We start from the raw sequence: 57,671 nt of genomic DNA, 5'->3' as shown, positions 1-57,671 counted from the left end.
ACCCATGAAGATCTTAACGAATTGTTTGATTTGGTCACCTTCAAGACCAAGTTTGAACGCGAGCTCACGACCTTGGTAAGCCTGAGGACCTACTAGTGGATCGATTGCTGCTTTGTGGATTAGCTCCGGTGTTTCTTCCGCAACTTTTTCGATTTCCACACCACCTTCAGTTGAAGCCATGAATACGATCTTACGGCTTGCACGGTCTACAACCGCACCAAGGTAAAGTTCGTTAGCAATGTTAGATGCTTCTTCTACAAGGATTTTAGTAACAGGCTGACCATTTGCGTCTGTTTGGTAAGTAACCAAGTTCTTACCTAGCCATTTTTGTGCGAATTCTTTTACACCATCTTTTGTATCGTGTAGCTCTACGCCGCCCGCTTTACCGCGACCGCCAGCGTGAACCTGACACTTTACAACTTTCTTTTCAGTAGTGATGCGACCCGCTGCTTCAAAAGCTTCTTGTGGCGTATCACATGCGTAGCCTTCCGGTACAGGCAAACCGAATTCTGCAAACAGCTGTTTGGCTTGGTATTCGTGCAAATTCATTTTGATATTCCGTTTGTTTATCCCTTAAGGGATTTATTATTTCCATAACACCACTTCATGCGGTGCGTCTGTAGGGTCTTCTCAAATCAACTGCTTATAGATTATATCGGGGGCAGTTCAAGTGAAGGCCAGACGCTGAGCCAGTCTAGCCTTGGATGCTGTAGGCGTCGAGCTATCAGGGACAACTCGACGTTTTAGCGATATTAAACGTCTAATAACAGACGCGCTGGATCTTCTAGTAGCTCTTTAATTGTTACTAGGAAACCCACTGACTCACGACCATCAATCAAACGGTGATCGTAAGATAGTGCTAGGTACATCATTGGCAAGATTTCTACTTTGCCATCAACCGCCATTGGACGCTCTTGGATCTTGTGCATACCCAAGATTGCTGATTGTGGTGGGTTAATGATTGGCGTAGACATCAATGAACCAAATACACCGCCGTTAGTGATAGTGAAGTTACCGCCCATCAACTCATCAACCGTTAGCTTGCCGTCACGACCTTTGATTGCTAGCTCTTTGATGCCTTTTTCGATGTCAGCAAAACCTAGCGTGTCACAGTCTTTTAGAACTGGCGTCACTAGACCGCGTGGCGTAGAAACCGCCATACTGATATCAAAGTAGTTGTGGTAAACGATGTCATCACCATCAATAGATGCATTCACTTCTGGGTAACGTTTTAGTGCTTCAGTTACTGCTTTCACGTAGAAAGACATGAAGCCAAGACGAGTGCCGTGACGCTCTTCAAACTGGTCTTTGTACTGCTTACGAAGGTCCATGATTGGCTTCATGTTCACTTCGTTAAACGTAGTTAGCATTGCCGTGTTGTTTTTCGCTTCTAGAAGACGATTTGCCACTGTCTTACGTAGACGCGTCATTGGAACACGTTTTTGGCTGCGAGCTGCCGCAGGCGCTTCAACGGCTGCTGGAGCTTCTGCTTTCGGAGCTGCTTTTGCGTTTGCAAGGTGCGCTTCGATATCTTCGCGAGTAATGCGACCGCCAACACCAGAGCCTTTCACTTGGCTTGCTTCTAGACCGTGTTCAGCAAGAAGACGACGAACCGCAGGGCTTAACGCATCGTTGCTCTCTTCTGTCAGCGTTGCTTTATGACGCTTGTCAGGAGATGCTTCTTTGTCTTCTGTTGAATCTGTCGTTGGTTCGCCTGCTACGGCACCTGGCTTAAGTTTTGCAATCAACTGCTTAGAAAGTACTGTCGCACCTTCTTCTTCGATAATGGCTTCTAAAACGCCCGCTTCCGGAGCAGGTACTTCAAGCACGACTTTATCAGTTTCGATATCAACCAGAACTTCATCACGCTCGACTACGTCGCCTGGTTGTTTGTGCCATGTCGCTACGGTTGCGTCAGCAACTGATTCAGGTAAATCTGGAACCAGAATTTCAATTGTCATATCTGTTTCTTCCTTTAACTTCTAGTTCTTAATTCGAAGTTTTTGAGTTCACGTTCAGAGCGTCTTCAACCAACGCTTTTTGTTGTTTCAAGTGCACCGACATGTAGCCTACTGCTGGCGAAGCAGAAGCTGGGCGACCTGCGTATTTAAGATCTGCGCCTGCTGGAATAGCTGCACGGAAGTTGTGTTGGCTACAGTACCAAGCACCCTGGTTTTGAGGCTCTTCCTGACACCATACAAAGTCTTCAACATTCGTGTATTGCTCAATAGCGGCTTGAACTTCTTCCATCGGGAATGGGTATAGCTGCTCAATACGCACAATAGCAACATCATCTTGTTCGTTATTGCGACGCTGTTCTAGAAGGTCGAAATAAACCTTACCCGAACAGAACACAACACGTTTCACTTTGCTTGGTTCCAGATTATCGATTTCTGGAATCGCTGGCTGGAATGTACCTTCAGAAAGATCTTCCAAAGACGATGTACAAAGTGGATGACGCAGTAGCGACTTAGGTGACATAACAATCAGTGGACGACGCATTGGACGCACCACCTGACGACGGATCATGTGGTAAACCTGTGCTGGTGTAGATGGCACTACAACCTGCATGTTTTGTTCAGCACACAATTGTAGGTAACGTTCTAAACGCGCTGACGAGTGCTCAGGACCTTGACCTTCATAACCGTGTGGCAACAGCATCGTCAGACCACATAGACGAGCCCATTTTTGCTCACCCGACGAAATGAACTGGTCGATCACCACTTGCGCACCGTTTGCGAAATCACCAAATTGTGCTTCCCAAATGGTCAAACCGCTTGGCTCTGCCGTTGCGTAACCGTACTCAAACGCCAGAACCGCTTCTTCCGACAATACAGAGTCAAAGACTTGGAATGGACCTTGTTTGTCATGAATATTCGCTAGCGGGATGTAAGTGCTCGCATCGTTTTGGTTATGCAAAACAGAGTGGCGATGGAAGAAAGTACCACGACCTGAGTCCTGACCAGAGATACGAATACGCTTGCCATCGTCAACTAAGGTAGCGTACGCAAGTGTCTCTGCCATACCCCAATCTAATGGCTTCTCACCACTGATCATTGCAGCACGATCGTTGTAAAGCTTGTTTACACGGCTTTGTAGCTTATGGCTATCCGGGTATTGAATTAGGCGTTGACCAAGCTCTTTCAAGCGAGTTGAATCAAATTTGTTATCCCACTCAACATCCCAGTCGTGACCTAGATACGGAGACCAGTCAACAGAGTGAAGAGCCATTGGACGCCACTCTTTCACCACAACTTCACCTTTATCAAGCGCGTCGCGGTACTCATTCACAAGCTGAGTTGCAACTTCAATGTCTGATTCATTTTTATCGATCAATACATCAGCGTATAGCTTACGTGGTGTTGGGTGCTTTTTGATTTTCTGGTACATCAACGGTTGAGTCGCATTCGGCTCATCCGCTTCGTTGTGACCATGACGACGGTAACAAACCAAATCAATCACAACATCACGCTTAAACTCGTTGCGGTAATCCAGAGCAATACGAGTGACAAAAGCAACTGCTTCTGGGTCGTCAGCGTTAACGTGGAAAATCGGAGCCTGTACCATCTTCGCAATATCAGTACAGTACATCGTCGAGCGAGTATCACGAGGGTTCGATGTTGTAAAACCAACTTGGTTGTTTACGACGATACGTACCGTACCGCCGACACAGAAGCCACGCGCTAGAGACATGTTAAACGTCTCTGCTACCACGCCCTGACCTGCAATTGCTGAGTCACCGTGAATAGTGATTGGCAGTACGCGGCTACCATCAAAGTCACCAAGGCGATCTTGACGCGCACGAACCGAACCGATAACTACTGGGTTTACAATCTCAAGGTGAGATGGGTTAAATGCTAGCGCTAAGTGGACATCGCCACCTGGCGTTGCAAAGTCTGCAGAGAAACCTTGGTGGTACTTAACGTCACCCGTACCCCATGTTTCGTCATGTTTGCCTGCAAACTCATCAAACAAATCTTGTGGCTTCTTACCTAGAACGTTGACTAGCATGTTCAAACGTCCACGGTGAGCCATACCGATAACCACTTCACGCATGCCGCTCTTACCAGCATGACGAATCAGCTCTTTTGTCATCGGAATTAGTGCATCACCACCTTCTAGAGAGAAACGTTTAGCGCCTGGGAACTTAGCACCCAAGTAACGCTCAAGACCTTCAGCAGCAGTTAGCTCCTCAAGGAATGTACGTTTTTCAGTTTTATCGAAAGATGGCTGACCAACCACAGACTCTAAACGTTGCTGAATCCAACGCTTCTGTTCTGTGTCTGTCATGTGCATGTATTCAGCACCAATAGAACCACAGTACGTTTTCTTCAGAGCTGAGTAGATGTCTTTCAACTGCATGGTTTCTTGCCCAATAGCAAAAGAACCTACGTTGAAAGTTTCTTCGAAGTCATCTTCGGTGAGATTGTGGAATGCAGGGTCTAGCTCCGCCACAGGTGGACGTTGCCATAGACCTAGAGGATCAAGCTCAGCAGCTTCATGACCGCGGAAGCGGTATGCGTTGATAAGCTGTAGAACTTTTACTTGCTTAGCGTCGACATCTGGATCACTAACTTGGACACTGTAATGCTTTGTTTCTTGAGCGAGTCGTCGGAAGTAGTCACGGACACGCGAATGCGGCTGTTCTGCCACTTCTTCTGAGTTTTTAGGCAACTCATCAAATACGCGTTTCCACTCCTCACTTACCAGATCGGGATCACTTAGATACAGTTCGTAGAGGTCCTCTACATACGTTGCATTGGCGCCAGCCAAGTGTGAAGACTCGAGCCATGCCTTCATCACGCCGTTGTGCATATTTTCCCTTAACCAGTAGTTTTCACGTTTGCTTCGGTCTGCGCCGAGCTATTAAGAGCCGACCCATTTGGGTCGGCAATTTTTGTTGTTAATTAAATCGAACGATTCACCAGCATCGACTTGATGTGACCGATGGCTTTCGTAGGATTTAGCCCCTTAGGACAAACACTTACACAATTCATGATGCCATGGCAACGAAAAACGCTAAATGCATCATCAAGATCGGACAAACGTTCATCAGTTGCTGTATCTCGGCTATCAATTAGCCAACGGTAAGCCGCTAAGAGACCAGCAGGGCCGATAAATTTATCTGGGTTCCACCAGAATGATGGACAAGAAGTTGTACAACATGCACACATGATACATTCATACAATCCATCTAAATGCGCACGTTCATCTGGCGATTGTAAGTTCTCTCGCGATGGTGGTAGAGCACCGTCATCAATCAAGAAAGGCTTAACTTTCGCATAGTTATCGTAGAACTGTGTCATGTCAACGATAAGATCACGTACTACTGGTAGGCCAGGTAACGGTCGGATGACAATCTTGTCACCTTGAAGCGCAGATAGCGGAGTAATGCACGCTAGACCGTTTTTACCATTCATATTCAGACCATCAGATCCACATACCCCTTCACGACATGAACGACGGAATGCAATGCTCGGATCTTGCTCTTTTAGTAAAATCAGCGCGTCCAGAACCATCATGTCTGAGCCTTCTTCCACTTCAAGAACGTAGTCTTTCATGTAAGGTTTTGTGTCTACATCCGGGTTGTAACGGTATAAAGAGAAGTTCAGTTTCATAGTCATATCCTCCCTTTAGTAAGTACGTACTTTCGGAGGGAAAGCTTCACGATGAGTTGGCGTCATATTCACATCACGCTTAGTCATTGCTTCAGTTTCCGGGTTGTAGATTGAGTGGCATAGCCAATTTTCATCATCACGCTCAGGGAAGTCGAAGCGAGCATGTGCGCCACGGCTTTCAGTACGGTAGTTTGCCGCTACTGCTGTAGAGAATGCAGTTTCCATCAAGTTGTCTAGCTCTAAACACTCAATACGTTGCGTGTTGAATTCAGAAGACTTGTCAGCTAGGTGTGCATCTTTTAGGCGCTCACGAATCACTTTCAACTCTTCCAGACCTGTTGCCATTGCATCACCTTCACGGAATACCGAGAAGCTGTTTTGCATGCAAGATTGTAGATCTTTACGGATTTGAACTGGATCTTCACCACCAGTGCTGTTCTCCCAACGCATAGTACGCGCTAGTGAAGCTTCGATGTCAGACTCTGTTGCTGGACGAGCTTCAGCTTGTGCAGCCAGTGTTTCGCCGAGGTGTAGACCTGTTGCGCGACCGAATACCACCAAATCAAGCAGTGAGTTGCCGCCCAGACGGTTTGCACCGTGTACCGATACAGAAGCAATTTCACCACAAGCGTATAGACCTTGGACTTCGACATCATTACCGTCAGCAGTCTGTTTGATTGCTTGACCTGAAACTTGCGTTGGAACACCACCCATCATGTAGTGACAAGTTGGGATTACTGGAATTGGCTCTTTAACTGGATCAACGTGCGCGAATGTACGCGAAAGCTCACAGATACCAGGCAGACGAGACTCAAGAACATCTTTACCTAGGTGATCCAATTTCAGCTTGATGTGTGGGCCCCAAGGACCGTCACAACCACGACCTTCACGGATTTCAATCATCATAGAACGAGCTACTACGTCACGACCAGCAAGGTCTTTCGCGTTTGGCGCATAACGCTCCATGAAGCGCTCGCCATCTTTATTTAGAAGGTAACCACCTTCACCACGACAACCTTCTGTAACAAGAACACCTGCACCAGCAATACCCGTTGGGTGGAACTGCCACATTTCCATGTCTTGCATTGGAACGCCTGCGCGAAGTGCCATACCAACACCATCACCAGTATTGATGTGCGCGTTGGTAGTCGACGCGTAGATACGACCAGCACCACCTGTTGCTAGGATGGTTGCTTTCGATTTGAAGTAACAAATCTCACCCGTTTCCATACAGATAGCCGTACAACCCATGATCGCGCCGTCTTGGTTTTTCACCAAATCTAGAGCGTACCATTCAGAGAAAATGGTTGTTTTGTGTTTTACGTTTTGTTGGTAGAGCGTGTGAAGAAGTGCGTGACCAGTACGGTCTGCCGCTGCTGCTGTACGAGCCGCTTGCTCACCACCAAACTCTTTTGACTGACCACCAAATGGACGTTGGTAGATTGTTCCGTTATCAAAGCGAGAGAATGGAAGACCCATTTTTTCTAGTTCGATAACTGACTCAGGACCATTTTTACACATGTACTCAATCGCATTTTGGTCACCGATGTAATCAGAACCTTTTACCGTATCGTACATATGCCATTGCCAATCGTCCTTGTGCGAGTTACCAAGCGCAACTGTAATACCACCCTGCGCGGATACAGTATGAGAACGAGTTGGGAAAACTTTAGATAGCAAAGCACATGATAAGCCTTGCTCCGAAATTTGTAGTGCAGCGCGCATGCCCGCACCACCAGCGCCGATTACTACGGCATCAAACTCACGAACTGGAATAGACACTTACGCACCCCACAGAATAAATAGACCAGAGAAGACATAGCCGAACAAAACGGCAATAACACCAAGTTGAAGTGCACCGCGAAGTTTCGAGCACTTAATGTAATCGGTTAAGACTTGCCATAAACCAATCCACGCGTGAATCAGAATAGAAACAAGTGCCAACATGGTGAAAACTTTGGTGAAAGTACCACCAAAGAATTGGGTCCAAGATGCGTAAGAGATATCTGAGAAAGCACAGAAGCTCACTAGATAAATCGTGTATAGCGTCATAATGATGGCTGAAGCACGAATCAATAAGAAATCGTGAACACCATTACGACCAAATGAAGAAACGTGTTTTACCATACCAAGATCCCCGCCAGTAGTGATAACACTGCAGTTGCACCAAATGCGACTTTAGCGCTCATCGCGCCTGAATCGAGTTCTTCGAAATGACCTAGGTCCATCAATAAGTGACGAACACCACCAGCAATGTGGTAGGCAAGTGCAGTTAGAATGCCCCATAGAATGAATTTCACGAAGAAGCTATCGACAATGTCAGCGGCTTCCATAAAACCCATCGGGGACGACAGAGAAATGGACAGTAACCAAAGTAATATACCCACCGCAACAAACGTAATCACACCAGATACACGGTGTAGGATTGACGCGATTGCTGTGATGGGAAAGCGGATGGTCTGTAAATCTAAATTAACAGGTCTTGACTTTCTTTCTTTCACGGGCTTGCTCACTCAGCTCCATTGAGCATTTATTGTTATAACCAATTTCAGCTTCCAAACGTACAAAAGTTAACATTTGATTAACAAATACTCGCAATAAGCTCGGAGATAATTGTAAACACTTTGTTAACAACCGGAGTCCACAAACAAACCTCACTTTTGTTTCTAGCCCCGAATTTATAAGGATTTAACTAAAATTTTCTGTGCCAATATACGGCTAGCAACATTCTAATACAATTGATGTAACAAATTATGCTACATAGAACAGATTTTTAACGATTTTCATGAGAAAAATCATAACAAGTGCACACAAAAATGGAGAAAAATTGACTTTAAGCTTTAACAACAGTACAAAAATGGCACATAAACATCCTGGACGGATTAAATAATAAACAAAGGAGATTGTTATGGCGGATAAGAAAGCTACCCTTCATGTTGAAGGTCATGCGCCGATCGAACTGCCAATTATGGACGGTACGCTAGGTACACCTGTGATTGATGTTCGTAAACTGGGAGCCAATGGTTACTTTACTTTTGACCCAGGTTTTCTTGCCACTGCATCTTGTGAATCGTCAATCACGTACATCGACGGCGGCAAAGGTATTCTTTTGCACCGCGGTTACCCAATTGACCAATTAGCCAATAACGCAGATTACTTGGAAGTATGTTACATCCTGCTTTATGGCGAAGCCCCTACCCGTGAGCAATACGAGCAATTCAAAACAACGGTTACTCGCCATACAATGGTGCACGAGCAAATCGCAAGCTTCTTCCATGGCTTCCGTCGCGACGCTCACCCAATGGCAGTAATGTGTGGTGTAGTTGGTGCACTAGCGGCCTTCTACCACGATTCACTAGATATCAACAACGACGAACACCGTGAAATTGCGGCGTACCGTCTGCTATCGAAAATGCCAACATTGGCGGCGATGTGTTACAAGTACTCAATCGGTCAGCCATTTATCTACCCTCGTAACGACCTAAGCTACGCAGAAAACTTCTTACACATGATGTACGCAAACCCATGTGAAGAATACGAAGTAAACCCTGTTGTTGCTCGTGCGATGGATAAAATCTTTACGCTTCACGCAGATCACGAACAAAACGCATCAACATCAACCGTTCGTCTATCTGGTTCTTCTGGTGCGAACCCATTCGCATGTATTGCCGCAGGTATTGCTTCTCTATGGGGTCCTGCACACGGTGGTGCAAACGAAGCATGTCTGAAGATGCTTGAAGAGATCGGCAGTGTAGAGAACATTCCTGAGTACGTTGAGCGTGCAAAAGACAAAGATGACCCGTTCCGTCTAATGGGCTTTGGTCACCGCGTTTACAAAAACTACGATCCACGTGCTACAGTTATGCGCGAAACATGTCACGAAGTTCTAAAAGAGCTAAACATTAAAGATCCACTACTAGACGTAGCAATGGAGCTTGAGCGTATTGCACTTTCTGACGAATACTTCGTGTCTAAGAAGCTTTACCCGAACGTAGACTTCTACTCAGGTATCATTCTAAAAGCGATCGGCATTCCTGTATCGATGTTTACGGTAATCTTCGCGATTTCTCGTACTATCGGTTGGATCGCTCACTGGAACGAAATGCACAGCGACCCACTAAACCGAATCGGTCGTCCTCGTCAGCTATACACAGGTGAAACTCAGCGTGAGTTCTCTCCACTGCACGAGCGTGAATAACCGTTAGAATCGATAATCGGACAAGAGTTGGGGTTGACGTGAAAGCGTCAACCCTTTCTTTATTTGAAGAGATGAGAACACGCAGCGTTCTATGAAATGCGTCGCATCGAGAGATTATTTCTCTACGCTCTTACAGCTATTACACAAGAAATTCCTGACGTTGCTCCTACCTCACAATCGGAGATGACGTCGTGAAGACTTCAGAGTTTTCGTCTTCTTTATGAGCGAGGCACAAGTGAGTTGGGGATCTGCTCTTTCTCTCTGTTTAGAAAGCAGAGCGTCCCCGTATCACGAAGGATGAAGTCCGTCCCGTCTATACTGGATTATCAATATCGATAAACGTGACATCTAACCCGTGCTCTTGCGCCAACCATTCACCCAACGCCTTAATACCGTAACGTTCTGTAGCATGGTGACCCGCAGAGAAATAATGAATGTCTAACTCACGAGCGGTGTAAGTTGTTCGTTCTGAGATCTCACCCGAAATAAACGCATCTAATCCGTGCTGAGCGGCAAGCTCAATAAAATCTTGACCACCGCCAGTACACCAACCGACGGTCTCAATCATTTTGTCTGCATTTTCAGGTGCGATATGCAAAGGTTCACGGTTTAGGACTTGATTAATCTTGTTCGCAAACTCAGCACCTGTCATCGCTTGTTTTAAACGACCAAACATCGCCACGGACTGAGGGTGACCTTCTAACCCACCTTCAACCGAGATATTCAACAAACGAGCAAGCTCAGCGTTATTGCCGAGTTCTGGGTGAATATCTAACGGTAAGTGGTAGCCGTAAAGGTTGATGTCGTTTTTAATCAAACTACGAATGCGCTTACCTTTCATACCACGAATAGGCTCTGGTTCACCTTTCCAAAAGTACCCATGATGCACAAGCAGAGCATCAGCTTCCAACTCGATGGCTTTATTGATCAAGGCTTGTGAAGCAGTGACACCAGTTACGATACGTTTGATTTCTGATTTACCTTCTACTTGCATTCCATTTGGCGCGTAGTCTTTGATAAGTTGCGGCGACAATTTCTCGTTGAGGATCTTTTCCAACTGTAAATTATTCATTATTACTTCCAATACTTGTGGCTTGAGCAAAGTGTATATCGAACCGCAATCCAGATGCCAGTTGTGACATCCCCAACTCAAACAAATTTAGATACAATAGAAAGGCTTTACCCGTGACAACAAGGATAATGGATGAATTCACTACAACGTTTCCAACAATGGATTGCTAACACCCCTCCGCTTTTCAAACTTAAGCCCCCTTTTGTCACTGTCAAAGATATTCAGACGCAGGCTCTGCCAGACAATGAAGAATATGATGGAAACCCTCGCCTTGGTTTTCTGTATCAGTACCTTTGCACCAAGTTGCTAACCTGTTCGCCTCGTTATGAACTGGTTGCTGAAGAGATTCAATTAAATGACGCCACTGGGCGAACCATTGGTGCTGTCGATCTGATCTTAAAAAATGTAGAAAGTAATCAACATGAGCATTGGGAAGTCGCAATTAAATTCTACTTACTTCATCAAGGCGTTTGGTATGGACCGAATGCTCACGACCAACTGCACAAAAAGCTCGAACGTATGCTCAACCACCAGCTAAAAATGAGCCAAAGGGAAGAGTTTCGTCAGCAACTACCGCTAAACAGTGAACCGAGTGAACATTTACTAATGCAGGGACGTCTGTACGTAAACCCTTTTTCAAAAGAGCCTATCCCTACAACCTGTTTAGGTTATGAATTAGACCTTACACAAATATCTGGTTTCTGGTGTTATCAAAGCCAATGGGAACAAATTAAACAGCCACTTTACGCACTTCCTAAACCGCTCTGGGCAACTGGTAATGAGGAATTCTTGGATCCAATCGACAAACCATCTGATAGGTTTGTTCACGCGCAGACAAAGGACGGCCAGTTTTGGTTTGTTGTACCGGATACGTGGCCCAATTAAAAACGAAAGACATTTTATTTTGTCTTTTTAGGGACAAGTTCTTTCAACGAGCTAATCTCCACATTTCCGGTTATAAGAAAGATTCTCGACCACAACCTTTCACCGCTTTCGGAAATGACGCTGCCGAGGTCCAGTATATCCAGTTCATCACCTTCACAAGGGAGAAACGAACGAGTTGGGCTCCCTTTCTTTTTGCTCGCCTCTCCAAGCGAGGCTCCTTCGAATCTTGAAGCGAAGCATTACCTCTTCACAAACAAAAAAGGGTCGACACAAAGTCGACCCTTTCAAACAATAATCGCTTAAGTTACAAACCAGCGGCTGCAAATACTTGATTAACGATTTCTTGTGCTTCAGCTTCGATTTGTTTTAGGTGCTCTTCACCTTTGAAGCTTTCACAGTAAATTTTGTAGATGTCTTCAGTGCCTGATGGACGAGCTGCGAACCAACCATTAGCGGTCGTGACTTTAAGACCACCAATTGCAGCACCGTTACCAGGAGCGTGCGTTAGACGAGCAGTGATTGCATCGCCTGCTAGTGTTTCAGCCGCTACCATTTCAGGTGAAAGCTTCTTCAGTACGTCTTTTTGCGGACCATTCGCTACAGCTTGAATACGGTTGTACTTAGACTCACCATGCTTCGCAGCTAGCTCCTCATAGTAATCTTGCGGGTTCTTACCCGTTACCGCAGTGATCTCTGCCGCTAGAAGACATAACAAGATGCCATCTTTGTCTGTTGACCAAGGCGTACCATCTTTACGAAGGAAAGACGCACCAGCACTTTCTTCACCGCCGAAGCCGAACTTACCAGTGTATAGACCATCAACAAACCATTTGAAACCGACTGGTACTTCGCACAGTTCACGACCTAAATCAGCCACAACACGGTCAATAAGAGCACTTGATACTAGCGTTTTACCAACAGCAACATCTTTGCCCCACACATCGCGATGACGGTATAGGTAGTCAATACAAACCGCTAAGAAGTGGTTCGGGTTCATCAAACCTTTTGGCGTAACGATACCGTGACGGTCGTAGTCAGGGTCATTACCAAAAGCTAAATCATATTCATCTTTCAATGCCAATAGACCAGCCATTGCGTAAGGAGAAGAACAATCCATACGTACAACGCCATCTTTATCGAGAGACATGAATTGGAAAGAAGGATCAATCGCTTCACTTACTAGCGTTAGATCTAGGTTGTACACCTGACCAATTTGACGCCAGTAATCAATACCGCTACCACCCAATGGATCAACACCAATTTTCAAGTTTGCTTTTTGGATTGCTTCCATATCGATAACATTAACTAGGTCATCGATGTACGGTTTCACCAAGTCCATCTCTACAAACAGATCCGATGCTTTTGCTTCTGCTAGAGGTAAGCGTTTAACACCTTGTAGACCTTCGGCAATTAGCGCATTTGCACGATCTTCGATCGCTTGAGTCAGTTCAGCTTCTGCAGGACCACCGTGAGTCGGATTGTATTTGATACCGCCGTCTTGTGGTGGGTTGTGAGATGGTGTGATCACGATGCCATCTGCCTTATCATCGTGCTTGATGTTGTAAGTCAGGATCGCATGAGAAATACCCGGCGTTGGTGTGTAGCCGTTGTCTTGCTGCACAATCACTTGTACACCGTTTGCAATCAATACTTCAACCACACTTGAAAAAGCAGGCTCAGAAAGCGCGTGAGTGTCTTTACCCACAAACAATGGACCCGTTGTGCCTTGTTCTGCACGAACTTCCGCTACCGCTTGAGCAATCGCTAAGATGTGGTTTTCGTTAAAAGTGTGTTTGTCTGCAGTACCGCGATGACCAGAAGTACCAAATTGAACTTTATGTTCTGCATTAGTTGCATCTGGCTGAAGTAAGAAGTAATTAGCAACGAGTGCTGGGATATTGTGAAGATCTTCCTGCTGCGCTTTTTGCCCAGCACGAGGGTGCATAGCCATGTTTGACATCCTTTCTTTAAATACAAATAAAATCAAAAAAGCCTCATAATATCCGCTACACGCTACACATTATGAGGCTTCTATCAGGTTTCTTAGATTGAACCTGTTACTTTCTCTATTAAGTCAGGCTGGAATTCCATGTGCGTCATCACCTGCTCCACCATTTGTCGTTTACGACTGGTGTTGTTGTTAGTGATTACCCAAAATGGCGTACCAGGAATTGCTTTAGGCTTGGTAGTGTTACCATTTGCTAGTAGAGTCTCTTCGTTATCAGCAAAGTAAACACGTTTGCGTCCCTTCACTTTTGTCGCTTGGGAGAAACTCTCTGGATTTAGTTTGTGTAAGGTTGATAGTACCAACATGAAGCGATCAATCGCTTTCTTAAGACCAGCAAACTCATCAGAGATAAGTAGAGAACGCATCTCTTTTACGGTATCTACTGATTCTACTTTACCTGCATCTTTACTTACTACAATCCCTTGTGGCTTTTCTACTACAGGTGCAACGACTGCTTCCTGCAACTGACCATCAAGGTTCAAAAGGCGTCGTAAAATATCCGAGGCACTTTCACCGATATGCTTGGTTTGACCTGCAATGTAACGGTATAGATCCTCATCAACCTCAATTGTTTTCATTCGCTTTTCACATTCTCAATGTTTAAACTCTGGGGGATTATAACGAGATCCTCGCGGATACTCCACGTTAAACCCATCACGAATAAGATAAAATGTCAGCATTACTCAACTATAAGCAGGAAGGGCAAGGCCAAACGGTTGTTTTGATTCATGGATTATTTGGCAGTTTCAGTAATCTAGGTTTACTGGCTCGCGATCTCGTTCAAGATCACTCAGTGATCAGCATTGATCTCCGAAATCATGGTCTTTCTTTCCATTCAGATACACACAATTACGAAGTGATGGCACAAGATGTTGCTGATTTACTTCACCATTTAAACATCGAGCCAGCGTTAGTTATTGGTCACTCAATGGGTGGCAAAGTAGCGATGAAACTCGCAGATGTCTCACCTGAATTCGTCAAACAGCTGATTGTATTAGACATGGCTCCTGTGGCTTATCAAACCAACCGTCATGACAATGTATTTAATGGCTTGCGAGCAGTAATCGAGGAACAACCAGCCAATCGACAACAAACTATGGATATTCTCGCTCAACACATCGAGATGGATGGAGTCAGACAATTCTTGTCAAAGTCCCTATATAAAAACGGGAACAAAATGGATTGGCGTTTTAACGTCACGGGCTTACTGAACAACTACGACAACATCATCGGTTGGAACGACATCGCACCCACCGATATTCCAACTCTATTTGTTAAAGGCGGCGATTCCGACTACTTGATGCCAGAGCACCAGCCTGCAGTTAAGCGTCAGTTTAACAATGCAAAAGCGCACATTATTGCTAACACAGGACACTGGTTACATGCAGAAAAACCAGCAGAAGTTATGCGGGTGATTAGGAAATATATTTCCAGTTAACAAATTCGGAAAACAACGCCAGATTATTGAAATAACCCTTCTTGTTGTGCATTAACTTTACGGTTTAACAGTGGTATAGTGCGCCCAAGAATTTTTGGCATGAAGGACGACAATGCTATACGACTATATGGACATGCTCGAGTCGATCGGGCTCGATCTTCTTTTTGCTGCTATCTTCTTTTTCATCGGGATGGCAATAAAAGATGTACTAAAACAAGGTAACGTACCTGTTTTCGGTCGTCGTATTGTGTGGTTGGTTCTTTTCCTTGGCTGCGCTGGCTTCATTGCGAAAGGTCTGATTCAGCTCAGTTGGGAAGGCACAGGGCTCGGTTAAGCTCTCTATCCCATAGCCAGTAACAAACAATGTAAAGGTATAGACTCTATGGCAAGTGTAGGTATCTTCTTCGGTAGCGACACAGGTAATACTGAAGCCGTTGCAAAGATGATTCAAAAGCAACTAGGTAAACAACTAGTTCACGTTCAAGACATCGCAAAAAGCAGCAAAGAAGACATTGATAACTTTGATCTTCTGCTTCTAGGTATCCCGACTTGGTACTATGGCGAAGCACAATGTGACTGGGATGACTTCTTCCCTGAACTTGAGCAAATCGACTTCTCGACAAAGCTAGTTGCTATCTTCGGTTGTGGTGACCAAGAAGATTACGCAGAGTACTTCTGTGATGCAATGGGTACAGTACGTGATATCGTTGAAGCGAAAGGTGGTACTATTCTGGGTCACACTTCAACTGAAGGTTACGAGTTCGAAGCATCTAAAGCACTTGTAGAAGGTGATGATAGCCAGTTTGTAGGTCTATGTATCGATGAAGACCGTCAACCAGAACTTACTGATGAACGTGTTGAAAACTGGGTTAAGCAAATCTACGAAGAGATGTGCCTAGCTGAGCTTGAAGGCTAATTAAAAGCATTCATTAAAAAGACCTCCACTCTGGAGGTCTTTTTGTATGTGGTAATCAAGATACCTCAGTAGCAATTTCTTCTTCGCGGAATTGTGGTTTCTTGCGTACATACAATTTGCGCTGAACTTCAGAGACCACATTGCCTTCCTTATCTTTGACGTGGGTAATAAACTCAGGGAAACATTTTTCTCCATTGCGCGTCATCTGATAGATGTCGTCCAGCATTCCTTCCGTCACCTCAAATTCAGCAAACAAATCACTTTGTCCTGGCTTGATAAAGTTGATGCTCGCCTCTTTGTCCCATACATAATATTCTTCACGTAGAATACCCATGAGCATCAGCGAGTAGATAGGATCCGTCAGGGAAAAAATGCTCCCTCCATATTGAGTGCGATTGGCGTTTTTATTCCACCATCTCAACTTCAAACGTACTTTAACCGCTCGAAAGTCTTCAGAAATATGTAAGATTTTAATACCCGCCCCCCAAAATGGCGGCCAAATATTGAGCGCAAATTTCACAATTCCCGGTTTATATATCTTAGCAAGTCGCTTATTCATAACTTTCCATGTCTTTGCGATTCTGATGTTATCAATTTGTAACTGGTCTGATCTGTAATATAATCGACCTGTTTCTAATTTACAAAAAGAATCTATTAACCCTTTGAAGTTCGTGGTTTAATGTTTCGAACGCTTCGCCTATAATGGTAGGAATATTGAATTCTGTTAAATCGCTGCAGATGATCCAACGGGAAAGTATATGTCAGACAATAATCAGGCGCTGAAGGATGCGGGCTTAAAAGTAACCCTTCCGAGGCTAAAAATTCTAGAAGTACTTCAGCAGCCAGACTGCCAGCACATCAGTGCTGAAGATTTGTACAAAAAGCTGATTGATCTCGGTGAAGAGATTGGTCTTGCAACCGTTTATCGTGTACTCAACCAATTCGATGATGCTGGTATTGTAACTCGTCACCACTTTGAGGGCGGCAAATCAGTTTTTGAATTATCAACGCAACACCACCACGACCACCTTGTTTGTCTGGATTGTGGTGAAGTTATTGAATTTTCTGACGATGTTATTGAGCAACGTCAAAAAGAAATCGCCGCTAAGTACAACGTGACGTTGACTAACCACAGCTTATACCTATACGGCAAATGCAGCGACGGTTCTTGCAAAGATAATCCAGACGCACACAAACCAGTAAAATAAGAAGTATTTCTTTTTATTGATAAACATAGTAAAACGTCAGCTAAGGCTGACGTTTTTTTATGGAGAAGAGCAATGAAGAGAAGGAATCCTCAAGGCTTTACCCTACTAGAACTTATCATTGCGATCGTCATTCTCGGCATCCTAGCTGTTGTTGCAGCTCCCCGTTTTTTAAACCTCCAAGACGATGCGTATCAAGCAAAAATGGAATCCATCGCTGACCAATTCGAAACAGGCGTGCGATTTACCCAAAGCCAATGGTTAGTCAATGGTGGAACACAGGAAGCTCAAACAGATATCGATGGATATGGTGGTGGCGAACTGGATGTAAATGAGTTTGGCTTTCCGCTTGGCACTAACAAGGGCAACAGAAATGGCGTGATTGGCAACCCGTATAACATAGGACAAGGGAATGCTGGTTGTATTGCCGTGTGGCAAGCTTTACTCGGCAACGAATACTCTCTATCAAATAATCGTAACGCGAACGATAGGTTTGATTTTATTACCCGACGAGTCCAAGACAAAGAATCCCACCAATCTGTTTGTTATTATACCTTTACTAAACAAGGTTACGATCGCAATCCTGATAACTCTAGCTTCGTCATATGGTATGACTCAAAAACAGGCAGCGTCACGACATCAAAACCAACTAGATTGAAATAACAAACAAAAATGCCAGCAATGATGCTGGCATTTTTATTAGCGAAGGATTGAGATTATTGGTTCTCGATTTTCGCCCAAGTATCACGTAGACCAACCGTACGGTTGAATACTAGGTTCTCTGCTGAAGAGTCTTTTGAATCTGCACAGAAGTAACCCATACGCTCAAACTGATAACCTGTTTCCGCTTCTGCGTTTACTAGGCTTGGCTCAACAAAACCGTTTAGAACCACTAGTGATTCTGGGTTGATTGTCGCAGCAAAGTCATCCGCAGCCGCTGGGTTTGGTACTGTGAACAAACGATCGTACATGCGGATTTCTGCAGGCAATGCTTTGTCTGCTGATACCCAGTGAATTACGCCTTTCACTTTACGGCCATCTGCAGGGTTCTTACCTAGCGTTTCAGCATCGTAAGTACAGAAGATTGTTGTGATGTTGCCTTCCGCGTCTTTCTCGATGCGTTCAGCCTTGATCACGTATGCGCCACGTAGACGAACTTCTTTACCTAGAACAAGACGCTTGTATTTCTTGTTTGCTTCTTCACGGAAGTCTTCGCGCTCGATCCAAACTTCACGAGTGAATGGCACTTCACGCTCACCCATCTCAGGTTTGTTTGGATGGTTAGCAACAGTCAGCGTCTCTACCGCGCCTGCTTCGAAGTTCTCGATAACGATCTTAACTGGATCTAGAACAGCCATCGCACGTGGTGCGTTTTCGTTTAGATCGTCACGAATACAAGATTCTAGTGAACCGAACTCAATCATGTTCTCTTGCTTCGTTACGCCAATGCGCTTACAGAATTCACGAATAGATGCTGATGTGAAGCCACGACGACGCAGACCAGACACTGTAGGCATACGTGGGTCGTCCCAACCATCAACCAATTTCTCAGTCACTAGTTGGTTTAGCTTACGCTTAGACATCACTGTGTATTCAAGATTTAGGCGGCTGAATTCGTACTGGTGTGGACGACAATCAATCGTGATGTTGTCTAGAACCCAGTCGTACAGACGACGGTTGTCCATGAACTCTAGAGTACAGATAGAGTGCGTAATGCCCTCTAGCGCATCAGAGATACAGTGCGTGAAGTCGTACATTGGGTAAATGCACCACTTATCACCAGTCTGGTGGTGAGTCGCGAAACGTACACGGTAAATAACTGGGTCACGCATTACCATGAATGAAGAACCCATGTCGATCTTCGCACGTAAACACGCTTTACCTTCTTCGAACTCACCTGCGCGCATTTTTTCAAATAGCGCTAGGTTTTCTTCGATTGGACGATCACGGTATGGGCTTGGTTTACCCGGAGCCGTTAGCGTACCGCGGTATTCACGAATCTGCTCAGGACTTAGCTCATCAACGTACGCTAAGCCTTTATTAATCAATTCAATTGCATATTCGTAAAGCTTGTCGAAGTAGTTTGATGAGTAACATACTTCACCATCCCACTCGAAGCCCAACCAGTTTACATCTTTCTTGATAGACTCAACGTATTCGATGTCTTCTTTTTCAGGGTTTGTATCGTCGAAACGTAAGTTACATTGACCCTGGTAGTCCTGAGCAATACCGAAGTTCAAACAGATAGACTTAGCATGACCGATATGCAGGTAGCCATTTGGCTCCGGCGGGAATCGAGTATGCACGCTAGTGTGTTTACCATCCGCTAGATCTTTATCAATGATCTGGCGAATAAAGTTTGATGGACGAGCATCAGCTTCACTCATCTATAGCACCTCAAAAATATTAGTATTGTCAGAGAAAACAGTACTCCGTAGCCTTACTCGGTTTACAGAGTGCATTGTTCCTAATGATCCACAATTCTTAGCGATTAGACAACAAGAACCGTCGTTAAAACGGGAATATTTCTGTTCTTCGCTTGAAAGCGCAGCATATTAAATCCGTATAAACAAAAAAAAGACCTCCCGAAGGAGGTCTTTATAGAGAGTCATTAAGATGTAATTAAGGAAGTTTTACATCTGATAGGTCTTCACCTGCACCGATTGCTTTCATTTCACCAGCAACGATTTCTGCAAGAGGACCAAGGATAACTTGAAGGTTGTTTTCGCCTAGCTTAACAACACCTTTCGCGCCTAATTTCTTAAGTACTGCTTCGTCTGCAACAGAGCGATCCTTAAGTGTTAGACGTAGACGAGTGATACACGCGTCGATTGAAGTTAGGTTGTCGTGACCACCTAGCGCTTTTAGGTATTGACGAGCTAGGTCACCTTTTGCTGCATCACCAGCAGGAGCTGCAGATGTTTCATCTTCGTCATCTTCACGACCTGGCGATTTCAGGTTGAAAGCGCGGATTGCGAAGCTGAATGTGAAGAAGTATAGAGCACCGAAAGCCAAACCTAGAGCAAGTAGTACTAGAGGCTTAGTTGCTAGACCGTAGTTTAGTACGAAGTCGATTAGACCTGCAGAGAAACCAAAGCCGTGTAGCGTGCCAAGCATGTTTGCAAGTACTAGAGATAGACCTGTAAATACAGCGTGGATAGCGTATAGAGCAGGAGCTAGGAACACGAACATGAACTCTAGAGGTTCAGTGATACCTGTTAGGAATGAACAGAATGCTACTGAGAATAGTGCACCACCAACTTGGCTACGCTTCTCAACCGGAGCTGCTAGGTACATAGCAAGTGCTGCACCAGGTAGACCGAACATCATTACAGGGAAGAAACCGTTCATGAATACACCAGCGCTCTTATCGCCGCCGAAGAAGCGGTGTAGGTCACCAGATTTCAGAGTTTCAGTTACTTCTTTAACTGTTGCTGTGATTTCTGGAGTTACAGAGTTAGCGAATTCGAATGTGTGAGTTTGACCAGCAACAAGAGTCTTAGCTAGAGCTGGGTCAACACAAAGCTGTTGTAGAGCAGGAAGCGCTTGACCCGCCGCTGTTGCGCCAGATACTAGAACTTCTTGACACGTACCCATACCGAACCAGAAGTACGAGTTTAGTACGTGGTGTAGACCTACAGGGATTAGTGCACGGTTAAGCGTACCGTATACGAATTGACCGATAGCACCAGAAGTAGAAACTGCGTGCGCTAACGCGTCAAGACCGCCTTGGATTGTTGGCCATACAACACCAGCAATTGCACCAGCAACTAGCGAGAATAGACCCGCCATGATTGGTACTAGACGTTTGCCAGAGAAGAATGCCAACCACTCAGGTAGACGAGTAGCGTGGAAAGCGTTGTAAGAGTGACCAGCGATGATACCTGCAATGATACCGCCGAAGAATGACATGTTAACGCTTGCATCGATCGTTGCTGCTGTCGCAGTAAGAACGAAGTAAGCAACTGCACCAGCTAGACCTGCAGCACCTTGACCGTCTTTAGAAAGACCAATCGCGATACCTAGACCGAATAGTAGTGGAAGTTGACTAAAGATTGCATTACCAGCAGATGCCATAAACGCAATATCTAAAAGGTCAGGCTGACCCAAACGTAGTAAAAGCGCTGCAACTGGAAGCGTTGCGATAGGAAGCATAAGAGCTTTACCTAACTTCTGCGCGTATCCAAGAATATTCACCTTAAGTTCCCCCTATAGGATTTTATGTTTTGTTGAATGACTTATTTCAGTCGTTCAATTTAGTCGCTATCAGTTTATGATATTAATTTTGCTCCGCAAATTAAAACCTCATTGTTTGTGATCATAATCACCAGAAATTGGTCATTCAGAAGGTTTTTGCTAGCGAGATCATAAAACTTATTTTATTATACGAAAAAATGGCGTTTTAGAGATAAGATTCTCGTACTTTATGCAAGACAGAATCAGTGTTATTTTGGTATCTCTACAGATGATTCGCAGTAACTTCGCTCTGGAAAACAATCATAAAAACTAATTCATTTATTATTTTTCAGTTAGTTACTCTGATAATGACATCGATAAAACGCGACTTGCTGTATGTGACTCGTTATCTAATTCAGTGATACAAACTAAGTACCAGCCTGACTCATAGAGTCACCAGTTAGATAACGGGACAGAAAATGAATTCTCATCTATAAGGACTAGCTGACTATGTACGCGCTAAGTAACTGTAAAATCTATACCGGTAGTGATGTTCTTACCGATCATGCTGTCATCATCGACAATGACCAGATTCAATCAGTTGTACCAGTGACTCAACTACCAGAAGGTATTGAAGTAAAAGACCTGGACGGTGCTAATCTAAGCCCTGGTTTTATCGACCTACAGCTAAATGGCTGTGGTGGTGTGATGCTTAACGACGAAATCACACCAGAAACAATGCAGATCATGCATGAAGCTAACCTAAAGTCGGGTTGTACAAGCTTCCTACCTACCCTAATCACATCTTCAGACGAAGATATGCGTGCTGCTATCACTGCTGCTCGCGAGTACCACAACAAATACCAAAACCAATCGCTAGGTCTGCATCTTGAAGGTCCGTACCTTAACGTAGCGAAAAAAGGTATTCATAGCGTTGACTTCATCCGCCCTTCTGATGACGGTATGATCGATCTAATCTGTGCTAACGCAGACATCATCGCGAAAGTAACGCTTGCACCAGAACAAAATGATCCTGAGCACATTGCACGCTTGAAAGCAGCTGGCATTGTTGTTTCTATCGGCCACACGAATGCAACTTATGCAGAAGCTCGCCAAGGTTTCGATGCAGGCATCACATTCGCCACTCACCTATTCAACGCGATGACACCGATGGTTGGCCGTGAACCAGGTGTAGTTGGTGCGATTTATGACACCCCTGAAGTCTACGCTGGTATCATCGCTGATGGTTTCCACGTTGATTACGCAAACATCCGAATCGCTCATAAAATCAAAGGCGAAAAGCTTGTTTTGGTGACGGATGCCACAGCTCCAGCAGGTGCTAACATTGATCACTTTATTTTTGTCGGTAAGAAAGTATATTACCGAGATGGTAAGTGTGTTGATGAAAATGGCACACTAGGCGGCTCAGCTCTGACTATGATTGAAGCAGTTCAGAATTCAGTTGAGCACGCAGGCATCGCTTTAGAAGAAGCTCTACGAATGGCTACGCTTTACCCAGCAACCGCAATCGGTGTTGAGGAGCGTCTTGGCCGAGTTCGAAAAGGAATGGTAGCTAACCTGACCATTTTCGATCGTGACTTCAATGTAAAAGCGACGGTTGTTAACGGACAATACGAGCAAAATTAAGCATGAATGGCGGACAGATTGGTAATGTAGATTTAGTAAAACAGCTTAACAGTGCTGCGGTATACAGGCTGATTGACCAACAAGGTCCAATCTCCCGTATTCAAGTCGCGGATGTTAGTCAGCTCGCCCCAGCGAGTGTTACCAAAATAACCCGCCAACTATTAGAGCGCGGCTTGATCAAAGAAGTCGCGCAACAAGCTTCTACCGGTGGTCGTCGAGCCATCTCGTTGACCACTGAAGTAAAACCTTTTCACTCTATCGCTGTACGATTAGGTCGTGACTATGTGCAATTCTGTTTGTACGACCTAGGCGGAACGGCACTTGCAGAAGACCAGCACGAACTTCACTATACCAATCAAGCAGACCTTATCGCAGGTTTGATTGACTTGCTAAAGGACTTCGTGAGTCGCTGCCAAGATAAAATTGACCAACTGATTGCTATCGGTATTACACTGCCTGGTTTGGTGAACCCAACCACAGGCGTAGTGGAATACATGCCGAATACAGACATCGATAACCTTGCACTGGGTGAAATCATCCGTGAAAAGTTCAATACCGCTTGTTTTGTCGGTAACGATGTTCGTGGTATGGCATTGGCTGAACATTACTTTGGTGCAAGCCAAGATTGCCAAGACTCAATTCTTGTCAGTGTTCACCGTGGTACTGGTGCCGGCATCATTGTCAATGGTCAAGTATTCCTTGGCTTCAACCGTAACGTCGGTGAAATTGGTCACATCCAAATCGACCCACTTGGCGAGCAATGCCAATGTGGCAACTTTGGCTGTCTAGAAACGGTTGCAGCAAACCCAGCAATCGTACAACGCGTTAAAAAGCTTATTGCACAGGGCTATGAATCAAGCCTTACTCAACTAGAGCACATCACAATCGATGACGTTTGTACTCATGCGATGAACGGCGATGAACTTGCTAAGCAAAGCTTAGTGCGCGTAGGCAACCAACTTGGTAAAGCTATCGCAATTACGATTAACTTGTTTAACCCACAAAAAATCGTCATTGCCGGTGACATTACGGCGGCTGAAGAAATTGTTTTCCCAGCAATCCAGCGCAATGTTGAAAACCAATCTTTGAAGACTTTCCATAACGAACTTCCGATTGTTGCTTCTCATATTGATAAGCAACCAACAATGGGCGCATTCGCAATGATAAAGCGCGCCATGTTGAACGGAGTTTTGTTACAAAAGTTACTAGAAGACTAAGTTTATACAACCAATTGAGTTACAATCTCGGGCTGTGGTTTCACAGCCCGTTTTTGTATATCAGGAATATAGCTCAATAGTATGGAAATTATTCTAATTACAACGGCGTTTCTCGCCGGCTTCATCGCTCTAAAATGTAACCTTCCGCCCTTGGTTGGTTTCCTACTCGCAGGCTTCGGTCTTCACGCGTTTGGCTACCAAAGTAATGACGTCATTGTCACGCTTGCTGATCTTGGTGTGACCTTGCTGCTTTTCACTATTGGTCTAAAGTTGGACGTAAAAACGCTACTTTCCAAAGAGATTTGGGGTGGCGCAACCGCGCACAATATTCTTTCTACCCTTTTCTTTGCGCTGGTTCTCGTTGGTCTAAAACTGCTCGGTTTGTCATCACTGGCCACTATGGAACACAGCCAGATTCTGTTGTTGGCTTTCGCTCTGTCTTTTTCTAGTACTGTCTTCGCGGTAAAAACCCTGCAAGAAAAAGGTGAGATGAATGCGACTTACGGCACCCTAGCAATTGGTATTCTGGTCATGCAGGATATTTTTGCTGTGGTCTTCCTTACCGCTTCAACAGGTAAAATTCCGGAGTGGTATGCGATAGGTTTGTTTGCTCTCCCTCTTATCCGCCCATTGTTCTACAAACTCCTAGATAAAGTAGGTCACGGCGAGATGCTGGTTCTATTTGGTATCTTCTTTGCGCTCGTCGTCGGGGCTGGTTTGTTTGAACTCGTCGGTATGAAGCCAGATTTAGGCGCGCTGATTTTAGGCATGTTACTAGCCGGGCATCGTAAAGCATCAGAGTTATCAAAATCGCTCTTTAATATGAAAGAGCTCTTCCTCGTGTGCTTCTTCCTCAATATTGGTTTGTCAGCATCATTGAGCTTCACTGGTGTGGGTCTTGCGCTGCTATTCATTTTGTTGCTGCCAATCAAAGGTCTGCTGTATTTCCTTACTATCAACCACTTTAAGTTCCGTGTTCGGACTTCATTACTGACGTCTCTTTCTCTTTTCAACTACAGTGAATTTGGTTTGATTGTCGGTGGACTGGCTTACAAGATGGGCTGGATGCCTAGTGACATGCTAGCGGCTATCGCTGTGGCTGTTTCGATTTCATTTATCATCTCAGCACCGTTAAATCGTCTTGGTCACCAAATCTACCAACACTCGGGCAAATGGTTACAAGAAACGGCGGCAGAGAAATTGAACCAACGAGATCAATTAATCAATCCAGGGCATGCCCAAGTATTGATCCTAGGTATGGGTCGAATTGGCACCGGTGCTTACGACGAATTACGATCTCGCTATGGCAAAGTTTCTCTTGGTGTTGAAGTAAGAGAAGAAGCTGCGCATAAACACCGCTCTGAAGGTCGCAACGTTATTTCAGGCGATGCAACAGACCCTGACTTTTGGGAACGCATTTTAGATACAGCAAACGTAAAGTTGGTCCTATTGGCGATGCCACACCACCAAGGTAACCAAACCGCGCTTGAACAGCTTCAAAGCCGAAACTATAAAGGGCAAATAGCAGCAATTGCCGAATACCCAGATCAACTTGAAGGCTTACTAGAGACTGGGGTCGATGCCGCATTCAACATCTATAGCGAAGCTGGTAGTGGTTTCGCACGACATGTTTGCGAGCAACTTCAACCTCAATTTACACCGATGAAATAAGCATCAAACGTAACTATCCTTATTGAGCCCTCTTCTAATAAGAGGGCTTTTTTGTGCATTTTTTAAACCAAACCTTGATCTCATTCATCAGATTAAGGTTATTTTTAAACAATATCTAATCATCAAGCCTTTTTATCATTTTTTTCATCATCAAACGTTGCTTTTTTTACTCAGAATGGCAAATTGAACCTATACCGATTAAAAATTGTTTAGTTTAAAAAGGATGTTGTATGTGTTCAGTATTTGGCATTTTAGACATTAAGAGCGATGCAGCAGCATTGCGCCCTACCGCACTTGAGATGTCGAAAAAGCTTCGTCACCGCGGTCCAGACTGGTCTGGTATTTACTCATCAGAGCGCGCGATTCTTGCGCATGAACGTTTGGCGATCGTTGGTCTAAATAGTGGTGCTCAACCACTATACAGCCCTGATAAAAAACTCATCCTTGCTGTAAACGGTGAAATCTACAACCACAAAGAAATTCGTGCTCGCTACGAAGGTAAATACGAATTCCAAACTGACTCAGACTGTGAAGTTATCCTAGCGCTATACCAAGACATGGGTGCAGACCTTCTTGAAGAACTAAACGGTATTTTTGCATTCGTACTTTACGATGAAGAAAAAGACGAGTACTTAGTAGGTCGTGACCACATTGGTATCATTCCTCTTTACCAAGGTTATGATGAACATGGTAACTACTACGTAGCATCAGAAATGAAAGCACTGGTACCAGTATGCAAGACCGTGAGCGAGTTCCCTCCGGGTTGTCACTACGGCAGTGCAGATGCAGAACCTCAACGTTACTATATTCGTGACTGGAATGAGTACGCAGCAGTTCAAGGCAACAGCACAAGCAAAGAAGAACTTACAGAAGCTTTAGAAGCTGCGGTAAAACGCCAACTAATGACTGACGTGCCATATGGCGTACTTCTTTCTGGTGGTCTGGATTCATCGATTACATCTGCTGTAGCAAAACGATTTGCAGCAATGCGTATTGAAGACGACGAAAAGTCTGAAGCTTGGTGGCCACAGCTGCACTCTTTCGCTGTAGGTCTAGAAGGAGCACCAGATCTGAAAGCCGCTCGCGAAGTTGCAGAACAAATTGGTACGGTTCACCATGAAATGACGTACACCATCCAAGAAGGCTTGGACGCGATTCGTGATGTGATTTACCACATTGAAACATATGACGTAACGACTATCCGCGCTTCAACACCTATGTTCCTAATGGGTCGTAAGATCAAAGCAATGGGAATCAAAATGGTACTTTCTGGTGAAGGCGCTGATGAAATCTTCGGTGGCTACTTATACTTCCATAAAGCGCCAAACGCGCAAGAGTTCCACGAAGAGACCGTACGTAAGCTTCTAGCTCTGAACATGTTTGACTGTGCACGTGCAAACAAATCGCTAGCGGCATGGGGTGTTGAAGGTCGTGTACCATTCCTAGATAAGGAGTTCATTGACGTAGCAATGCGTTTGAACCCTGCCGATAAGATGTGTGGCAACGGTAAGATGGAGAAGCACATTTTACGTGAGTGCTTCGAACACTACCTACCGGAGTCGATTGCATGGCGTCAGAAGGAACAGTTCTCTGATGGTGTTGGTTACAGCTGGATTGATACGCTAAAAGAAGTCGCAGAGCAAAAAGTAACAGATCAGCAAATGGAGACGGCTCAATTCCGCTTCCCTTACAACACACCTACAACTAAAGAAGGTTATGTATACCGCGAGATCTTTGAAGAGTTGTTCCCTCTACCATCAGCTGCGGAATGTGTTCCTGGTGGCCCATCAGTCGCGTGTTCTTCAGCGAAAGCGATTGAATGGGATGAGTCATTCCAAAACTGTGTTGACCCATCAGGTCGTGCCGTTCAAACCGTACACAACGATGCATACTAATCGTATCACGTGTTAAATAGGGCTGAGTCACCAGCCCTTGAACACTGGTAAGTTAACACGATCAAAAAGAGGTGCATTACGCACCTCTTTTTGATCTTTCAATGAGTTGGTTTACATAAATTCCAAATCATTATTGTCAATGCTGACAGGCACTCGCTTAGAGAGCATTTGAACCAACATAATCGAACGCTTTTCACCATCTTGTTCGTGATAAATCGCATCAATACCAGCAAACTGTCCGTTCATAACACGAACATGATCGCCTGGTTTCGGCATACATTCTGGGCTTGTCGGCTCCTCAGCACACTTTTCAATCTGCTTTAGTTCATAAACAAGATCACCTTGAATCTCTTTTGGTTGTGCTCCGAAGCGTACGAAGTCAACGACACCTCGAGTGGAACGTACCGATGTAAAATTCGGTCCTTGTTCATAATCAAATCGAGAAAAAACATAGCAAGGGAATAATGGTTCTTCGACCTTTTGTCGCTTGCCGCGTAAGATCTTTTCGACCTCCACAGTTGGGTAAAAACACTCTACTCCTTGGTTTTCAAGGTGTTGCTTCGCCCTAACTTGCTCTCCTCGTTTACAATACAATAAATACCAACGTTTCATTTTATTACTAGCCAATTATATTTTTATTTCATCCTAGCATTAAGCCTAGAACGAGTCATGGGTATTCAAGAAACCTATCAGTAAGCCTCTTAAACATAACATGCATAACTTACACTTTTTCGAAGCATTAAGAAAATAAGTCTATAGGCAAAAATGGAAAGTAAGTTTGTAACACGAACGATTCGCCGATTAAAACCCCACAAAATCAACGCGGAGCCATCATTTAATAAGGCAAATGAATCGTCACATAAAATTTTATTGTTTGTAAGTCATCAAAATGACATGTATACGTAGATTTCTTTAAAAAATGTAATAACTACTATTAGAAGAGCTTATGTCAAACCAACATCAATACTTTGGTCACCCACGTGGCTTGTTCTTATTGTTCGGTACTGAACTTTGGGAACGCTTTTCTTACTACGCAATGCGCGCCATTCTAGTACTGTATTTAACTGACACAACAATGAACGGTGGCCTTGGCTGGTCGACTAAAGATGCCCTAGACCTATACGGCATCTATACTGGACTTGTCTACATTACTCCTCTCATCGGTGGTTACCTTGCGGATAACTACTTAGGTCAACGCCGTTCTATCTTGATTGGTGGCGCGTTGATGGCAATCGGTCAATTTACACTAGCAATGCCTGCTGACGCTCTAGGTCTTGGTGCTCTACACACATTCTATTTAGGCCTTGCTCTACTTATCTGTGGTAACGGTCTATTTAAGCCAAACATCTCTACAATGGTTGGTGACTTATATCAAGAAGGTGACAACCGTCGTGATGGTGCTTTCACTATCTTCTACATGGGTATTAACCTTGGTGCATTAATCGCTGGTGTTGTTTCTGGCTCTGTAACAACTGAATTCGGTTGGAAAGCGGGTTTCGTGGCTGCTGGTATCGGTATGCTTATCAGTCTAGTCATGCAGATGACGTTTGCTCAAGCATGGCTTGGTGATATTGGTCGTGTTCCAGCTGCAAAACGTGATCTAGCGATTAAAAAATCTTCTCAAAAAGAACCGTTAACAAAAGAAGAAACGGATCGCATCAAAGTAATCCTAGTGATGAGCCTATTCACTATCGTATTCTGGGCAGGCTTTGAACAAGCTGGCGGTCTAATGAACATCTACACTCAGCAATACACAGATCGAATGATCGGTGGCTTTGAAGTGCCTGCTGCGTGGTTCCAATCACTAAACCCATTCTTCATCATCACGCTAGCACCTGTACTAGCCGTACTATGGGTGAAACTAGGTAAACGTGAGCCAAACTCACCAGTGAAATTTGCTTTAGCGATGTTCTTCCTAGCGCTTGGTTTCCTATGTATGGTTGGTGCGGTTATTGAGCAAGGCGGTGACACTACAGTTAAGACATCCATGTTGTGGCTTGTTGGTGCATTCTTCTTCCATACTCTGGGCGAATTGTGTCTATCTCCGATTGGTCTGTCTCTTGTTACTAAACTGGCTCCGCTGCGTCTTGCTTCACTCATGATGGGTGCATGGTTTGGCTGTAATGCAATTGCAAACTACGTTGCTGGTTATGTGGGCTCTCACGTTGGTGAGCTAGGTGCACTGGCTATCTTCAGCGGTATTGCAGTAACAGCGATGGTTTCTGGTGTCATTCTTCTGTTGTTCTCTAACACGCTTGTTCGTTGGATGCACGGTGCTGAAAACACACATAGCACAGCAGAACAAATTGAAGAGCAGCAAACTCAAGTAGCTTAATATATAAAGTGCAAATAAAAACAAAGGGTCGCAATTGCGACCCTTTTTGTATTCAAAGCTCTAAGTGAAAGAATGTAGGACACAGACGCTTTACAACTTTGAGCGAACCAAATCCACCATCATCTCGATGTGTAACTCGTTGTCATTTAAACACGGAATGTAGCTAAAGCTCTCACCACCAGCTTCTAAGTAAATTTCACGGCACTCTTCTGAGATCTCTTCCAGTGTCTCTAAGCAGTCAGCAGAAAAAGCTGGCGTTACGATATTCAGCTTTTTTTTACCTTGGCTGGGTAGGACTTCTAATGTCTTGTCCGTGTATGGTTGTAACCATTCTTCGCGACCAAATCGAGACTGGTAGGTCATACCAATTTGATCCTCATTCAAACCAAGGGCCTCACCAAGCAAGCGAGTTGTCTCGGCACAATGTTGAGGATAAATATCACCATTGTCCGCGTATCGCTTCGGAATACCATGGTAAGAACATAGCAAGTAATCACCCTTACCATTTGCTTCCCAATGCTCGCGTACCGACTGAGCTAAAGCTTCAATGTATTTAGGGTGATTGTGGTAATCGCGAATAAAACTAAACTCTGGCATCACAGGCATATTCTTAAATGCCTTTGTCATCCCGTCAGAAACTGCAGCTGTCGTTGTTCCTGAGTATTGAGGGTAAAGCGGCAAAACGATCACTTGTTCAACGCCTTGGGCTAATAGCGCCTCAAAACCGGTTTGCAAGCTAGGATTGCCATATGTCATTCCTAGCTCTACTGGCATGTCTAAAGCTGTGCTCAGCTTCTTTGCCTGGCGTTTTGAATACACCATGAGAGGTGATCCCTCTTCCATCCACACCGACTCATACAGCTTGGCAACTTTTGGAGAACGAACTGGAAGAATGATGCCATGCAAAATCGGGCACCAGAGCCACCGTGTCATATCAACAACACGGTGATCATGAAGGAACTGACTTAGAAAGCGTTTAACGGCTGGCGGAGTTGGCTCATCAGGCGTCCCAAGGTTGACCAATAACACGCCCTGCTTCTTATTGTTGTTTTTCATAACATCCTATTCATGGTAAACGGCTTGATTTGTACGGCATATCTAAGAGAAAAGTTCATCGTACTAACAGGCAGAATAAAAAAAGCGACCCAAAGGTCGCTTTTAAATATATCAAAATATTAAATTTTGCCGTTAGCAAATTATGCTAGCGCTTTCTCAATATCTGCGCTTACTTCTGCAACTTGCTTAGTGCCATCGAATTTAAGGTACTTAGTGTTGCCAGCTTCTGCTTCTTTGCCGTAGTAGTTGATCAGTGGTGCAGTTTGCTCGTGGTAAACGCCTAGACGTGCGCGTACTGTTTCTTCTTTGTCGTCATCACGAACAACAAGATCTTCACCAGTTACGTCATCTTTACCTTCCACTTTTGGCGGGTTGTAAACAACGTGGTAAGTACGACCAGAAGGAAGGTGAGCACGACGACCAGCCATACGCTCAACAATCACATCATCAGCTACGTCAAATTCAATCACGTAATCTACGTCAACGCCCATTTCTTTTAGGCCATCAGCTTGAGGGATAGTGCGAGGGAAACCATCTAGTAGGAAACCTTTTTCGCAATCGTCTTGAGCAATACGCTCTTTGATTAGACCAAGGATGATTTCATCAGAAACTAGCTGACCAGCGTCGATAACAGCTTTAGCTTGTTTACCAAGCTCTGTACCTGCTTTGATAGCAGCACGAAGCATATCACCAGTAGAGATTTGTGGAATACCGTATTTATCCATGATGAAGTTTGCTTGTGTGCCTTTACCTGCACCTGGAGCACCTAGAAGAATGATGCGCATGATTTATCCTCTTTAATATTTAAGATTTATACCGAAGCTCACAATAGCTGGACTTCTAGGAATCACCCTCGAAGCACTGGCAACGATAAGTTTCGGTATAACGTTTAGGCGAGCCAAAATACACGCCTTATTACTCACATTCAAGTGTTGAGATTCTAACATAGGTTCACTGTGTAATGAGCAGATTAAGACTAAAGAATGTTAGCGATGCCAGCTTTCCTGTCTTATTGACTACTAACTCAACACTTAAAGTGTGAATCTATGCGTTTACAAACAAAAAGCTCGCATTTCGCGAGCTTTTTAGTGGTATTTAGTTATTAAACCTTAGTCAAAAGCTTATTGATGGCACCTAAGAATTGAGAAGGATCTTCCATCGAGCCACGCTCGGCTAACATTGCCTGACCCAGTAACACTTCTACCCAGCGCCCAAACGCTTCTTCGTCTGCTTCATCCGCCATTCGCTTCACGAGCTCATGTTCAGGGTTGATTTCGAAGATGTACTTCACTTCTGGTACCGCTTGACCTGCAGCTTCAAGAAGCTTCGCCATTTGCGTCCCCATTTCGAAATCGTCCGTCACCACAACAGCAGGTGTTGTTGCAAGCTTGAAGGTTGTACGAACTTCTTTTACGCGGTCACCTAGGTAAGACTGAGTGCGCTCAACAACAGACTTAAACTCTTCTTCTGTTTCTTTCTGCTTTTCTTTTTCTGCTTCGTCTTCGAACTTGCTCAGATCCAGACCCGCTTTGGTGATCGATTGGAACTGCTTGCCGTCAAACTCTGTCAGGTAGTTCATCAACCACTCATCAATTCGATCGAACATCAAAATAACTTCAATGCCTTTCGCCTTAAATTGCTCTAGGTGCGGACTGTTCTTCGCCGCTGCGTAGCTGTCTGCTGTTAAGAAGTAAATCTTATCTTGACCTTCCTTCATGCGTTCAACATAAGCAGCCAAACCAATAGATTGCTCAGCTGAGTCCACTTCAGTAGATGCGAAGCGCAATAGACCGGCAACTTTCTCTTTGTTTGCCATGTCTTCAGCAGGACCTTCCTTCATCACCTGACCAAACTCTTTCCAGAATGATTGGTATTTCTCTTCGTCATTCTTCGCCATGCGCTCCAGCATTGTCAGTACACGCTTAGTACAAGCGTTACGCAATGACTGAGTCACTTTGTTGTCTTGAAGAATTTCACGAGAAACGTTCAGTGGCAGATCGTTCGAATCAATTAAGCCGCGGACGAAACGCAAGTAAGACGGCATAAACTGCTCTGCGTCATCCATGATGAATACACGTTGTACGTATAATTTCAGACCCGACTTGTGATCGCGGTTCATCATGTCCCAAGGTGCCTTCGCTGGAATGTAAAGCAAGCTTGTGTAATCGTTCTTGCCTTCTACGCGGTTATGACTCCAAGTTAGAGGATCTGCAAAGTCGTGAGAAACGTGTTTGTAGAACTCTTGGTATTCTGCTTCAGAGACGTCTGATTTGTTGCGAGTCCAAAGTGCTTGAGCTTTGTTGATTTGCTCCCACTTCTTCTCACTTGTTTCGTTGCCTTCCTCATCGCGAACAGCAGTTTGGATAGAAACTGGAATACCGATATGGTCGGAGTATTTGCTGATCACGTCACGTAGACGCCATTCATTTAAGAACTCTTTCCCTTCTTCACGCATGTGAAGCACGATATCAGTACCACGAGATTCTTTCGTGATCGTCTCAATAGTGTATTCGCCTTCGCCCGCAGAATGCCATTGAACCGCTTCATCTGCAGAAATACCTGCGGCACGAGTGCGTACCGTCACAGCATCAGCAACAATGAATGCAGAATAGAAACCCACACCAAACTGACCAATAAGCTGAGAGTCTTTGCTCTGCTCATCGGATAATTTAGAGAAAAACTCTGCTGTACCTGATTTTGCAATGGTACCTAAATGTTCAATCACATCATCACGGCTCATACCGATGCCGTTATCAGAGATTGTTAGTGTATTAGCACTTTCGTCAAACGCCAGCTTAACACCCAGATCAGCGTTACCCTCATATAAATCTGGGTTAGATAGCGCTTGGAAACGAAGCTTATCTGATGCGTCAGACGCGTTTGAAATCAGCTCGCGTAGGAAAATCTCTTTGTTTGAGTAAAGAGAGTGAATCATCAGATGAAGTAGTTGTTTTACTTCTGATTGAAAGCCACGAGTTTCTTTGTTTTGTGATACGGTTTCGCTCATGTTTGCTCCATAACATCTAAACTAAAAAGACTTTTAATGACAAAGTCCTAACCGCCACCTTAAAAAAGCAGCATTACTAAGATGTCATTTAACATGTGGCTGACAAATGTAAATTCAAGGTCAATATTGCTAAAAACGGTGTTTTTTTAGAAAATTTTAATTATCCTACGTCCCTAAAAGCATCTAAAACGTAGCACATGTCTTTTTGCGTACGCCTTATTATGTGACGCAAATCACTTATAATTACAGAATCATCCATCTAAGAAGAACTAAATGACTAACATCGGCACCAAATTTCTGCTTGCTCAAAGATTTGTCTTTGACCCAAATAGTAATTCGCTCGCTGACCAACAAAATGGCAACGAAGTTGTACGATTAGGAAGCAACGAAAGCCGTATTCTACTCATGTTGGCAGAGAGACCCAATGAAGTGTTAACGCGTAACGAGCTTCACGAGTTCGTATGGCGGGAGCAGGGTTTTGAGGTGGATGACTCAAGCCTTACTCAAGCGATTTCCACTCTACGTAAAATGTTGAAAGACTCTACGAAGTCGCCTGAATTTGTAAAAACGGTGCCAAAGCGCGGTTACCAACTGATTTGTTCAGTTGAACGTTTAAGCCCACTATCTTCTGAAGCAGCACTCACCGATGTTGATGCTCAAGAGGAAGAAAATGAAGCTCCAGTCGTTGACCTAGAGCAATTCGCAGAGCCCACTGCTGAGACAAAAGCAGAAACAGCCGTCGAACAAGCACCGACAGCTCAACCATTAAAATCTGCACCTGCACAAAAGAACACAAACTGGTTATTCAGAATCATCGTGTTAGTTGCCCTGCTACTTCCTGTTGGCGTGTTAATGCTAACCAACCCTGCAGAATCACAATTTCGTCAAATTGGTGAATATCACAACGTACCAGTGATGACACCGATCAACCACCCTCAATTAAACAATTGGCTGCCGTCCATTGAGCAATGCATTCAACGCTATGTTGAACACCATGCTGCTGAGTCTTCACCAGTCGAAGTCATTGCAACAGGTGGTCAAAACAATCAATTGATTCTGAACTACATTCACGACAGTGATCACTCATATGAGAATGTAACACTGCGTATTTTTGCTGGTCGTAACGACCCAACTGACATCTGCAATTAAGGGAGGCTGAAATGAAGATAAGAATAGCATCTGCGGTTTTAGCCGTATCCATCCTTTTTAGTGGTTGGTTGTACTGGGGTAGTGACCTTAAAGTTGAGCAAGTCCTTACGTCAAATGAGTGGCAATCAACCATGGTGACACTTATTACTGATAACTTGCCAGATGATACCGTAGGTCCGCTACGCAAAGTCAACGTTGAGTCGAATGTGAAGTACCTACCTAATGGTGACTATATTCGCGTGGCAAACATCAAGCTATTTGCACAGGGCTCAAACGTCGAGTCTACGATCAATATCTCTGAAAAAGGTCGTTGGGAAGTCAGTGATAACTATTTGCTGGTCTCTCCTTCTGAGTTCAAAGACATCTCCGCATCACAATCTAAAGATTTTTCGGAGTCTCAACTTCGTCTTATCACTCAAATCTTTAAGCTAGATGCTGAACAGAGTCGTCGTATTGACGTCGTTAACGAAAAAACTCTACTACTGACTAGCCTGAATCACGGTTCTACGGTACTGTTTAGAAACTGATTTTGATTCGATAAGAAGGGGGCAAGATGCCCCCTTTATTTTGCATATGGATTGGCTAGACACCCTCACCCTCTTCTTCGGTTCCCTTGTCGCAAATACGCTTGCTTCACTCTCTGGCGGTGGTGCGGGATTACTGCAGTTTCCACTTCTTATCTTTCTTGGTCTTCCCTTTTCTGTCGCACTAGGTACGCATAAAGTCGCTTCAGTCGCACTCGGTTTAGGCGCAGCAAGCACACACCTTAAAGCCGGTACGATTAAACCAAAAGTCGCCCTCTATCTCATACTCACCGGCAGTATTGGCGTGGTGATTGGCGCTAATCTCATTGTACAAATCCCAGATGGCATTGCTGAAAAAATGCTTGGCGCGATGATCTTAGCTCTTGGTATTTACTCTCGATTTAAGAAAGAGCTCGGTCAAACGGAAACTAAAACGCATCGTGACAGTGCCGGTTGGCTTATTGGTGGACTGGGTTTACTGCTGATTGGGATTGTAAACGGCTCACTCACAGCAGGTTCTGGGTTGCTTGTGACACTCTTTCTTGTCCGCTGGTTTGGTTACGATTACAAGCAAGCAGTAGCTTACACCATGATTTGTGTCGGTCTGTTTTGGAATGGCATTGGAGGTATTGCCGTTGTGCAAGCTGGTGCTCCTATTCATTGGGCTTGGTTACCTGTTTTATTATTCAGCTCATTTCTAGGTGGCAGCTTAGGCGCATGGGCAGCAACTCGATACAGCAATCGCGTCATCAAAGTTGCCTTTGAAGTGCTCACCTTCGCCGTTGGAATCAAATTGCTCCTCTGACGTTTTAAAAAATTTGAAATTAAGGAATTCGGAAATGGATAAAGCCATCATTGACATTTATTACTGTCGCCAGTGCAATTGGATGCTACGTTCAACCTGGCTCTCACAAGAGCTATTACATACCTTTAGTGAAGAAATAAAAACGATGAGCTTGCACCCAGATACGGGCGGTCGGTTCGAAATCTTTTGTAATGGCACCCAGATTTGGGAACGTAAGAAAGATGGTGGCTTTCCTGAGGCGAAAGTCCTCAAACAACGTGTTAGAGACATCATCGACCCAGAACGCGATCTAGGACATTCAGACACAAAATAGGGAGCCATTCGCTCCCTTTATCTTTTCTTTACTCGCAAGGCTATTAAATCGTAGTTTGTGCTAGTACTTCGCCTTCTGGAGTTTGAACTGTTAGCGTATTACCTTCGAGTACACCATAACTGCGTGGTAAGCCATTTCTCGGGAACGTCATTGAGCCCGGATTGAAAATGATGACACCATCTTGCATCTCCGCCACAGGAACATGAGTATGACCATGGGCAATGATGTCGCCCTCACGCAACGGCGGTCGCTTTGTGGTGTTGTATAGGTGACCATGAGTCAAGAACATACGCTTGCCAGACTCTAACAGAAGCCACGCATACTCCGTCATCATTGGGAAATTTAACAGCATCTGATCCACTTCACTGTCGCAGTTACCGCGCACAGAGATAATGCGCTCACTGTATTGATTCAGCAATTCTGCCACTTGTGGTGGGTTATAGCCTTCTGGTATTGGATTTCTTGGTCCGTGATTAAGCGTATCGCCCAATAAGATTAGGTGCTCTGCACCAGAGGCTAAATAAAGCTTGATGGTTTCTTCTGTGGCTGGCAAAGAACCGTGCAAGTCTGAGGCAAAAAATAGTTTCACGACATCGTCTCCTCAAAATGTATGAGGGTATTCTACGGCATTCCTATAGAAGCTCAACCACAGTGAAGCCTCTAATGACCACGCAACATTTCCACCAGCATCGGAACCAGGTAGAACCACGCGACATAACCAACGCCCACTAAGACAATCATCCAGAAAATGAGGGACAAGAACTTTGACTTAGCAAGATGGTTAAGTGGATCTGGCTCTCCGCAGCCAGGACAAGTATGAGCTCGTTTTGAAATTTGTTTCTCGCACACAGGACAAGCAACTAGCGGCATGACATGACATCCTCAATTATTTCTTTAATTCTCAAAGGATAAGCCTCAGATCGAGGATATGCAATGGCACTAATACGCTAATCTTCTTAGCTAGGCAAAATGTCGCTGACCTGAGAAATTATCTTTACCAGCAGCGCGCGAACCACACTCAAAACCGTCGCTATACTTCTTCCCGAGCCATACCATTGATAACAATATTGTTATAACTCACCATGCCAATGACCTCTCCATTTTCAATGACTGGCGCGCGGCTGATACCAAAACGCTCAAACAAACGCGCACAATATTTCACATTCATATTGGGGTCGACGGTTAACGCAGGTTTGGTCATGATTTCATAGATGTTGGTGCGTTGTGGTGAACGGTTTTTTGCCAACACTTTTTTCGCTATGTCGTTCATTAAGACGATGCCATATTCATCATCGTCATCACGCTTTTTCACCACCAGCGCTTTCACTTCACTCTTCCTCGCTAGCGTGATCCCTTCGTGAACCGTAATCAACCCATCGACAATGATGTATGTTGCCGCCATTACGTCTCTGACTCTAATCAGCTCATGACTACTCATAACTCATCCTCTACCACTTTAGTTAGCTTCTCGACTTGGTGTGCGACACCGACAGCATCCTCGACATCAATCTGCACGGCAATCCCTTGACCGGATTCCTGATCGAACTCTCCAACGTCACTGATGGTTTCTAAAATGTGTCTCGACAAATGCTCCTCTACAACAAATAACAGCACATCTTTTTGCACCTCCAAGGTTAATCCAAAGAAAGTTCGTTTCTGGTTTAAACCTTGTCCTCGGGCATTGTTGATCACCGTAGCCCCCGTAGCTCCTGCATCTCTTGCTGCATCGAGCACCTTGTCGGTTTTGCTGTCTTCAACAAAGGCCAAAATCAATTTAAAGCGCATTTTCTTTTTCCTCCGCGGTTCCTTTATTCAACCACTGGGTAATCTGGGCATAGCCCATCACAGAAATCATTGGAAACAGGCTGGCAAACGCTATCAAGCCAAAGCCATCTATCATTGGGTTTCGTCCTGGTACGGTTGAAGCTAACCCCAACCCAAGCGCGGTCACTAAAGGTACGGTCACCGTCGAGGTAGTAACACCGCCTGAATCGTAAGCCAAAGGTACAATCAACTTTGGCGCATAGAAGGTTTGAATCACCACTACGATGTAACCGGTGATAATGTAGTAGTGAATAGGATCACCAACGACAATCCGATAGCTGCCTAGAGCAATACCAACTGCCACCCCCAAAGCAACGGCAACGCGCAATCCATTCACACTAATACTGCCACCAGAAACCTGATTTGCCTTTATCGCCACTGCAATAAGAGAAGGCTCTGCGATTGTCGTGCTGAAACCGATAAAGAAAGCAAAGATATACACCCAGTAGTAGTCTACCCAACTTAAGGCTTGACCGATGGATACTTTAAACTCGCGTAGAAATGCAGGGGCAGTAAGCTGCGTTGCCATGGTTTCACCCAACGGAAACAGCGCCATTTCTAACCCAAGCAAAAACAGCGACAAACCGAGGATAACGTAGGCAAATCCAAGCAGGACTTTAGGCAAGTTAGAGATGGGACGTCGTAATACTGCAAGCTGGAAGCCAAAAATAATGGTCGCTATCGGGATCACGTCACTGATAGTAGAAACAAAGGTATCGAAGAAGTGCTCAAACGAAATCATGCCACCACCATCCCGTATACCATCACAAACATCATTGGTAGCAATGAGGCAAAGGCGATCAAACCAAACCCATCAATCATAGGGTTTCGCCCTTTGATCGCGGAAGCGAGCCCAACGCCAAGCGCTGTGACCAAAGGAACCGTGATGGTGGATGTCGTCACTCCTCCAGAATCATAAGCCACCCCAATGATTGATTCAGGCGCAAATCCCGTTAGTATCACAACGCCAATATAACCACCTATGATCATGTACTGAATCGGCCAGCCCTTGAGAATTCGCAACACGCCGAGCACAATCGCTACACCTACCGACAAAGCAACCGTTAGGCGTAATCCATCTGCGTACTCTTCCATAGATTGTTCTGTATTGGCAATCATGCCCCCTTCAGCCGCAACTTCTGATGCTTCCTCTGCAACAGCGGTCAAGGCTGGTTCTGCAATGGTGGTACCAAAACCCAAGCAGAACGCAAAGATCAGTAACCAGAAAACGCTGCCTTTATTAGCGAACGCTTGTGCCATATTTTCCCCAATGGGAAACAAACCAAGCTCTAATCCAAAGATAAAGAAGGTTAAACCGAGAATAACCAGAAGAAGACCAAATAGAATAGAGACGAGATTAGGCAGCGGTTCCTGAAGCACGACCAACTGAAAAAAGGTGATGACAATAACAATAGGTAGCAAGTCACGAGCACTACTGAGCAACGCTCTAAATAGAGCAACAAATGCCTCCATACTCCCTCCTATCTACTGACTGTTATTCTCCTTTAAGTTCAGCATGACACAGTTTCCCTAAGCTAAGTGTGAGCTTTGCTAAAGGCTTGATAACATTTTGTTACATTCTTTCAAATTGTGAACTTCGCATCGCTTCCCAACAAAATGCTTCTAACTCCTTAGGAACTAATAATAAAATCGACACTGCAAGTCATTGATATGATCACGCTAGGCGTATAACGACTATAATGTTTGAATAGTTTTACCATCAAAGGGATGACATGAAGATACTACTGACCGGCGGCACAGGCTTTATTGGCTCAGAGCTACTTAAGTTACTGACCACTCACCAAGTCATTTTGCTTACGCGTAACCCAGAGCAAGCAAAACAAAGACTTAATCATGCCGATGTCGGTAATATTGAATATCTCGACTCCCTTGATTCACTTGAAGATCTTAATGATGTTGATGCCGTGATTAACCTCGCAGGTGAACCGATCGCAGACAAGCGCTGGAGCAAGGAGCAGAAAGAGATCATTTGTAACAGCCGTTGGAAGGTTACCGAGCGTATTGTCGCACTGATCCACGCAAGTACAGAGCCACCATCGGTGTTCATCAGTGGATCTGCCGTTGGTTATTACGGCGACCAGCAAGACCATCCTTTTGATGAGTGCTTGCACGTCAATAGCGAGGCGTTCGCTCACTCCGTTTGTGCTCGTTGGGAGCAGATAGCAAAACGTGCAGAATCCGAACAAACCCGGGTATGCTTGTTGCGTACTGGCGTTGTCCTTGGTCCAAATGGTGGCGCACTTGCCAAAATGATTTTGCCTTACAAACTAGGTTTAGGGGGACCATTGGGTAGCGGTAAACAATACATGCCATGGATCCATATTTTGGATATGGTTCGTGCCATTATGTACTTGCTTGAAACGCCACACGCTCATGGTGAATTCAACTTATGTGCTCCCCACCCTGTTAGCAATCGAATCTTTAGTGGCACACTGGCGAAAACGCTAAAACGTCCACATATTCTCTTCACCCCTAAATGGGTGATGAATATGGCGATGGGAGAATCCTCTTGCTTACTGTTTGATAGCATTCGCGCCAAACCGAAAAAGCTGACCGAATTGGGTTTTCAATTCAGCTACTCTCGCGTCGAACCTGCACTCAAGAACTTGCTTCAAGATCGAAGTTATTGAATCATAAGGCTCACTATACTTTCGTGAGCCCTCTAATATGAAAAAATCCATTCTTATCACCGGATGCTCCACTGGCATCGGCTACGTTTGTGCCCATGCTTTGAAAAAAGAGGGCTTCCACGTGATTGCCTCCTGCCGGCACGAACAAGATGTCGAACGCTTAACAAGCGAAGGACTAACCTGTATTCAATTGGATCTTAACGATTCTGAAAGCATATCTTCGGGAGTCAAGCAAGCATTAACACTAGCCGACGGAAAGTTATATGCCGTATTCAATAACGGGGCATATGGTCAGCCTGGCGCGCTAGAAGACTTGCCGACAGAGGCGCTCCAAGCTCAGTTTCAAACCAACTTTTTTGGCTGGCATCAGTTAGTCAGAGAAGTACTGCCACATATGCGCAAACAGGGTGAAGGAAGAATCATCCAAAATAGCTCTGTGCTTGGGTTTGCAGCCATGAAATATCGTGGTGCCTACAATGCCTCTAAGTTCGCACTCGAAGGCTGGACCGACACACTACGTTTGGAATTGATGGACACCAACATCAAAACCGCACTGATAGAGCCGGGACCTATTGAAACCCAATTTAGACATAATGCATTAAAAGCCTTCGAGCAATGGATTGATGTCGAGAACAGCCCACACAAAGCCGCTTACGAAGGTCAGAAGCAGCGTCTAGATAACGACAAGTCGAACAATAGATTTGTGCTTCCTGCAGAATCTTGCATCGAGCCAGTGCTTCATGCCCTCACAAGCGATAAACCAAAAATCCGCTACCGCATTACAACGCCAACTAAAGTATTTGCCGTGTTAAAGCGCCTATTACCAACGCGTATTCTTGATAAGATTCTGCGACAAGCAGCATAAAAACTTTTTATCACAATGTAATTTTACCGTAACAATGTGATGTCATTATGAGCATGTAGGTTAAGAAAGCCTCAATGTTCGAATCAATTTCTAAGTTAGTATCTTCATCTATCGAGCCTGAACACGATGTTGATACTCACTTTAGATTTGGTATCGCCACCCTTTCTGTTTTGTATTTACGCGAGACAATAATGACATTAAATCAGCTCAACTGGCTTAGTGTGGGTGTAGTGTTGACTGTGTTCATCCTATTTTGATACCTCACCCAGCACACAAAGATAACGTCTAACAAGACTCCCTAATTCGTGCTGGAATAGCCAAAGTTTTATAGCACTTTCGCTTGCTATCAGGATTACGCCGCTTCGGCAGCGTTTTTCCTTTCTATCGCTTGAATTTCCTAAATATCAACTCCATATCTACAATCAACGACAAGAAACAAAAAGCAAGGACACTCTGATGCAATCCCCATTTATCGTTGAGTTAACAGAACAAAATTTCCGCGAGACTCTTGAAGGGTCAATGAACACGCCAGTGTTGATCCACTTCTGGGCGAATGCTCAACCAGAAAGTGCGCAAGTGATCCCTGAGCTACAAATGCTAACTCAGCAATACAATGGTGCATTCACCCTTGCTCTATTGAACTGTGAGCAGCAACCAGCTTTAGCATCACAGTTTGGCGTACAAGTCTTACCAACTATCGCGTTGTTTATGAACGGTCAAGCGGTAGATGGTATAGGTGGTCCTCAGCCGATTGATGCCATTTCAGCCATGCTGCAAAAACATCTCCCAAGCCAAGACGAAATGCAGTTAAAGCAAGCAAGCGAGTTGCTCCAACAAGGCGAACATGCTCAAGCTCTAGCTATTTTGCAAACCCTTTCAGAAGATCTGCAAAACCGCGGTGATGTAAAACTAGCGATGGCAGATTGTTTACTAGAAACCAAACAATTTGAATTGGCACAAACGCTATTAAGTGCAATCCCACTGGAATATCAAGATAACTACTATAAGGGACTGATTGCCAAGTTAGATCTGCACCTCCAAGCAGCAGATAGCCCAGAGCTTCAACGCCTTGAACAAGAGCTAGCCGCAAACCCAGATAACTTCGAATTGGCATGTGAGCTTGCAGTTCAATACAACCAAGTTGGTCGCGATGAAGAAGCGTTGGAGCTACTTTGGAATATTTTAAAAACCAACCTCGGCGCACAAGACGGTGAAGTGAAGAAAACTTTTATGGATATCTTAAGTGCATTGGGTCAAGGCAATGCATTAGCAAGTAAATTCCGTCGTCAGTTGTACTCTATTCTCTACTAATTAAAGTACTAACCTGCTGAATTAAAAATATAAAAAGGTCGGATTAATCCGACCTTTATTCTGTCTATAATTTATCGAGGCTCTCATTTCTACGATTGTGTCATAAGCCTAAATGAGTAAAAATGAAACAAACATTATGCACTTAAGGGAATAGAACATGCCAATCGACTCATTGATCACCATCGGGATCTTAGTTGTACTAGCCATTATTGTCCTCGCTTCTGGGATCAAAACCGTACCACAAGGGAACAACTGGACCGTCGAACGCTTCGGACGTTATACCCACACCTTAAAGCCAGGTCTAAACCTAATCATTCCTTTCGTTGATCGCGTAGGTCAAAAAGTCAACATGATGGAACGTGTACTGGACATCCCGGCACAAGAAGTCATCTCAAAAGACAATGCGAATGTTGTTATCGATGCAGTCGGCTTTGTCCAAGTCATCGACGCAGCCAAAGCGGCGTATGAAGTCAACGATCTAGAACACGCTATCCGTAACCTAACACTAACGAACATTCGTACCGTGCTCGGCTCAATGGAATTGGATGAGATGCTTAGCCAGCGTGACATGATCAACACCAAATTGCTCTCTATCGTTGACCAAGCAACCAACCCTTGGGGCGTAAAAGTAACTCGTATCGAGATCAAAGACGTTCAACCACCAGCAGATCTAACAGCAGCAATGAACGCTCAGATGAAAGCAGAACGTAATAAGCGTGCTGAAATCCTAGAAGCTGAAGGGATACGTCAAGCAGAAATCTTACGAGCAGAAGGTCAAAAACAATCGGAAATTCTGAAAGCGGAAGGTGAAAAGCAATCGGCGATCTTACATGCGGAAGCGCGTGAGCGTGCAGCTCAAGCAGAAGCAAAAGCGACTTACATGGTATCTGAAGCAATCGCTAAAGGTGATGTTCAGGCGGTTAACTACTTTATTGCCCAAGGTTATACCGATGCACTGAAGAGTATCGGTCAAGCGGAAAATGGTAAGATCATCATGATGCCGATCGAAGCGACAGGTCTAATGGGCTCAGTCGCGGGTATTGCTGAAATGTTCAAACAAAGTAAGGACTAAGGATTGCCTATGGATTTATTTAGCCTATTAGAAAGCGTGTCATTCTGGCATTGGATTGCGCTTGGTTTAGCCTTGCTCGCTGTAGAGCTATTGGGCACAGCAGGCTATTTTCTTTGGCTAGGCATTTCCGCCCTGATCGTTGGCGCTATCCTATCTTTCTTACCAATGAGTTGGCAGATGCAGTGGCTTGCCTTTGTGGCTTTCAGTTTGGTTACCACTTGGCTATGGTGGAGAAAGCAATGGTCCAAGGATCGCAAAAGTGATCAAGCCAGAGATCTCAATCAAAAACACAAACAGCTGATAGGTAATATTGTCACGCTCGAAGAAGATTTTCACATTGGAATGAATCGTCTTAGAGTGGCAGATACAACGTGGTCAGCTGAATGCGAACACGAATTGCCGACGGGAACTCGGGTCGAAATTATCGCCGTAGACGGCATAATTTTGAAGATTAAACCGGTTTCTCGCTGATTTGTGTCAAAATAAAAGGGTGCTCAGCATCCTTTTATTTCCTTTCCGTGACTAATGCTTTTATTTCATCTACTTATTTAAATTAACCACAAAAATTAAGTAATAGAAATATTATTAATATTCTCTCCTTTATCAAAACAGATCCTCCTACTAAATTAAAATTTCAAGCACATAGATAAATATATCCCAAAATTTAAAATCTAAATTCATTTTAAAAAATAAAACACTGTTGAATTAATTTTTGATCTTTCTAGGTCTCTATACATACTTAACGCATAAGCATGGCAATTAAATGCTTATATTTTTTTAAGGTAAGTAAGAGGATGTACTATGAAGAAGTGTTTTTTGTTTTTAGCGTGCAGCGCGTTTGCGTTTTCTTCATTCGCCTATAACAACGGGAATGGAGGCACCACCAATCTAGGACCTATCGTTGAATGTGTTTTACCAAGTGGCGATGTTGCCCATCTACCTAGTGAGATGTGCCGCTTTCAAGGTGGTTCATGGGACAACTAAATCGTAGGTTAGATTAAGGAGAAGAACGCTACGCTTTAATATTTCCCACCTAAACAACGAACTCAAGTAATTAAGTGAAATTAAAAAGAAAATACATTCTAGATTACAAGGTAAATAATATGAAACTGGTAACTGGATTATTAGTCGCTATCGCTGCATTAATGCCATTGACTTCGCTAGCAAATGGCGCTTCTGGTGGTAGAACATTAGCACCGGAAATAAAGTGTGAATTGCCCAACGGCAACGTACACATGCTTCCTCCCCTATATTGCAAAATGTATGACGGAAAAGAAGTAAAATAAAAAAGGAGCCGATTGGCTCCTTTTCTTAACTTCTAAATATTAGTGGAAGCTGTATGGGATAAGAACTTGTAGACGTAGGTCTGTCTCATCCGCGTCTGCTGCACCAGCAAACTCGTCACGCTCTAGGATAGTACCGTGTAGACGCACGGTTGTACCTTTAAGAGAACCGCTTTGTAGAGAGTAAGAAACTGTTGCGTTAACTGCGTACTCGCTCTCGTAATCCCAGTCACCAGATGCGCCACTTGCTGCAGAGTCTGCACCAGAACCGTAGCCGAAGCCTAGGTAGTAGTTCCAGCCGTTACCTTGGTTGTAAGATAGACGGTTGTACCAAGCTAGCTCGCCAGCTTTGTTCCAGTCAGATAGAGCATCCCACCATTGTGACCAAGTACCGTTATTCATACCGTAAGTATGGATTGTACGAGGAACGAAATCTGAACGGTTGTCTGTGTCTGTGTAACGTAGTTCAGACATCCAAGACAGTTTACCGAACGATTGGTTTAGAGATAGACCAGTATGGAAACCTAGACCATCGTATTTCACATCGTCATCAACACCGTAGAAGTCAAATGCAAGAGTAGTACGGTCACTTACTGTGTACTTCAAGTAAGCTTTGTATGACGTGTTATCAGTTTCGTCATGGTAGCTAGTTACTTGACCTGCACCCCAGTCGATACCGTTAGCGTATTTAACGCCTGTCGCTTGACCAAGACCAACTTGGAAGAATAGAGCGTCAGTAATGTTACCGTTCAAGCCTAGAGAGTGTAGGTAGCTCCAAGAAGTGTCTGACCATAGTGCTGGCGCGTAGTCATCTTCGTGTAGCAACCATGGTGCTGTAAATTGGTCTGCACCAAAGTAGCTTAGGTTGAAATCACCCAGCTTCGCGTTTAGTTCGAAACCACGGTAAGTACCTGGTACGAAGCTCCAAACGTTACCGATTGTGCCATTACCACCAGCTTGCAACATACCGAAGCGAGCGTTAAAGTTTTCGCCAGTCTTAAACTTCAGAGCAGCTTTGTAAACTTTAAGTTGATCACCGTCACCTGCACCCCAGTCTAGGTTAGTACAAGTAGAGATCTCGTTACATAGGTAACCGTCTGCGCCTTTCAAGCTATCGTTGTATAGGTCGCCAGAGTAGTAAGCTGCTACGTCTGCACCTAACCAACCATCATGGTAGCCAGAAGTGAAGTCAATGATCGCATTGTAAGATGAGTAGTTTAGACGGCTCCAGCGGTCGCCATTCTCACCACCAGGTTTACCTGTTGTACGAGTACGAGAACGAGTATCAACAACGAACATTGCATTAAGACTTGAGTCTTGCATAAATTCGTTAACTTTTTCTACATACTCACCACCAGCTGCACTTTCAGTAGATGCTGTAGCCGGAGCTACTGCAACCGCACCAAACATCGCAGCTGTTAACGCTGAAACCTTGAAAAATTTGTCCATGGAAAAAACTCCTAAAAATGGATATAGCTGTATTTTTCTATCTCGCCTTAAGTTGGCCGCCGAAGGAGAGAAGTAAATTCCTGAGTGAACCTCAATATTTCTAAATTGGTTCTTTTTAGTTCCTGCATACACACCGTGTATCCACGCTTCTAAGACTAACTTCGCATCTAAAAACATCCAAATGGAACTTATTTTTTTTCTAAAAAAATATGACCAACGCCAAAGTTCCATATAAGTTGTTGATCCAGATCTTATTTTTAACACCAAAGACACAAACCAAAGAAAAGACTTTAAATATCAAACACATAATGAAAACTCATCCATTCTATTTTGAAGTCGATCGCAGAGTTTTAGTTATAAAAGAAGAATAACGTAAGGAGAGATCCTGATCACTGAAATCAGGAAAAGTGGTATTTGAACGGTTATTGAGTGACTTTTTAATTGCCAAGAAAAAGCCCCAAGCGACTGACACTTGGGGCTTTTAGGTATTTTTTATCTTTTTTTAGGAGAGTTATTTCATCAAATTGAGTAAGTCTTGCTCAGTTTGAATCTCAATTCCAAGTTCTTGAGCTTTCGCTAGCTTAGAACCGGCATTCTCTCCAGCAAACAAAATATCTGTTTTCTTCGAAACACTACCAGTTACTTTTGCGCCTAAATTCTGTAGTGCTTCTTTCGCCTCTGAACGACCTAACTGAGAAAGCGTACCGGTTAACACCACGGTTTTACCTTCCAAAGGTAATTCGACCCCTTCCTGTGGTGTGGCGATTTCTGGCCAGTGAATGCCCTGCGCCAGTAGGTCTTGTACGACCGCTTGGTTTTTCTCTTCGCTGAAGAAAGTGGTAATGTGTTTTGCTACGATCACACCAATATCTTGAACCTCAACCAACTGCTCTTCTGTTGCTTGCTCAATGGTTTCAAGGTTCTTGAAATGTTGTGCAAGGTTTGCAGCTGTAGCTTCACCGACTTCTCGGATACCAAGTGAGTACAAGAAACGTGGCAATGTTGTTAGTTTTGATTTCTCAAGAGCATTCACAACGTTGGTTGCCGATTTCGGTCCCATTCGTTCCAAGACCGTCAGTACGCCTGCAGAAAGCTTGAACAGGTCAGCTGGCGTTTCGACCATCTCACGATCAACCAATTGTTCAATGACCTTCTCACCCAATCCGTCTACATCTAGCGCCTTACGAGACACAAAATGTTTTAACGCTTCTTTACGTTGAGCCTGACATACTAAACCACCAGTACAACGTGTAACGGCTTCACCTTCGATACGTTCAACATGAGAGCCACATACCGGACAAGCATTGGGGAATAGGATCTCGCGCGCCGTTTCTGGGCGACGTTCTTTGATAACAGAGACAACTTGCGGAATCACATCACCAGCACGACGAATCACTACTTGATCACCTACCATCACTTGTAAACGTTCAATCTCGTCTGCGTTGTGAAGAGTTGCATTACTTACCGTGACACCACCAACAAATACTGGCTCAAGCTTAGCTACTGGCGTAATGGCACCGGTACGACCAACTTGGAACTCCACATCATTTAGCGTGGTAATTTCTTCTTGCGCAGGGAATTTATACGCGATTGCCCAACGAGGAGCACGAGCAACAAAACCCAAACGCTCTTGAATTGCAATATCATCAACTTTAATGACGACGCCATCAATTTCATACGCCAAAGCTTCACGACGGTTAAGAATGTCTTGGTAGTAGGCTTTTACCTCTTCCAAGTTATCGACTCGCTTGGTTTCAGGGCACATTGGTAAGCCCCAAGATTTGATTTGTAAGAATCGCTCGTAGTGGCTGTTTGCTAACGTAGCACCTTCAACAACGCCAACGCTGTAAGCATAAAAGCTCAATGGACGCGAAGCGGTAATACGTGAATCTAGTTGACGCAGACTGCCCGCCGCCGCGTTACGTGGGTTGACAAAAACTTTCTCGCCTTTTTGACGAGCGATCTCGTTAAGTTTGTCAAAACCCGCTTTTGGCATAAAGACTTCACCACGAACTTCTAGACGTGTCGGCCAGTCTTTACCCTGCAGCTTTAATGGAATTGCGCTGATGGTACGCACATTTTCCGTGATGTTTTCACCAGTAGTACCATCACCACGTGTCGCAGCCTGGACCAAGACACCATCTTCGTACAATAGACTTACAGCCAAACCGTCAAGCTTAGGCTCACAGCAGTACTGTTTGATGGTATGACCGACAACGCGATCTTGAGCGCGTTTATGAAAACCATCCAGTTCCGTATCATCAAAAGCGTTATCCAACGATAGCATCGGCACTTCATGAGTAACTTGGCTGAACTCAGACAGTGGCTGACCTCCTACGCGTTGACTTGGAGAGTCGACGGTAACCAGTTCTGGGTGTTCGGCTTCAATATCCAATAATTCACGCATCATACGATCGTATTCTGCATCTGGAATCTCTGGGTTATCTTCCACGTAGTAACGAACCGCGTGGTAATGCAACGACTCTTTTAGCTCTTCTAGTCGCTGATGTACTGATTCAGACATATTAAAGCCCCGTGTATATTCATTAATGAGGTTGGGAATCTAAGAAAAAGGGCTCCTAACGGAGCCCTATCATTATTTGGTGTTAAGGTTATGCGTTAGCAGCATTAAACTCAACTATTTGACGTCGATATGATGCTAATCGATCAGGTGTCATCAGGTTACGTTGATCATCCAGTACGTTCCCCCCCATATCGTCCGCGACTTGCTGTGCAATACGCAGCATAAGGTTGAAGTTTTGGTCTGCTTCACCATAGCAAGGGAGAGTCATAAAGAAGGAAATACCTTTCGTTGAAAACTCTGCTGGGTCACCGTGCTCTAACGTACCCGGCTGCATCATGTTTGCAACACTGAATAACACTTTACCATTGCCAGACAAGTCCACATGACGATGGAAGATATTCATTTCACCGTAAATCAAACCGTTTTGCTGAAGGCTATCGAATAGCTTAGTACCAATAAATGGCTCTTCGCCTGCACAGTGCACATTTAACACAATCACTTGCATTTCTGGCTCTGGCTTCGGCTCTTCAACCGCTACCTCTGTCATTACAGGCGCAATCTCTACTTCTGCCGATTCTGGTACCACCGTTGTTTCAAATACCGGTTCGATAATTTCTTCTTTTTCCGCGATAGTTTCGTTTCCAGCAAAAGTGTCTACTGACTCTTGTAAAACAGGCTCTACCACGTCTTCTTCTGTTTTTGTCGCAACAAAAGCTGGGATTTCTTGCTCTTCTTTATGCTCTTTCTCTTCTTTTACATCAAGAACATCATCGATCAGAGGATCAGAAGCGAATTTATTATCAAATGAATTCTCCATCCCAAAGTCTGGCTCTTTGCGATCTTTACGGATGATTTCGAAGTCGTCTTCTGGAGCAGGAGCAAAATCACGCTCTTGTTCTGGAGACTCTTTATCCTCTTGGTCAACATCCAACTTACCAAGCGGCTTGTTACCAAATTTTGCTTTGCCTTCTTTTTTGCTTGTCCACAGACCATGAAATAGCAATGCGGCGATGGCTAATGCGCCAACAACAATGAGTACGAATCGCAATTCCTGCATTATTTACTCTCAATCTACTTGTTCTACTACTCGCACATCCTTGAGCAGTAACCCAAGTGCAATAAATCCGAATGATGCTTTTACTTTACCAAAACTATATGTAGGTTTAGAACAACTTAATGCAAGAAGTTCGGTTTTTTGTTGTGATTCTTGCCACGATTCCACTTTACAAGACCCAAAATGTTAGGGCATTGAAAGAAAACCATCCACAGGTACAATGAGTTTTCACTTACACGAAACAAAATAGATATGAAGTTGAATAATCAGCCTAGAACCGGATTCGGTTACTTCCTATATGGGATTCAAATAGCACTCTCTCCGGAGATCCGTCGCTTTGTGGTTTTGCCATTACTTGCCAACGTATTACTCGTGGGTGGCGCGATTTTCTATCTATTCTCCCATCTCGATGTTTGGATCCAGAACTGGATTGGTCAGTTACCAGATTTTCTCTCTTGGCTTACCTACATATTATGGCCAATATTGGTGTTAACTATTCTCGCCACATTCTCTTATTTCTTTAGTACATTAGCTAACTTCATCGCCGCACCATTCAATGGTTTACTCGCTGAAAAAGTCGAAGAGTCCTTAACGGGTCAAAAAGTGAATGATGATGGCATGGCTGCGGTGATAAAAGATGTCCCTCGCGTGCTAGCACGAGAATGGCGAAAATTGCTTTATGTCCTACCAAAAGCGATTGGCTTGTTTCTTCTTCTGTTGATCCCTGCACTCGGGCAAACGGTTGGACCTTTCTTGTGGTTCATCTTCACCGCTTGGATGCTTGCTATCCAGTACTGTGACTATCCGTTTGATAACCATAAAGTGTCTTTCAACGAGATGCGTTACAAATTGAAACAAAAGCAAGGGAAAGCCTATGGCTTTGGAGTGTTGGTTTCGGTGTTTACCACGATTCCAATTCTTAACCTAATTGTTATGCCTGTTGCTGTCTGCGGTGCAACTGCAATGTGGGTGAACGAATTTAAGCATCAACAATAACTCACACTTTCATTCGATACGGGGAGGTTTTAGACGCCTCCCCTTTCATTTTGCTCAATTCTCGACCAACCTCATAAGATATAACTTTTTAATCCTTTTCCCTTTTTTTGAGACCGCATATTCTTCTACTCATATTCACAATATCGTGTAATGAAGGAACATCACTATGAGCAAGATCTACGAAGACAACTCTCTTACTATCGGTAACACACCTCTTGTTCGCTTGAATAAAGTGAGCAAAGGTAAAGTTTTGGCGAAAATCGAAGCGCGTAACCCAAGCTTCAGTGTTAAGTGCCGTATTGGTGCGAACATGATTTGGGAAGCAGAAAAGGCAGGTACTCTTAAGCCGGGCGTTGAACTAGTTGAGCCAACCAGTGGTAACACAGGTGTTGCACTTGCATTCGTAGCAGCCGCTCGCGGTTACAAGCTCACTCTGACAATGCCAGAATCAATGAGCCTTGAGCGTCGTAAGCTTCTTAAAGCGCTAGGTGCAAATCTAGAACTAACAGAAGCAGCAAAAGGTATGAAAGGCGCGATCGCTAAAGCGGAAGAAATCGTTGCAAGCAATCCAGACAAATACCTTCTTCTACAGCAGTTCAACAACCCAGCCAACCCAGAGATTCACGAGAAGACAACTGGTCCAGAAATCTGGGAAGCAACAGACGGTGAAATCGATGTATTCGTAGCAGGTGTAGGTACAGGCGGTACCATCACAGGCACAAGCCGCTACATCAAAGGTGAGAAAGGCAAAGCCATCACATCTGTTGCAGTAGAGCCAGCAGAATCACCAGTAATTGCGCAAGCGCTAGCAGGTGAAGAAATCCAACCTGCGCCTCACAAAATCCAAGGTATTGGTGCAGGTTTCATCCCTGGTAACTTAGATTTAGAACTTCTAGACCGTGTTGAGCAAGTGACTTCTGAAGAAGCGATCGAGATGGCTCGTCGCCTAATGGAAGAAGAAGGCATCCTAGCTGGCATCTCATCAGGTGCAGCAGTCGTTGCAGCAAACCGCCTCGCGGAACTTCCTGAATTTGAAGGAAAAACAATCGTAACAGTTCTACCAAGCTCTGGTGAACGTTACCTAAGTACAGCACTATTTGCTGGTATCTTTACCGAGAAAGAGAACCAACAGTAATATGTGGTCAAATCAATTTTTCGTTTAAAAAAGCCCCGTTCAGGGGCTTTTTTGTTGATCCCTGCCCCACCTTTGGTAATATCAGGGTGTTTTATTTTTAGGTTCAAAATAAAGAATCTAAACCAAAAAGGTTTCAGTGTAATTACGCACGCAAACAGTTGCGTAATTACCAAACTTTTGACTAGTATCAGTTCTGACACGCTTTGAACTCTCCCGTGCTAGCGCACAAGGTGTAAAGCAGTTAAGCTAAAACTTAGTCACAAACTAACAAAAAAATACATTTATTGGGGTATATCACATGTACGAGAAGCAAGTAGAAATCACAGCAGAAAACGGTCTTCACACTCGTCCAGCTGCACAGTTCGTTAAAGAAGCTAAAGCATTCGACGCGGACATCACTGTGACTTCTAACGGTAAAAGCGCTAGCGCTAAGAGCCTATTCAAGCTACAAACACTAGGCCTAGTAAAAGGTACTCTAGTAACTATCTCAGCTGAAGGCCCACAAGCTCAGCAAGCAGTTGACCACCTAGTTGCTCTAATGGACCAACTACACTAATTCGGTCTCCTATTTCAGAAGCCATTTTGTGAAAGCAAAATGGCTTCGTTGGAAATAGACTCAAAACTAAGCTAAAACTATTCGTTAGCGCACCCATTATTCTCCCGTTTTATAAAGTTGACCAACTTAAGGTAAGGCTATGATTTCAGGCATCCTAGCATCTCCTGGTATTGCAATCGGTAAAGCACTACTACTTCAAGAAGATGAAATTGTCCTAAACACAAACACTATTTCTGATGATCAAGTAGAAGCAGAAGTTGCACGTTTCTTTGACGCTCGTAACAAATCTTCTGCTCAACTAGAAACTATCAAGCAAAAAGCGCTTGAAACGTTTGGCGAAGAAAAAGAAGCGATCTTTGAAGGTCACATCATGCTTCTTGAAGACGAAGAGCTAGAAGAGGAAATCCTAGCACTTATCAAAAACGACAAAATGTCTGCTGACCACGCGATCCACTCTGTGATCGAAGAGCAAGCAACGGCTCTTGAGTCTCTAGACGACGAATACCTGAAAGAACGTGCAACTGACATCCGCGATATCGGTTCTCGTTTCGTTAAGAACGCTCTAGGTATCAACATCGTTTCTCTAAGCGATATTGATCAAGAAGTTATCCTAGTAGCTTACGACCTAACGCCATCTGAAACTGCACAGATCAACCTAGACTACGTTCTTGGTTTTGCTTGTGACATCGGCGGTCGCACTTCTCACACTTCAATCATGGCTCGCTCTCTTGAGCTTCCAGCTATCGTTGGTACTAACGACATCACTAAGCAAGTTAAGAACGGCGACATGCTGATTCTTGATGCGATGAACAACAAGATCGTTATCAACCCATCTGACGCTGAGCTAGAAGAAGCAAAAGCAGTTAAAGCTGCATTCCTTGCTGAAAAAGAAGAGCTAGCTAAGCTAAAAGACCTACACGCAGAAACAACTGACGGTCACCGCGTAGAAGTTTGCGGTAACATCGGTACTGTTAAAGACTGTGACGGTATCATCCGTAACGGTGGTGAAGGTGTTGGTCTGTACCGTACTGAATTCCTATTCATGGACCGTGACGCACTTCCAACTGAAGAAGAGCAATACCAAGCTTACAAAGAAGTTGCTGAAGCAATGAACGGTCACGCTGTGATCATCCGTACTATGGATATCGGCGGCGACAAAGATCTTCCATACATGGATCTTCCAAAAGAGATGAACCCTTTCCTAGGCTGGCGTGCAGTACGTATCAGCTTGGATCGTCGTGAAATCCTACGTGACCAACTACGTGGTATCCTACGTGCATCTGCACACGGTAAACTGCGTATCATGTTCCCAATGATCATCTCTGTTGAAGAAATCCGTGAGCTTAAGAAAGCGATCGAAGAGTACAAAGCAGAACTACGCGCTGAAGGTCATGCATTCGACGAAAACATCGAAATCGGTGTAATGGTTGAGACTCCAGCTGCAGCAGCTATCGCACACCACCTAGCGAAGGAAGTTGCTTTCTTCTCTATCGGTACAAACGACCTAACTCAGTACACACTAGCGGTTGACCGTGGTAACGAGATGATTTCTCACCTATACAACCCACTATCACCAGCTGTACTTACTGTGATTAAGCAAGTTATCGACGCTTCTCACGCTGAAGGTAAGTGGACTGGTATGTGTGGTGAGCTAGCAGGTGATGAGCGTGCAACACTTCTACTTCTAGGTATGGGTCTAGACGAGTTCTCAATGAGCGGCATCTCTATCCCTAAAGTGAAGAAAGTTATCCGTAACTCTAACTTCGCAGAAGTGAAAGCAATGGCTGAAGAAGCACTTTCTCTACCAACAGCAGCGGAAATCGAAGCAGTTGTAGAAAAGTTCATTGCAGAGAAAACTCAATAATCAACTAATTCCAATGAGATAGGCGGTTAAAAAAAGTCGTCTATCTCGAAAGATTGGTATACTATAATTCGACAGAATTAAATAAAACGTTAGGAGCATGACACAATGGGTCTGTTTGACAAACTTAAGAAGCTAGTATCTGACGACAGCGCTGACGCAGGTGCAATCGAAATCATCGCACCACTTTCTGGTGAGATCGTGAACATTGAAGATGTGCCAGATGTTGTTTTCGCTGAGAAAATCGTTGGTGATGGTATTGCTATCAAACCTGCTGGTAACAAAATGGTAGCTCCTGTAAACGGTACTATCGGTAAGATCTTCGAAACGAACCACGCGTTCTCTATCGAGTCTGACGACGGTGTTGAGCTTTTCGTTCACTTTGGTATCGATACTGTTGAACTTAAAGGCGAAGGCTTCAAGCGTATCGCTGAAGAAGGTCAAACTGTTAAAGCTGGCGACACTGTAATTGAATTCGACCTAGCTCTTCTAGAAGAGAAAGCGAAATCAACGCTAACTCCAGTTGTTATCTCTAACATGGACGAAATCAAAGAGCTAAACAAGCTTTCTGGTTCTGTTACTGTTGGTGAAACTCCAGTTCTACGTGTAACTAAGTAATTTTTACTTAGCTGAACACGAAAAAAACGCTGCCATTGGCAGCGTTTTTTATTACCTGAAACTTTTGTTCCTGAGCGATATTCATCGCTGCAACCCGCTCAACTGAGCAAGCCAAGTGCCGAGCTCGGTCTCTGCTTCGCTTGGGCTAATAATGCGGTAGTCGCATCTTGCAGCACTTGTGACCGTACCATCTCCGTCGACTCACGAGCAAAATCCGTATCTCGTATCCGCCCTTTTGATTCGGTCACACTCCGGTTCACCGTGTTAAGGTTATCCATCGTGCCGCTAACCCGGTTTTGGAAGCCACCTATTTCACTTCGATGCGAGTCAACATACTTAATTGCTGCATCAATTACCCCAACTGAAAGCTGCGCCCCGCCAACAGTCGACATATCGATGTCGTCCATTGTGACTAAACCACCAGCACTAACATCAAGCTCATCCGTTAAACTGCCCTCTAACGTTACACCTTCAGGTGCATTCAGCGTCGAGGCAAAGAATTGCAGTTCATTGTTTTCAGTCACTGAGGCACTCACTATCGATTGCTGCGCATTGATATAAGTAGCAACCTGTTCAATGCGATCTCCTAGTTTGAGCCCAATAGATTCTGTTTGGGTTTGCCCTTTACTGTCTTGGTATTCAAATTTAAGGGTTTGATTATCTTTAGTGACTCGCCAATCTTTATCGACCGCATCACCAACATAATGCTGCCCTCCCATCTCCGGGATGTGACTGCGCATATTCCGCAGTGTCAGAGAGATAGAGTTGGCATTCGCTCCAATATGGAAGCTTTGCGAGCCGTAAGAACCATCAAACAGGTTTTTATCTGCAAATGTCGTCGTGATCGCGACACGATCAAGCTCATCTTGCAGCGCTACGACCTCGTATTGAATACTTTGCCGATCACTTGAGTCATTACTGCCGTTTGCCGCTTGAAGCCCCAGAGAGCGCAAGCGTTGCAATATATCACTGCTCTCATGCAAAGCGCCTTCTGCGGTTTGTGCCACCGAATACGCATCGTGCGCATTTCTCAAGGCGACATCAAGCCCTCTCGTTTGGACATTAAGAGTATTGGAGATTTGCAGACCTGCAGCATCATCACTGGCGGAATTAATCCGATAACCCGAGGTGAGGTTTCGCTGAGACTCTATGTTTTGCTCAGCCGCATGACTGAGATGTCGCTGCGTCATCATCGCAGTGACATTGGTATTTAAAGAGACCATCTAATCGATACGAACTCCTTGTCACCTATCCTATTCGGTGTCCCTAATGCGTGATTCGAATATGCAAAAAGCCAGGGATGAACCTGGCTTTTGTATCGCGTCGTATTAGGTTAG

At 44.4% G+C, this 57,671-nt stretch carries 55 protein-coding genes (1 of these 55 running past the window's edge); 28 read left to right on the top strand and 27 right to left on the bottom strand.

What is annotated here, in order from left to right; translation table 11 throughout:
- The 7 genes from sucC to sdhC all read right to left on the bottom strand — a co-directional run.
- On the bottom strand, nucleotides 1–549 hold the 5' portion of the coding sequence (gene sucC, locus OH463_RS00275) for an ADP-forming succinate--CoA ligase subunit beta (protein WP_005446426.1). Its footprint begins 618 nt before the window's first position; the window shows 549 of its 1,167 coding nt (coding positions 1–549); its start codon is at nucleotides 547–549; the stop codon falls past the left edge of the window.
- A gap of 203 nt (nucleotides 550–752) precedes the next feature.
- A complete protein-coding gene (gene odhB, locus OH463_RS00270; protein ID WP_005426699.1) occupies nucleotides 753–1,961 on the bottom strand; it encodes a 2-oxoglutarate dehydrogenase complex dihydrolipoyllysine-residue succinyltransferase in 1,209 nt (402 codons plus the stop codon).
- A gap of 28 nt (nucleotides 1,962–1,989) precedes the next feature.
- Nucleotides 1,990–4,815 (bottom strand): 2-oxoglutarate dehydrogenase E1 component, encoded by a 2,826-nt coding sequence (sucA, locus tag OH463_RS00265; protein ID WP_009698583.1) that lies wholly within the window; start codon nucleotides 4,813–4,815, stop codon nucleotides 1,990–1,992.
- A 92-nt stretch (nucleotides 4,816–4,907) separates the two neighbouring features.
- Nucleotides 4,908–5,618 carry a succinate dehydrogenase iron-sulfur subunit gene (locus tag OH463_RS00260; protein ID WP_005446424.1) on the bottom strand — a complete coding sequence of 237 codons (711 nt, stop codon included), beginning with the start codon at nucleotides 5,616–5,618 and terminating at the stop codon, nucleotides 4,908–4,910.
- Between the two features lie 15 nt (nucleotides 5,619–5,633).
- Nucleotides 5,634–7,400: a succinate dehydrogenase flavoprotein subunit gene (sdhA, locus tag OH463_RS00255; protein ID WP_009698584.1), complete on the bottom strand. Its 1,767-nt coding sequence runs from the start codon at nucleotides 7,398–7,400 to the stop codon at nucleotides 5,634–5,636.
- A complete protein-coding gene (sdhD, locus tag OH463_RS00250) occupies nucleotides 7,401–7,745 on the bottom strand; it encodes a succinate dehydrogenase, hydrophobic membrane anchor protein (RefSeq protein WP_005446422.1) in 345 nt (114 codons plus the stop codon).
- On the bottom strand, nucleotides 7,739–8,131 hold the full coding sequence (gene sdhC, locus OH463_RS00245) for a succinate dehydrogenase cytochrome b556 subunit (RefSeq protein ID WP_005446421.1): 393 nt from the start codon (nucleotides 8,129–8,131) through the stop codon (nucleotides 7,739–7,741). The genes sdhD and sdhC overlap by 7 nt, the downstream gene beginning before the upstream one ends.
- Nucleotides 8,132–8,526: 395 nt before the next feature.
- On the opposite strand from sdhC, the gene OH463_RS00240 reads away from it, so the two are divergent.
- Nucleotides 8,527–9,816: a citrate synthase gene (locus OH463_RS00240; RefSeq protein WP_005446419.1), complete on the top strand. Its 1,290-nt coding sequence runs from the start codon at nucleotides 8,527–8,529 to the stop codon at nucleotides 9,814–9,816.
- 313 nt (nucleotides 9,817–10,129) lie between these two features.
- Here OH463_RS00240 and OH463_RS00235 read toward each other — a convergent pair whose 3' ends face one another.
- Nucleotides 10,130–10,888: a Nif3-like dinuclear metal center hexameric protein gene (locus tag OH463_RS00235; protein WP_005446417.1), complete on the bottom strand. Its 759-nt coding sequence runs from the start codon at nucleotides 10,886–10,888 to the stop codon at nucleotides 10,130–10,132.
- Nucleotides 10,889–11,020: 132 nt separating this feature from the next.
- Here OH463_RS00235 and OH463_RS00230 point away from each other — a divergent pair, with 132 nt between their 5' ends.
- A complete protein-coding gene (locus OH463_RS00230) occupies nucleotides 11,021–11,773 on the top strand; it encodes a DUF1853 family protein (protein WP_269990248.1) in 753 nt (250 codons plus the stop codon).
- Between the two features lie 304 nt (nucleotides 11,774–12,077).
- On the opposite strand, the gene pgm is transcribed toward OH463_RS00230, so the two are convergent.
- Together pgm and seqA are read right to left on the bottom strand one after the other, a co-directional pair.
- The gene (gene pgm, locus OH463_RS00225) at nucleotides 12,078–13,724 is read right to left on the bottom strand and encodes a phosphoglucomutase (alpha-D-glucose-1,6-bisphosphate-dependent) (protein ID WP_017818951.1); all 1,647 of its coding nucleotides are present in this window, start codon (nucleotides 13,722–13,724) and stop codon (nucleotides 12,078–12,080) included.
- 92 nt (nucleotides 13,725–13,816) lie between these two features.
- Nucleotides 13,817–14,359: a replication initiation negative regulator SeqA gene (seqA, locus tag OH463_RS00220; protein ID WP_269990246.1), complete on the bottom strand. Its 543-nt coding sequence runs from the start codon at nucleotides 14,357–14,359 to the stop codon at nucleotides 13,817–13,819.
- 92 nt (nucleotides 14,360–14,451) lie between these two features.
- Between seqA and OH463_RS00215 the strand changes: the two genes are divergently transcribed.
- The 3 genes from OH463_RS00215 (at nucleotide 14,452) to fldA (ending at nucleotide 16,135) form a co-directional block, all read left to right on the top strand.
- Entirely contained in the window at nucleotides 14,452–15,219 is a 768-nt protein-coding gene (locus OH463_RS00215; RefSeq protein WP_050937955.1) for an alpha/beta fold hydrolase, read from the top strand.
- A 112-nt stretch (nucleotides 15,220–15,331) separates the two neighbouring features.
- On the top strand, nucleotides 15,332–15,553 hold the full coding sequence (locus OH463_RS00210; RefSeq protein ID WP_005446406.1) for a DUF2788 domain-containing protein: 222 nt from the start codon (nucleotides 15,332–15,334) through the stop codon (nucleotides 15,551–15,553).
- A 48-nt stretch (nucleotides 15,554–15,601) separates the two neighbouring features.
- Nucleotides 15,602–16,135 carry a flavodoxin FldA gene (fldA, locus tag OH463_RS00205; protein WP_005446405.1) on the top strand — a complete coding sequence of 178 codons (534 nt, stop codon included), beginning with the start codon at nucleotides 15,602–15,604 and terminating at the stop codon, nucleotides 16,133–16,135.
- 55 nt (nucleotides 16,136–16,190) lie between these two features.
- Here the strand turns inward: fldA and OH463_RS00200 are convergent, their stop codons facing one another.
- The gene (locus OH463_RS00200; RefSeq protein ID WP_074050211.1) at nucleotides 16,191–16,694 is read right to left on the bottom strand and encodes a DUF4442 domain-containing protein; all 504 of its coding nucleotides are present in this window, start codon (nucleotides 16,692–16,694) and stop codon (nucleotides 16,191–16,193) included.
- Nucleotides 16,695–16,893: 199 nt separating this feature from the next.
- Here OH463_RS00200 and fcrX point away from each other — a divergent pair, with 199 nt between their 5' ends.
- The gene (gene fcrX / locus OH463_RS00195) at nucleotides 16,894–17,343 is read left to right on the top strand and encodes a ferric iron uptake transcriptional regulator FcrX (RefSeq protein ID WP_005446402.1); all 450 of its coding nucleotides are present in this window, start codon (nucleotides 16,894–16,896) and stop codon (nucleotides 17,341–17,343) included.
- Nucleotides 17,344–17,415: 72 nt separating this feature from the next.
- A complete protein-coding gene (locus OH463_RS00190; RefSeq protein ID WP_269990245.1) occupies nucleotides 17,416–18,003 on the top strand; it encodes a pilus assembly FimT family protein in 588 nt (195 codons plus the stop codon).
- Between the two features lie 53 nt (nucleotides 18,004–18,056).
- Here OH463_RS00190 and glnS read toward each other — a convergent pair whose 3' ends face one another.
- Nucleotides 18,057–19,727, bottom strand: coding sequence for a glutamine--tRNA ligase (glnS, locus tag OH463_RS00185; RefSeq protein ID WP_005446398.1), 1,671 nt, complete (start codon nucleotides 19,725–19,727; stop codon nucleotides 18,057–18,059).
- Between the two features lie 235 nt (nucleotides 19,728–19,962).
- A complete protein-coding gene (gene nagE, locus OH463_RS00180; RefSeq protein WP_005446396.1) occupies nucleotides 19,963–21,537 on the bottom strand; it encodes an N-acetylglucosamine-specific PTS transporter subunit IIBC in 1,575 nt (524 codons plus the stop codon).
- A gap of 489 nt (nucleotides 21,538–22,026) precedes the next feature.
- Between nagE and nagA the strand changes: the two genes are divergently transcribed.
- The 4 genes from nagA to asnB all read left to right on the top strand — a co-directional run bounded on the left by nagA (nucleotide 22,027) and on the right by asnB (nucleotide 27,946).
- Nucleotides 22,027–23,163 carry an N-acetylglucosamine-6-phosphate deacetylase gene (gene nagA, locus OH463_RS00175; protein ID WP_005446394.1) on the top strand — a complete coding sequence of 379 codons (1,137 nt, stop codon included), beginning with the start codon at nucleotides 22,027–22,029 and terminating at the stop codon, nucleotides 23,161–23,163.
- 2 nt (nucleotides 23,164–23,165) lie between these two features.
- Nucleotides 23,166–24,380 (top strand): DNA-binding transcriptional regulator NagC, encoded by a 1,215-nt coding sequence (nagC, locus tag OH463_RS00170; RefSeq protein WP_005446392.1) that lies wholly within the window; start codon nucleotides 23,166–23,168, stop codon nucleotides 24,378–24,380.
- Nucleotides 24,381–24,461: 81 nt separating this feature from the next.
- Entirely contained in the window at nucleotides 24,462–26,051 is a 1,590-nt protein-coding gene (locus tag OH463_RS00165; protein ID WP_005446391.1) for a cation:proton antiporter family protein, read from the top strand.
- 230 nt (nucleotides 26,052–26,281) lie between these two features.
- Nucleotides 26,282–27,946 (top strand): asparagine synthase B, encoded by a 1,665-nt coding sequence (gene asnB / locus OH463_RS00160; RefSeq protein WP_047513010.1) that lies wholly within the window; start codon nucleotides 26,282–26,284, stop codon nucleotides 27,944–27,946.
- 111 nt (nucleotides 27,947–28,057) lie between these two features.
- Here the strand turns inward: asnB and rfaH are convergent, their stop codons facing one another.
- A complete protein-coding gene (gene rfaH, locus OH463_RS00155; RefSeq protein WP_005446384.1) occupies nucleotides 28,058–28,558 on the bottom strand; it encodes a transcription/translation regulatory transformer protein RfaH in 501 nt (166 codons plus the stop codon).
- A gap of 334 nt (nucleotides 28,559–28,892) precedes the next feature.
- Here rfaH and OH463_RS00150 point away from each other — a divergent pair, with 334 nt between their 5' ends.
- Complete coding sequence (locus OH463_RS00150; RefSeq protein ID WP_005446383.1) at nucleotides 28,893–30,281, top strand: peptide MFS transporter; 1,389 nt, start codon at nucleotides 28,893–28,895, stop codon at nucleotides 30,279–30,281.
- 90 nt (nucleotides 30,282–30,371) lie between these two features.
- Here the strand turns inward: OH463_RS00150 and hemH are convergent, their stop codons facing one another.
- From hemH to htpG, 3 genes are all read right to left on the bottom strand, one after another.
- On the bottom strand, nucleotides 30,372–31,337 hold the full coding sequence (gene hemH, locus OH463_RS00145) for a ferrochelatase (protein ID WP_017818948.1): 966 nt from the start codon (nucleotides 31,335–31,337) through the stop codon (nucleotides 30,372–30,374).
- 140 nt (nucleotides 31,338–31,477) lie between these two features.
- A complete protein-coding gene (gene adk / locus OH463_RS00140) occupies nucleotides 31,478–32,122 on the bottom strand; it encodes an adenylate kinase (protein ID WP_005425498.1) in 645 nt (214 codons plus the stop codon).
- A gap of 317 nt (nucleotides 32,123–32,439) precedes the next feature.
- Nucleotides 32,440–34,344, bottom strand: a complete 1,905-nt coding sequence (htpG, locus tag OH463_RS00135; protein ID WP_017188405.1) for a molecular chaperone HtpG — start codon at nucleotides 34,342–34,344, stop codon at nucleotides 32,440–32,442.
- Between the two features lie 273 nt (nucleotides 34,345–34,617).
- Here htpG and OH463_RS00130 point away from each other — a divergent pair, with 273 nt between their 5' ends.
- The 4 genes from OH463_RS00130 to OH463_RS00115 are packed head-to-tail and all read left to right on the top strand — an operon-like array spanning nucleotide 34,618 to nucleotide 37,135.
- Nucleotides 34,618–35,493 (top strand): transcriptional regulator, encoded by an 876-nt coding sequence (locus tag OH463_RS00130; RefSeq protein WP_005446380.1) that lies wholly within the window; start codon nucleotides 34,618–34,620, stop codon nucleotides 35,491–35,493.
- An 11-nt stretch (nucleotides 35,494–35,504) separates the two neighbouring features.
- Nucleotides 35,505–36,020: a transmembrane regulator ToxS gene (gene toxS / locus OH463_RS00125; RefSeq protein ID WP_005446378.1), complete on the top strand. Its 516-nt coding sequence runs from the start codon at nucleotides 35,505–35,507 to the stop codon at nucleotides 36,018–36,020.
- 46 nt (nucleotides 36,021–36,066) lie between these two features.
- A complete protein-coding gene (locus tag OH463_RS00120) occupies nucleotides 36,067–36,822 on the top strand; it encodes a sulfite exporter TauE/SafE family protein (protein ID WP_009698593.1) in 756 nt (251 codons plus the stop codon).
- Between the two features lie 34 nt (nucleotides 36,823–36,856).
- Nucleotides 36,857–37,135, top strand: coding sequence for a SelT/SelW/SelH family protein (locus OH463_RS00115; RefSeq protein WP_005446375.1), 279 nt, complete (start codon nucleotides 36,857–36,859; stop codon nucleotides 37,133–37,135).
- Nucleotides 37,136–37,178: 43 nt separating this feature from the next.
- Here OH463_RS00115 and yfcE read toward each other — a convergent pair whose 3' ends face one another.
- The 6 genes from yfcE to OH463_RS00085 all read right to left on the bottom strand — a co-directional run bounded on the left by yfcE (nucleotide 37,179) and on the right by OH463_RS00085 (nucleotide 40,432).
- The gene (yfcE, locus tag OH463_RS00110; protein WP_005446373.1) at nucleotides 37,179–37,724 is read right to left on the bottom strand and encodes a phosphodiesterase; all 546 of its coding nucleotides are present in this window, start codon (nucleotides 37,722–37,724) and stop codon (nucleotides 37,179–37,181) included.
- A 71-nt stretch (nucleotides 37,725–37,795) separates the two neighbouring features.
- On the bottom strand, nucleotides 37,796–38,005 hold the full coding sequence (locus OH463_RS00105) for a hypothetical protein (protein ID WP_009698596.1): 210 nt from the start codon (nucleotides 38,003–38,005) through the stop codon (nucleotides 37,796–37,798).
- Nucleotides 38,006–38,165: 160 nt separating this feature from the next.
- On the bottom strand, nucleotides 38,166–38,573 hold the full coding sequence (locus OH463_RS00100) for a CBS domain-containing protein (RefSeq protein WP_009698597.1): 408 nt from the start codon (nucleotides 38,571–38,573) through the stop codon (nucleotides 38,166–38,168).
- Nucleotides 38,570–38,920: a P-II family nitrogen regulator gene (locus tag OH463_RS00095; RefSeq protein ID WP_005451557.1), complete on the bottom strand. Its 351-nt coding sequence runs from the start codon at nucleotides 38,918–38,920 to the stop codon at nucleotides 38,570–38,572. The genes OH463_RS00100 and OH463_RS00095 overlap by 4 nt, the downstream gene beginning before the upstream one ends.
- Nucleotides 38,910–39,701 carry a DUF1538 domain-containing protein gene (locus tag OH463_RS00090; protein WP_269990244.1) on the bottom strand — a complete coding sequence of 264 codons (792 nt, stop codon included), beginning with the start codon at nucleotides 39,699–39,701 and terminating at the stop codon, nucleotides 38,910–38,912. Before OH463_RS00090 ends, OH463_RS00095 begins: the two co-directional genes overlap by 11 nt.
- Nucleotides 39,698–40,432, bottom strand: coding sequence for a DUF1538 domain-containing protein (locus OH463_RS00085; RefSeq protein ID WP_005451555.1), 735 nt, complete (start codon nucleotides 40,430–40,432; stop codon nucleotides 39,698–39,700). The genes OH463_RS00090 and OH463_RS00085 overlap by 4 nt, the downstream gene beginning before the upstream one ends.
- A gap of 260 nt (nucleotides 40,433–40,692) precedes the next feature.
- On the opposite strand from OH463_RS00085, the gene OH463_RS00080 reads away from it, so the two are divergent.
- The 7 genes from OH463_RS00080 (at nucleotide 40,693) to OH463_RS00050 (ending at nucleotide 46,144) form a co-directional block, all read left to right on the top strand.
- The gene (locus tag OH463_RS00080) at nucleotides 40,693–41,610 is read left to right on the top strand and encodes a TIGR01777 family oxidoreductase (protein WP_005451554.1); all 918 of its coding nucleotides are present in this window, start codon (nucleotides 40,693–40,695) and stop codon (nucleotides 41,608–41,610) included.
- 37 nt (nucleotides 41,611–41,647) lie between these two features.
- Nucleotides 41,648–42,475 carry an SDR family oxidoreductase gene (locus tag OH463_RS00075; protein ID WP_029788510.1) on the top strand — a complete coding sequence of 276 codons (828 nt, stop codon included), beginning with the start codon at nucleotides 41,648–41,650 and terminating at the stop codon, nucleotides 42,473–42,475.
- A 456-nt stretch (nucleotides 42,476–42,931) separates the two neighbouring features.
- Nucleotides 42,932–43,786, top strand: a complete 855-nt coding sequence (locus OH463_RS00070) for a thioredoxin family protein (RefSeq protein WP_269990243.1) — start codon at nucleotides 42,932–42,934, stop codon at nucleotides 43,784–43,786.
- Nucleotides 43,787–43,943: 157 nt separating this feature from the next.
- On the top strand, nucleotides 43,944–44,858 hold the full coding sequence (locus tag OH463_RS00065; protein WP_005451550.1) for an SPFH domain-containing protein: 915 nt from the start codon (nucleotides 43,944–43,946) through the stop codon (nucleotides 44,856–44,858).
- Nucleotides 44,859–44,867: 9 nt separating this feature from the next.
- The gene (locus OH463_RS00060; protein ID WP_005451549.1) at nucleotides 44,868–45,329 is read left to right on the top strand and encodes an NfeD family protein; all 462 of its coding nucleotides are present in this window, start codon (nucleotides 44,868–44,870) and stop codon (nucleotides 45,327–45,329) included.
- 330 nt (nucleotides 45,330–45,659) lie between these two features.
- A complete protein-coding gene (locus OH463_RS00055) occupies nucleotides 45,660–45,842 on the top strand; it encodes a hypothetical protein (protein WP_100216240.1) in 183 nt (60 codons plus the stop codon).
- A 119-nt stretch (nucleotides 45,843–45,961) separates the two neighbouring features.
- The gene (locus OH463_RS00050; RefSeq protein WP_009698603.1) at nucleotides 45,962–46,144 is read left to right on the top strand and encodes a hypothetical protein; all 183 of its coding nucleotides are present in this window, start codon (nucleotides 45,962–45,964) and stop codon (nucleotides 46,142–46,144) included.
- Between the two features lie 39 nt (nucleotides 46,145–46,183).
- Here the strand turns inward: OH463_RS00050 and OH463_RS00045 are convergent, their stop codons facing one another.
- From OH463_RS00045 to zipA, 3 genes are all read right to left on the bottom strand, one after another.
- Nucleotides 46,184–47,590 (bottom strand): hypothetical protein, encoded by a 1,407-nt coding sequence (locus tag OH463_RS00045; protein WP_005451547.1) that lies wholly within the window; start codon nucleotides 47,588–47,590, stop codon nucleotides 46,184–46,186.
- Between the two features lie 511 nt (nucleotides 47,591–48,101).
- On the bottom strand, nucleotides 48,102–50,114 hold the full coding sequence (ligA, locus tag OH463_RS00040) for an NAD-dependent DNA ligase LigA (protein ID WP_172580420.1): 2,013 nt from the start codon (nucleotides 50,112–50,114) through the stop codon (nucleotides 48,102–48,104).
- An 88-nt stretch (nucleotides 50,115–50,202) separates the two neighbouring features.
- Nucleotides 50,203–51,171 (bottom strand): cell division protein ZipA, encoded by a 969-nt coding sequence (gene zipA / locus OH463_RS00035; RefSeq protein WP_269990242.1) that lies wholly within the window; start codon nucleotides 51,169–51,171, stop codon nucleotides 50,203–50,205.
- A gap of 249 nt (nucleotides 51,172–51,420) precedes the next feature.
- Between zipA and cysZ the strand changes: the two genes are divergently transcribed.
- The 5 genes from cysZ (at nucleotide 51,421) to crr (ending at nucleotide 56,334) form a co-directional block, all read left to right on the top strand.
- The gene (cysZ, locus tag OH463_RS00030) at nucleotides 51,421–52,164 is read left to right on the top strand and encodes a sulfate transporter CysZ (protein ID WP_005451544.1); all 744 of its coding nucleotides are present in this window, start codon (nucleotides 51,421–51,423) and stop codon (nucleotides 52,162–52,164) included.
- Between the two features lie 166 nt (nucleotides 52,165–52,330).
- Nucleotides 52,331–53,299 (top strand): cysteine synthase A, encoded by a 969-nt coding sequence (cysK, locus tag OH463_RS00025; RefSeq protein WP_005436896.1) that lies wholly within the window; start codon nucleotides 52,331–52,333, stop codon nucleotides 53,297–53,299.
- A 298-nt stretch (nucleotides 53,300–53,597) separates the two neighbouring features.
- Nucleotides 53,598–53,855: an HPr family phosphocarrier protein gene (locus OH463_RS00020; RefSeq protein WP_005436894.1), complete on the top strand. Its 258-nt coding sequence runs from the start codon at nucleotides 53,598–53,600 to the stop codon at nucleotides 53,853–53,855.
- Between the two features lie 139 nt (nucleotides 53,856–53,994).
- On the top strand, nucleotides 53,995–55,719 hold the full coding sequence (gene ptsI, locus OH463_RS00015) for a phosphoenolpyruvate-protein phosphotransferase PtsI (RefSeq protein ID WP_029788502.1): 1,725 nt from the start codon (nucleotides 53,995–53,997) through the stop codon (nucleotides 55,717–55,719).
- A gap of 105 nt (nucleotides 55,720–55,824) precedes the next feature.
- On the top strand, nucleotides 55,825–56,334 hold the full coding sequence (crr, locus tag OH463_RS00010) for a PTS glucose transporter subunit IIA (RefSeq protein WP_005425608.1): 510 nt from the start codon (nucleotides 55,825–55,827) through the stop codon (nucleotides 56,332–56,334).
- A gap of 98 nt (nucleotides 56,335–56,432) precedes the next feature.
- Here the strand turns inward: crr and OH463_RS00005 are convergent, their stop codons facing one another.
- Nucleotides 56,433–57,557: a flagellin gene (locus tag OH463_RS00005; RefSeq protein ID WP_005451540.1), complete on the bottom strand. Its 1,125-nt coding sequence runs from the start codon at nucleotides 57,555–57,557 to the stop codon at nucleotides 56,433–56,435.
- Nucleotides 57,558–57,671: the final 114 nt, after the last annotated feature.

The organism is Vibrio sp. NFR, assembly GCF_027587095.1.
In the GTDB taxonomy this organism is placed as follows: Bacteria; Pseudomonadota; Gammaproteobacteria; order Enterobacterales; family Vibrionaceae; genus Vibrio; species Vibrio harveyi.
Note: the sequence above shows the minus strand (reverse complement) of the source record. Positions and strands in the feature narration are given on the sequence as shown.

Coding starts and splice junctions, on each gene's coding strand:
- odhB (WP_005426699.1), bottom strand. CDS start 1,961: ATGACAATTGAAATTCTGGTTCCAGATTTACCTGAATCAGTTGCTGAC.
- sucA (WP_009698583.1), bottom strand. CDS start 4,815: ATGCACAACGGCGTGATGAAGGCATGGCTCGAGTCTTCACACTTGGCT.
- OH463_RS00260 (WP_005446424.1), bottom strand. CDS start 5,618: ATGAAACTGAACTTCTCTTTATACCGTTACAACCCGGATGTAGACACA.
- sdhD (WP_005446422.1), bottom strand. CDS start 7,745: ATGGTAAAACACGTTTCTTCATTTGGTCGTAATGGTGTTCACGATTTC.
- OH463_RS00240 (WP_005446419.1), top strand. CDS start 8,527: ATGGCGGATAAGAAAGCTACCCTTCATGTTGAAGGTCATGCGCCGATC.
- OH463_RS00235 (WP_005446417.1), bottom strand. CDS start 10,888: ATGAATAATTTACAGTTGGAAAAGATCCTCAACGAGAAATTGTCGCCG.
- OH463_RS00230 (WP_269990248.1), top strand. CDS start 11,021: ATGAATTCACTACAACGTTTCCAACAATGGATTGCTAACACCCCTCCG.
- pgm (WP_017818951.1), bottom strand. CDS start 13,724: ATGGCTATGCACCCTCGTGCTGGGCAAAAAGCGCAGCAGGAAGATCTT.
- seqA (WP_269990246.1), bottom strand. CDS start 14,359: ATGAAAACAATTGAGGTTGATGAGGATCTATACCGTTACATTGCAGGT.
- OH463_RS00215 (WP_050937955.1), top strand. CDS start 14,452: ATGTCAGCATTACTCAACTATAAGCAGGAAGGGCAAGGCCAAACGGTT.
- OH463_RS00210 (WP_005446406.1), top strand. CDS start 15,332: ATGCTATACGACTATATGGACATGCTCGAGTCGATCGGGCTCGATCTT.
- fldA (WP_005446405.1), top strand. CDS start 15,602: ATGGCAAGTGTAGGTATCTTCTTCGGTAGCGACACAGGTAATACTGAA.
- OH463_RS00200 (WP_074050211.1), bottom strand. CDS start 16,694: ATGAATAAGCGACTTGCTAAGATATATAAACCGGGAATTGTGAAATTT.
- fcrX (WP_005446402.1), top strand. CDS start 16,894: ATGTCAGACAATAATCAGGCGCTGAAGGATGCGGGCTTAAAAGTAACC.
- OH463_RS00190 (WP_269990245.1), top strand. CDS start 17,416: ATGAAGAGAAGGAATCCTCAAGGCTTTACCCTACTAGAACTTATCATT.
- glnS (WP_005446398.1), bottom strand. CDS start 19,727: ATGAGTGAAGCTGATGCTCGTCCATCAAACTTTATTCGCCAGATCATT.
- nagA (WP_005446394.1), top strand. CDS start 22,027: ATGTACGCGCTAAGTAACTGTAAAATCTATACCGGTAGTGATGTTCTT.
- nagC (WP_005446392.1), top strand. CDS start 23,166: ATGAATGGCGGACAGATTGGTAATGTAGATTTAGTAAAACAGCTTAAC.
- OH463_RS00165 (WP_005446391.1), top strand. CDS start 24,462: ATGGAAATTATTCTAATTACAACGGCGTTTCTCGCCGGCTTCATCGCT.
- asnB (WP_047513010.1), top strand. CDS start 26,282: ATGTGTTCAGTATTTGGCATTTTAGACATTAAGAGCGATGCAGCAGCA.
- rfaH (WP_005446384.1), bottom strand. CDS start 28,558: ATGAAACGTTGGTATTTATTGTATTGTAAACGAGGAGAGCAAGTTAGG.
- OH463_RS00150 (WP_005446383.1), top strand. CDS start 28,893: ATGTCAAACCAACATCAATACTTTGGTCACCCACGTGGCTTGTTCTTA.
- hemH (WP_017818948.1), bottom strand. CDS start 31,337: ATGAAAAACAACAATAAGAAGCAGGGCGTGTTATTGGTCAACCTTGGG.
- adk (WP_005425498.1), bottom strand. CDS start 32,122: ATGCGCATCATTCTTCTAGGTGCTCCAGGTGCAGGTAAAGGCACACAA.
- htpG (WP_017188405.1), bottom strand. CDS start 34,344: ATGAGCGAAACCGTATCACAAAACAAAGAAACTCGTGGCTTTCAATCA.
- OH463_RS00130 (WP_005446380.1), top strand. CDS start 34,618: ATGACTAACATCGGCACCAAATTTCTGCTTGCTCAAAGATTTGTCTTT.
- toxS (WP_005446378.1), top strand. CDS start 35,505: ATGAAGATAAGAATAGCATCTGCGGTTTTAGCCGTATCCATCCTTTTT.
- OH463_RS00120 (WP_009698593.1), top strand. CDS start 36,067: ATGGATTGGCTAGACACCCTCACCCTCTTCTTCGGTTCCCTTGTCGCA.
- OH463_RS00115 (WP_005446375.1), top strand. CDS start 36,857: ATGGATAAAGCCATCATTGACATTTATTACTGTCGCCAGTGCAATTGG.
- OH463_RS00105 (WP_009698596.1), bottom strand. CDS start 38,005: ATGCCGCTAGTTGCTTGTCCTGTGTGCGAGAAACAAATTTCAAAACGA.
- OH463_RS00100 (WP_009698597.1), bottom strand. CDS start 38,573: ATGAGTAGTCATGAGCTGATTAGAGTCAGAGACGTAATGGCGGCAACA.
- OH463_RS00095 (WP_005451557.1), bottom strand. CDS start 38,920: ATGCGCTTTAAATTGATTTTGGCCTTTGTTGAAGACAGCAAAACCGAC.
- OH463_RS00090 (WP_269990244.1), bottom strand. CDS start 39,701: ATGATTTCGTTTGAGCACTTCTTCGATACCTTTGTTTCTACTATCAGT.
- OH463_RS00085 (WP_005451555.1), bottom strand. CDS start 40,432: ATGGAGGCATTTGTTGCTCTATTTAGAGCGTTGCTCAGTAGTGCTCGT.
- OH463_RS00080 (WP_005451554.1), top strand. CDS start 40,693: ATGAAGATACTACTGACCGGCGGCACAGGCTTTATTGGCTCAGAGCTA.
- OH463_RS00075 (WP_029788510.1), top strand. CDS start 41,648: ATGAAAAAATCCATTCTTATCACCGGATGCTCCACTGGCATCGGCTAC.
- OH463_RS00070 (WP_269990243.1), top strand. CDS start 42,932: ATGCAATCCCCATTTATCGTTGAGTTAACAGAACAAAATTTCCGCGAG.
- OH463_RS00065 (WP_005451550.1), top strand. CDS start 43,944: ATGCCAATCGACTCATTGATCACCATCGGGATCTTAGTTGTACTAGCC.
- OH463_RS00060 (WP_005451549.1), top strand. CDS start 44,868: ATGGATTTATTTAGCCTATTAGAAAGCGTGTCATTCTGGCATTGGATT.
- OH463_RS00055 (WP_100216240.1), top strand. CDS start 45,660: ATGAAGAAGTGTTTTTTGTTTTTAGCGTGCAGCGCGTTTGCGTTTTCT.
- OH463_RS00050 (WP_009698603.1), top strand. CDS start 45,962: ATGAAACTGGTAACTGGATTATTAGTCGCTATCGCTGCATTAATGCCA.
- OH463_RS00045 (WP_005451547.1), bottom strand. CDS start 47,590: ATGGACAAATTTTTCAAGGTTTCAGCGTTAACAGCTGCGATGTTTGGT.
- ligA (WP_172580420.1), bottom strand. CDS start 50,114: ATGTCTGAATCAGTACATCAGCGACTAGAAGAGCTAAAAGAGTCGTTG.
- zipA (WP_269990242.1), bottom strand. CDS start 51,171: ATGCAGGAATTGCGATTCGTACTCATTGTTGTTGGCGCATTAGCCATC.
- cysZ (WP_005451544.1), top strand. CDS start 51,421: ATGAAGTTGAATAATCAGCCTAGAACCGGATTCGGTTACTTCCTATAT.
- cysK (WP_005436896.1), top strand. CDS start 52,331: ATGAGCAAGATCTACGAAGACAACTCTCTTACTATCGGTAACACACCT.
- OH463_RS00020 (WP_005436894.1), top strand. CDS start 53,598: ATGTACGAGAAGCAAGTAGAAATCACAGCAGAAAACGGTCTTCACACT.
- ptsI (WP_029788502.1), top strand. CDS start 53,995: ATGATTTCAGGCATCCTAGCATCTCCTGGTATTGCAATCGGTAAAGCA.
- crr (WP_005425608.1), top strand. CDS start 55,825: ATGGGTCTGTTTGACAAACTTAAGAAGCTAGTATCTGACGACAGCGCT.
- OH463_RS00005 (WP_005451540.1), bottom strand. CDS start 57,557: ATGGTCTCTTTAAATACCAATGTCACTGCGATGATGACGCAGCGACAT.